Genomic DNA, 57671 nt, shown 5'->3' with positions numbered 1-57671 from the left:
ACTCGTGGAGCTCAGTGAGCGACGCGTCACTGACAAGGTGTGCCCACAGTCGGTCGTGGGCGGGCCAAGTCGGCGAATCGATCAGAATGGTCACCGCACGATAATACGCTCCGACGCGGAAAAACCACCGCCTCCGGACTCCGCGCGCAGCGAACAGCCGAGCACTACCGGGGGAGCGCCGCTTCGATCGCTGCAATCACCGCAGGGTCGGTAGGCTCGACTGCGGAGCGGAAGCGGGAGATCTCGCCGCCGGGGGCCACGAGAAACTTTTCGAAGTTCCAGCGCACGCGCCCGCTCCGGCCGGCGGCGTCGTTGGTCTCGCGCAGGATCCGGTAGAGCGCATGGGAGTGCCGCCCGTTGACCTTTGTCTTCTCGAGCATGGGAAACGTCACTCCGTAGTTCACCGCGCAGAACGTCTGAATGTCCTCCGAACTTCCCGGTTCTTGTCCCATGAACTGATTGCAGGGCACGCCGAGCACTGTGAACCCGCGATCGGCATATCGCTGCTGCAACTCTTCAAGCTGCGCATACTGCGGCGTCATACCGCACTTCGAGGCGACGTTGACGATCAGGATCGCCCGGTCCCCATATTCGGCGAGGGAGGTGCGGGTGCCGTCGATAGTGGTGAGGGGCACTTCAGTGAGACGCATACCCCCAGAGTACGCTGGATCGGAGGTGGCGTCACCGGGGAATGCGCCCGGAAGCCCACACGTTGCAGCTGAGGTGGCCCGAAGCCGCATGAGCCCTCGCCGCCCGCGCGCGGACGGCGCGAACAGAGATGGAGTGCACGAGTGAACGAGACTGACGCGACGGGAACAGCCGTATTCGATGCGGCAGGAACGTCCGGTGCCGACGCGCTCAAAGCGGCGTTCCGGCACCACCCGGCGGGTGTATCGCTGATCACCGCGCAGACGCCTGACGGTCCGGTGGGCCTCACCGCGTCCAGCGTGTCCTCGGTGGGGATCGATCCGCCCGCGCTGTCGTTTTCGGTCACCCGTGCGACCGGAAGCGCGGGCGGCCTGCTGCACGCCGACAGCTATGTGGTTCACCTGCTGGACTCCCGGCACGCGGGCATCGCAGCCACCTTCGCGGTTTCGGGAACCGAGCGATTCATCCCAGAACAGGGGTGGCGCGAACTTACCACGGGCGAACCCTACCTCCCGAACACTCGGGTTGCGCTCCGCTGCCGTACCCTGCACTCCCTCGAGGTTGGATCCTCCGTGATCGTCGTGGCCGAGATTCTCGGTGCCGTGTTCGGTGAGGACGCCGAGCCCATGGTGCACATTGACCGGAAGTTCCGCGGGCTGGGCGACGCGGTCGCGAACTAGCGGGACACGACGGCGAGGCCCGCGGTATCCAGGCTGCGGGCCTTGTCGCGCCGCTCCACCCCGAAGCTGATGAGCGCCAGGACCAGACCGCCCGCGGCGAGACCCGCGCCGACCCACCCCGGGGCCAGATAACCAAGCCCGGCCGCAATGACGAGCCCGCCCAGCCACGCACCGAGGCTATTGCCCACGTTGAACGCGGCGTGATTCAGCGCGGCGCCGAGCAGCGCGGCGTCACCCGAGATCCGAATCAGTCGCGCCTGGATCGAGGGCACCAGGACGGAGGAGGTGATCCCAATTGTGAACGCCAGTGCGATAAGTGCGGCGGGTCCGGTGGCGAAAACAGCGTAGGCGCTCAACGAGATGACAAGCGCCACAAAGCCGCCGATCACGGCCAGGGGCGGATTCCGGTCGCTGGCCCAGCCTCCCAGGAGATTCCCGAGTGTCATCCCGACCCCGAGGCAGGCGAGCACCCACGGAACCGATTCCGCGGGCATTCCTGCAACGCGCGTCGTGACCTCGGCGATGTACGAGTACACCGCAAAGAAACCTCCGAAGCCGATCGCCCCAACGGCAACCATGATCCAGATCCGCGGATTCCGCAACGCCGCGATTTCACGGGACGGATGGCGATCCGGATTGCCGGGTACTCGCGGAAGCACTGCCAGACCGAGCATGAGTGTCGCCGAAAAGATCACGGCGACAAGGATGTACGCCCAACGCCAGCCGGCGAATTGGCCCAGCCAGGTCGCGAGCGGGACCCCAATGACGTTGGCGATCGTCAGACCCGAGAGCGCGAGCGCAATCCCCTGCCCCTGCTTTCCAGGCCCCATGATTCGGGCCGCGAGCAAGGACGCCACGCCAAAGTAGGCACCGTGTGGCAGTGCCGCGATGAAGCGGAACAGCGCGAGTGAGCCAAAGCTCGGCATGCACGCCGACGCTACGGTCCCCACGATGAATAGGCCCAGGAGCCAGAACGTGAGCGTGCTTTGCGATGCGCGTGCCGCGAACACCGCAAAGGTGGGCGCCCCCACCACTACACCCAGGGCATACGCGGTGATCAAGATACCGGCGTGCGCAATTCCCGCTTCGGGTGCGGCGTCGAAGCCGGGGATCAAATCCCGCGCGATGTCGGGAAGCAGTCCCATTGTTGCGAACTCGGTCACGCCGATCCCGAACCCACCGAGGGCCAGGGCGAATAACGCAAGCGTGCGGCGCAGCGGAGAAAGCGGGGGCATGAGCGGCCTTTCGGAGAGGGCGCGCACCCCGCGAGCCGCGGCAGCGAGCGCGGCGATGCAACCCGGCAAGACTACCTGAGTGCTACTGCCCCCGCGCCACCCAGGCGTCCAGAGCCGGCTGCTCGTTCCCCACGGTGGTGCCGGCCCCGTGACCGGGTTGCACGCTCATGTCTGAGGGGAGCGTAAACAGTTCGCGCTGGATGGATGCGATGATTTCAGGGAAGCTCGAATACTCCCAACGCGTCGCCCCCGGACCGCCCTGAAACAGCGTGTCGCCCGAGAACACAGTGCCGAGCGCGGGAGCGACAAAACACACTGAACCGGGCGTGTGCCCCGGCGTATGGCGTGTCACAAGCTCGACGTCGCCAACCTGAAACACGGCTCCGTCGGCGAGCTCGAAATCGGGGAGCGCGTCGCCGTGGGTGTCTGCCCAGATGAACAGATCGGCCGGGTGGAGGTACAGGTGGGTGTCGAGTCGCTGCGCCAGATCCAACGCGGCGTTTACGTGGTCTTCATGACCGTGGGTCAGGAGGATCCCGAGCGTCTCACGATCGCCCACGGCGTCCGCGATGGCTGCGGCGTCATGCGCGGCATCGATGACCAGGACCCGGGCATCATCGCCGACGAGCCACACGTTGTTTTCCAGGAAGACTCCCGCAGCGGGGAGCCCCGGTCGGCCGGCACCGATCGTGCCTGCGGTGAGCACCCGTTCGATGCGAATCTGGGTGTCAGGATGAGGGTTCGTGTCCTGCGACATTGATGCTGCCTTTCGTAAGGGGGCGTTACACGGAATGGGGCGGGGTCCGCCGAAACTCTCGACGAACCCCGCCCCACTCGCGCCGGAGAAGATCGCGCTATGCGCGGGTGACAATCACCGGGCACGGCAACGCCTGGAGCACGCCGTGGCTGACCGAGCCGAGCAGCAGACGGGAGATCCCGCCGCGGCCACGGCTGCCCACAACAAGGAGCTCGGCCCCCTCGGCGGCCTGCACGAGCGCAGCAACCGGGGGCGACTGCACAATCTCACGCTTGACCTCGAGATCCGGGTAGCGGCCTGCGAGACCTGCGACGCCGATCGCAATCGCCTCTTCCGCGGCCGAGCGCTGCGATTCAACAAGCTCCTCGCTCCAGAGGTATTCGAGACCGGGCGTGAGCGGCGGCATCCACGCGTACACCGCGATGAGGGGGACGCCTCGGAACGACGCCTCTTCAGCGGCGTACGCGATGGCCCGCTGTGACGCCTCCGAGCCGTCGATCCCGACAACAACACCCGCGTTGGGGCGCGCGTCGAGATTCGGGATCACGGCGACGGGGCAGTGCGCCGTCGCCGCGACCTTCACGGCCCGGGTGCCGAAGAACGACCCGGCAAACCGCGTTCCGCTGTGCTGACCCAGGATCAGCAGATCGGCGGTCTTCGAGGCCTCCTCGACCTCGGCGATGGGGTGCCCCACAACCGCGGACCCGGAGATCTCGCCCGTGAAACCGAGGGTGCGCGCATACGCCACCTCGGCCTCGAGCATCTGCTCGGATGCCTTCTGCGCCTCCGACAGGAACGCGACGCTCTCCGAGAGGAACGAGTCGTCCGCAACGTGGAGCAGCTGCACGGTGGCACCCCGCTCGGTGGCTCGGGCGAGCCCCCAGGCGAGCGCGACGCGGCTCTGCTCAGATCCGTCAACTCCGATGAGGTATTTCTCCGACATCTTGCGTTCCTTTCTGTCGAGCGGTGGTGCGTTCGGTTCGGTAGTTCGAGACTACGCCGTGAGTGCCGGCAGATGCGCCGGGTGGCTGCCCGCGAGCTGCTCGATCACGCGAACAACCTGGCAGCTGTAGCCGTACTCGTTGTCGTACCAGACGTACACAACGGCCGAGTCTTCGGTCACGATCGTGGCGAGGCCGTCAACGATGCCTGCACGGTTCGATCCGACGAAGTCGCTGGAGACGATCTCTGCGGACTCTACGAAGTCGATCTGCGTGCGCAGCGCCCCGGTCAGCGAGACCTGCTGGAGCAGCGTGTTGATCTCTTCGCTCGTGGTCTCGCGCTCAAGCTGCAGGTTCAGCACAGCCATCGAAACGTTGGGAGTGGGAACGCGGATCGCGTTGCCTGTGAGCTTGCCCTCGAACTCGGGCAGCGCCTTCGCAACTGCCTTTGCTGCGCCGGTCTCGGTCAACACCATGTTGAGTGCCGCCGAACGGCCACGACGGTCGCCCTTGTGGAAGTTATCGATCAGGTTCTGGTCGTTTGTGTAGGAGTGCACAGTTTCGACGTGGCCGCGCTTGACACCGAACTCGTCATTCAGCACCTTGAGCACGGGGGTGATCGCGTTCGTGGTGCAGGACGCGGCGCTGATGATCTGCTGCGCGTCGGTGATCTGATCGTTGTTCACGCCGTACACGACGTTGAGCATGTCGCCCTTGCCCGGTGCAGTCAGTAGAACGCGGGCAATACCCTGGTTCTGCAGGTGCTGGCCGAGGCCCTCGGCGTCGCGCCACTTGCCCGTGTTGTCGACGAGAATGGCGTTCTCGATGCCGTACTGCGTGTAGTCAACGCTCGCCGGATCGTTCGAGTAGATCACCTGAATGCGCACGCCGTTCGCGACGATCGCGTTCTCGTCCTCGAGTACCTTGATGGTGCCGTTGAATGGGCCGTGGACAGAATCGCGGCGTAGCAGGTTGGCGCGCTTGACAAGATCATTTTCCGATCCCTTGCGCACCACGATGGCGCGGAGGTTCAGGCCGTTGCCACTGCCCGAGTGGTCGATGATGATGCGAGCGAGCAGACGTCCGATCCGGCCAAAGCCGTAGAGCACGACGTCGGTGCCGGTGCCGGCTTCGGCGCCGATTGCGGGAGCCAGCACCTCGCGGAGGTACGCCTCCAGGTCGTCACCAGCTGCGGCGCGGAAGCCATTGGCAAGCAGGGCCAGATCGACCGAGGCCGGCCCGGGCTGGATCGTGGCGAGCGCCTCGACGATTGCGGAGGTCTCCTCGAGCGGCAGCTCAACGTCGTCGATCTTCCGCGCAAAGCTGTGCGCGCGGATGATGTCGATGGGGGAGCGTCCGACCAGGCTGCGGCCGTGTACCGACATGACCACATCGTGGTCGCGGTACAGCTGGCCGATGAGCGGGATCATCCGCTCTGCGAGTTCCTGCTTCGCCTTCCAATCGTCAAGGTGAGCATCAGCACGCTGGTTCATATGAACGGAGGGTCCTTCCAAACGGTGGTGAAAGTTGTGTCGGCCTGCCCGCCGGGACGCTGTAGCGTCACACCCCAGTATCCCACGAGGATGACGGAGTATGACACGCGGATTACCGCGTGGCGGGGAACATGCCTGAAGCTAGAGGTGTTCCGCGCAGCGACAGTCGCCGCGCACCAGCAGAATGAATGAGGACCTCATGACGATCCGGAAGCGCGGCATCCTCGCCGCTTCACTGACCGCGCTCGCACTGGCCGCGACCACGGCCCTGGCCGGGTGCGCCAGCCCCGCAGCCGAGGACACGACCGTCAAGATCGGTGTCGTCCCCGGTGGACAGCCGTACTGGGACACCTTCATCGATGCGGCTGCCGACGAAGGCATCACGGTTGAGATCGTTGATTTCGCCGAGTACCCGCAGCCGAACCCGCTGCTGAGCGAGGGCGAACTCGACCTCAACCAGTTCCAGCACATTGCGTTCCTCGCGTCGCACAATGTTGACGCAGATGATGACCTCGTGGCGCTCGGCTCGACGGTGATCTACCCGATGAACGTGTTTTCCTCGAAGCACGCGTCGCTTGAGGACATTCCCGAGGGTGGCACCGTCGCAGTACCGAACGATGAGTCCAACCGTGCCCGTGCCCTGCTCGTGCTCCAGAAGCTCGGCCTCATCGAGCTCAAGGACGGCGGCAACTCCGGCTCCACGCTCGATGACATCCTCGCGGACAAGTCTAAGGTCAAGGTCACCGAGCTCGACGCAGCTGGCATCCCGGGCGCGCTGCCCGACGTCGACGCGGGTGTCGTGAACAACGACTTCGTTGAGCCCTCCGGCCTGAAGTTCTCCGACTCGCTCGGCTCGGACAGTGCAGACGACGTCGCTGCGGCGCCGTACACGAACATCTTCGCCGCACGCGCCGAGGACAAGGACAACGAGACGTACCTCAAGCTCGTTGACATCTACCAGAACAACGCCGACGTCCAGAAGGCCGTGAAGGACTACGTGGGCGACGGTGCAGTGCTGCTGAACACGCCTGCCGAGGATCTCGCGAAGACCCTGAAGCAGGCTGAGGACGACTACCGGGCAACCAAGTAGCTTCGTTCCGGCTGAGCCGGAGCAACTCACGAATCGGGGCGGTGCGCATGTGGCGCGCCGCCCCGATTCGTCTGGTTCCGGCCCAAACCCTGACAATAGACTCACGTCGCGCCCACCCGCGGTGGCGGCTACACCGACCGAAAGGACCCCCAGGGTGACACGCGTGCAACTCAGCGGAGTCGGGAAGCGCTACCCCGGCCGCGGTAAGAAGGATCCGGAGATCGTTGCCGTCGAAGACGTCTCGATCACCGTCGAATCCGGCGAAATTCACGCCATCATCGGGTACTCGGGCGCCGGGAAGAGCACGCTGCTGCGGCTCATCAACGGCCTCGAGCGCGCCACCAGTGGGACGATCCAGATCGGTGACGATGAGCTCAGCCAGATGCCCGAGCGTGAACTCCGTCGGGTGCGCTCGCAGATCGGCATGATTTTCCAGCAGTTCAACCTCTTCCACTCGAAAACAGTCGCGAAGAATGTTGAATACCCGCTTGTCGTTGCGGGGGTCCCCAAGGCGGAACGCCCCGCCCGCGTGGCAGAGCTGCTCGCCTTTGTTGGGCTGCAGGATCGCGCAGGCGCGTATGTCGATCAGCTCTCCGGCGGTCAAAAGCAGCGTGTCGGAATCGCTCGTGCGCTCGCGACGAGCCCGGGAGTGCTGCTCGCGGACGAAGCGACAAGTGCGCTTGATCCTGAGACGTCCCGAGAAGTCCTCGCGCTCCTGAAACGCGTCAACGACGAGCTCGGAATCACGATCGTCCTCATTACCCACGAGATGGAGGTTGTGCGGGAGATCGCTGACCGCGTCACGGTGATGGACGGGGGCCGTGCCGTGGAACAGGGCAGCGTCTTTGACGTGTTCTCTGCCCCACAGAGCGACACTACCCGCAAGTTCGTTGCGACGGCGCTGCCGAGTGAGCCCGCTGCCGCACACCTGGAGCAGCTCCGCGAGCGGCACCGCGGCCGGCTCGTGAGCCTCACCTTCCGCGACGGAGACGTGGACCAGCCTGTCGTGTTCCGGACGCTCGCCGAGCGCGGCGTGGGCGTGAGCATTGTGCACGGTGGGATTACCGACGTGGGGGGCCGCAGCTTCGGCAAGCTGACCCTTGAACTCATCGGGGATGAGCTGCGCGTTGAGCATGCAGTGGCAGCACTCGCGCAGGAGACGGAACTGGAGGTGCTGGCGTAATGGACCGGCTCATTGAACTGCTCGAGAACGGAAAGTTCCTCGAAGCCACCCTCGAAACCCTGATGTATGTCGTTGTCGCGATGGGCGTCGGCGGCATTCTCGGCCTCGCCGTGGGAGTCGCGCTGACCGTGACTCGGCGTGGCGGTCTGCTGCAGAACCGTGCCGTGTTTGTCATCTTGAACTTCTTGGTGAACTTCTTCCGCCCGATCCCGTTTGTCATCCTGATCGCGGCCTTGACACCGCTTACGCGAGTGGTCATGGGGACCGCAATCGGGGACCGCGGCATGATGTTCGTGCTCGTATTCGCCGCGACCTTCGGCATCGCCCGTCTTGTCGAGCAGAACCTCCTGACCGTGTCGCCCGGTGTCATTGAAGCGTCCCGCGCGATGGGGGCGGGGCCGCTCCGCACGATCTTCGCGGTGTTGATTCCCGAGGGGCTCGGACCGCTGGTGCTCGGCTACACCTTCGCCTTTATCGCTGTCGTCGACATGACCGCGATGGCCGGTGTGGTGGGTGGCGGCGGGCTCGGCAACCTCGCCCTGCAGTACGGCTACCGCCAGTTCAACCCGTGGGTCACCTGGTCCGCGGTGATCATCATCATCCTGATCGTGCAGCTCGTCCAGCTGCTCGGCAACGTTATTTCGCGCAAGCTGCTCCGGAGGTAAACCGTGTCAGAACGCTCGCTCATCGACTTCACCAACCTTGCGGAGACGCTCTGGCCCACGGCCACAGCCGAAAGCTGGGATCAGGTCGGCCTCGTTTCTGGACATGTTCAGGCACCGCTCACGAAGGTGTTGCTCGCGGTTGATGCGGTGGCCGCGACCGTCGAAGAGGCGAGCGAATGGGGTGCGGATCTGCTTTTCACGCACCACCCGCTGCTGTTGCGCGGGATCCACACCCTCGACGAGGAGACGTCGAAAGGCGCACTACTCGCTCAGCTGATCCGCAACCGATGCGCGCTCTACGCCGCGCACACCAACGCGGACGCGCCCGAGGGCGGGGTGTCGGACGTCTTGGCGCAGCGGCTTGGGCTCGCTCATGCGGTGCCCATTGTTCCGGGCGCGGACCCTGCCGCTGGCATCGGTCGTCGCGGGTTCTTGCCGGAGCCGATGCCGCTCCGCGCGTTCGCCGAGCTTGTCTCACGCGTGCTTCCCCCGACAGTCACAGGCGTGCGTGTTGCGGGGGACCCGGAACGGATGATTGGCGCGGTTGCCGTGCTCGGCGGCGCGGGAGACAGCCTGCTTGATCACCCATTGGTGCGTGATGCTGACGTGTACGTCACCTCAGACCTGCGGCACCACCCGGCACAGGAATCACTCGAGCAGTCCGCCGCTTCGCACGGACCGGCACTCATCGATGTGGCGCACTGGGCGAGTGAGTCGCTGTGGCTCGAGGGTGCCGCCGAGCGGATGCGGGCCGCGCTCCCGGAGGTTGAGTTTCGAGTGAGTACCCTACGGACAGATCCGTGGGATTTCGCCGTGGGAGCGTAGCGCGACGCCACAGTGAGCTGCTCTGCGACGGTAGAGTGGAAGCATGAAGGCCAGCCCCCGCCAGCAGCGACTCCTGCTTGACCTGCAAGACCTCGACACCACGATCGCGCGCGTGCGCCGCAAGCACGCCACGCTTCCCGAACGCGCAGAGCTCGACGGGCTCAGCGGCGAGATCACCAGTGCCCGCGAGGCGTACATGGCTGCTCAGCGGGAACTCGACACGTACACCGCCGAGATCGACCGGATCGAGGCCGACGTCAAGATGGTGCGCGATCGTCGGGCACGCGACGAGGAACTGATCGCGCAGAGCACCGCCGCGAAAGAGGCGCAGGCCTTGCAGGCTGAGCTAGATACGCTCGCGCGGCGGATGAGCGAGCTCGAGGACCGCGAACTCGCCGTGATGGAGCAGCAGGAGCAGGCTCAGGCAGCGTTCACTGAGGCCGAGCGGGTGCTCGGCGGAGTTGACGGACGCCGCGCCGAGATTCAGTCCGCGATCGACGCAGCCGAAGCACAGTTGAAGCGCGAGTTCGACTCGCACAGCGAAGAGCGCGCAGGCGTCGCAGCCGAGGTGCAGCGCGACGTCCTCGAAGAGTACGAGGCGCTGCGCGCCCGGATTGGCATCGGTGCCGCTCGCCTCCGGGGCAATGTCTCGGAGGCCAGCAACATCGCGCTCGCGCCGGCCGAACTGACCGCGATCCGTGCTGCGGCTCCTGACGAGCTCGTCTACTGCCCGGGCACCGGCGCGATCCTGGTCCGGGTCGAGGACGAGGCGTAGTTCGCATTTCCGGGGTCTCCTCGCGGTGTACGATAGACGTTGGAATGGGCCGGTGAGGCGGTCGCGTCGCGGCACGCAAGTGCACGCGCCGAGGAACGTCCGGGCTCCGCAGGGGAGAACGGTGGGTAACGCCCACCCGGGGTAACCCGCGAGAAAGTGCAACAGAGAGTAGACCGCCAGGGGTGGCTTGCCGCCTCCGGTAAGGCTGAAAGGGTGGTGTAAGAGACCACCGGCGTTCGTGGTAACACGGGCGGCCAGGTAAACCTCGTTCGGAGCAAGGCCAGACAGAGGATGATGACGCGCCCCGCCGAGTCCTCGGGTAGGCCGCTAGAGGGTACTGGCAACAGTGCCCCGAGAGAGATGACCGTCAGAGTCGGCTTTGGCCGTCGAGACAGAACCCGGCGTATGATCCGGCCCATTCCACCCTCGCCATTTCCGGTGCATGATCAGGTTTTGTTTGCGCTACGTCGACCGTTGACGGATTGCCCTGAGAGGCCTCCGGGCGCGCTCAGGATGCAGTTCGAAGCAATCCAAAGCTCCGGGAAGCATCTTCTTCGGCGTCGGAGTTTCGACCTGGGTCACGTGGCTCGCGGCCGGCGCCATTGTCGACGCGGTCGCCGGTCGGAGCTAGCCCGCCGAACACGTCCTCCTGTCGGCGACACCCACTGATGATGGTGCCGGGGCAGGTCACGACCCCGGGCCGGCCTGGGGCCGGGCTCGCCCGGCGCGCTACTCCGAGACTGTGAGGAGTTCGAAGCCGTCCTCGCGCACCACAATCGTGTGCTCGAACTGCGCCGTAATGCTCTTGTCGCGGGTGGTGACAGTCCACCCGTCGCTCCACTGATCCCATTCGTGGGTACCGAGGGTGAGCATCGGCTCGACCGTGAACACCATGCCCGGCACGATCAGGTCACCATAGCTGGGGGCCGAGTCGTAGTGGGGGATGATGAGGCCCGTATGGAACGAGGATCCCACTCCGTGCCCGGTGAAGTCTCGCACCACACCGTAGCCGAAGCGCTTCGCGTAGGTCTCGATGACGCGACCAATCACGTTCACGGCGCGACCAGGTTTCGCCGCCTTGATCCCACGCATCATCGCCTCGTGGGTGCGTTCGATAAGCAGATCGACTTCTTCGCTCACCTGACCCACCCGGAACGTGCGGTTCGTGTCGCCGTGGAAACCGTCGAGGTAGGCAGTGACGTCGACGTTGACGATGTCGCCCTCGCGGAGCACGGTGTCGTCGGGGATGCCGTGGCAGATGACCTCGTTCACCGAGGTGCAGGACGAGGCGGGGTAGCCGCGGTAGCCCAGCGTCGACGGGTAGGCCCCGGCGGCAACGACAACATCGTGAGCTACCCGGTCGAGCTCGGCGGTCGTGACGCCGGGCGCTACTGCGGCACCGACGGCGTCGAGCGCCTGCGAGGCGATACGCCCGGCGGTGCGGATCAACTCGATCTCCGCCTCGGTGTAGGTGTTGTTTCCTGTGTACGCTGGCGGAGCCTGGAGCCCGACGTAAGGCGGTCGTGCAATCTGGGCGGGGACCGTCAGCGGGGCCGGGCGCGTTCCGGGGATCAAATTTCCGTGTGCATCGAAGGGCATGGCTCTAGTCTATGAAGTAAGCCCGGCGATTTCCGGGCACAGGCCGACGCGGAGGGAAACGGCTCATGAGCAAGCGGGACTGGGGGATCGACGATCCCGAAGAGACGTACTGGTTCAATCAGCGCACTGGTGAGGTTGAGGAGGGGCCGCAGTCGCTCTCGATCGACCGCGTGGGGCCGTTCCGGACCCGTGAAGAGGCAGCGCACGCCACGCAGATCCTCGCCGAGCGGGCCCGACTTCTGCGGGAGGAAGACGAGGAAGAAGACTACTAGTCTGCGCCCACCCGAGACGCCGTAACACGAACGTCACGAGCGGGCGATAGTCTGAAGCGGTCAGCGGCACCGCGGGACCCCGTGGTGGCGACCCCGAACGAAACGGAGCGGGTGTGAGCAAGCAGCGTGATTTCGTCCTGCGCACGATCGAGGAACGTAGTGTCCGGTTCGTGCGACTCTGGTTTAGTGACGTTTCGGGGACGTTGAAATCTGTGGCCCTGGCCCCGGCCGAGGTCGAGGGCGCGTTTAGCGAGGGCATTGGATTCGACGGGTCGGCGATTGAGGGACTGACTCGCGCCTACGAATCGGATCTGCTCGCAGTGCCGGATCCGAGCACCTTCCAGCTACTGCCGTGGCGCAGCAAAGAGGCCCCGACGGCCCGGATGTTTTGCGACATTCGGACACCCAACGGGGAACCCGCGGTTGCGGACCCGCGGAACGTACTCAAGCGCACGCTCGCGAACGCGGCGGAGCAAGGCTTCACGTTCTACACGCACCCGGAGATCGAGTTTTACCTCCTGAAGTCGAAGGTCTTTGGTCGTAAGGGGCCGGTGCCTGTGGACCGGGCAGGCTACTTCGACAATGTCCCCGGCGGTACCGCACACGACTTCCGGCGCGAGAGCGTAGCGATGCTCGAGGAGCTCGGTATTTCGGTCGAGTTCAGCCATCACGAGGCAGGCCCTGGCCAGAACGAGATCGACCTGCGCTATGCGGACGCCCTCACGACCGCGGACAACCTGATGACGTTCCGCACCGTGGTCAAAGAAGTTGCGATCGCGCAGGGCGTGCACGCCACGTTTATGCCGAAGCCGCTTGCAGGGCACCCCGGTTCAGGTATGCACACGCATCTCTCGCTGTTCGAAGGTGACACGAACGCGTTCTACGATCCGGGCGCGAAGTACCAGCTGTCGCAGACAGGTCGGCGCTTCGTCGCGGGTCTCCTGCGGCACGCACCCGAGATCACGGCGGTCACCAATCAGTACATCAATTCCTATAAGCGCCTCTGGGGCGGCGATGAGGCCCCCTCGTTCGTGAGCTGGGGACACAACAACCGCTCGGCGCTCGTGCGGGTGCCCATGTACAAGCCCGGAAAGGGCGGGGCCGCCCGCGTGGAATACCGCGCTCTGGACAGCGCCGTAAACCCGTACCTCGGCTTCTCCGTGCTGCTCGCGGCCGGTCTCAAGGGAATCCAGGAGGAGTACGAGCTCCCGCCCGAGGCCGAGAACAACGTCTGGGCGCTGAGCGATGGGGAACGCCGCGCCATGGGCTTTGACCCGCTGCCGACGAGCCTGGACCATGCTCTTGCGGTGATGGAACGCTCCGAACTGGTGGCGGAAACGCTGGGCGAGCAGGTGTTTGCCTACTTCCTGCGCGACAAGCGCCGCGAGGTGGCCGAGTATCGTAGCCAGGTGACGCCGTACGAGCTCACCTCGATGCTTGACACGGTGTGAGCTCCCGCGACCTGATGAGTCCGAACCCGCGCCCATTCTCGCTCGCTGACGCGGCGCGGGTCGGATTCCAGGAGCTCACCGCGTCTCGGGACGCGCTCGCAGAGCTGCTCCCGGATCTCTCCGTGGGGGCCGGCGAGTTATTGCAGGCCTTTACCCTGGCAGCGGATCCGGATGCCGCCCTTGCGCGTATTCGTGAGCTCTGCGAGCGCTACCCTGCGCTCCTGGAGGGTCTCGATGCGGCCAGCTTGGGGCGCCTGTGCCTGCTGGTGGGTGCCTCACCGGCGCTGGGAGATTTCTTTACCCGGCATCCGGAGGGGCTTGTAGACCTGCTCTCCGGTGGCGGAGCGCTGGTACCCGCCGCGCAAGCGCGCGAGGCGCTGCAGACCGCGGTGCACCACCCGGAAACGGGTGAGACGCTCGCGGGCGACGCGGGTTGGACTGCGCTTCGAGTGGCCTACCGGCAGCTCCTCGCCAGCGTGGCGCTCTTCGACATGGAGCGCACTACCGAAGGCCTCGCAGAAGAGGCGTTTGAACACGTCGCGGGATCGCTCTCCGTGCTCGCGGCTGCCGCGGTCGAAGCCTCGTTGACGGTTGCGCGCGCGACCCTCGCCGCCGGGCTCAGCGGTCCTGCCGTCAGACAGGGGCGCTTGGACGCGGTACGGCTCGCCATCGTCGCGATGGGCAAGTGCGGTGCGGAGGAACTGAACGTGGTCTCGGACGTGGACGTCGTGTTCATTGCTGAGAGCGCGGATGACGATGCCCTCGACACGGACGCACTGATCCGGATCGCCACCCGGCTCGCCTCCGAGACAATGCGCGGGATCCACGACCCAGGGATTGAGCCTCCGCTGTGGCAGCTTGACGCGAATCTCCGGCCGGAGGGACGCCACGGTGCCCTTGTCCGGACCCTCGGCTCGATGCTCGCCTACTACGACAGGTGGGCGAAGGGCTGGGAGTTTCAGGCACTCCTGAAGGCGCGTCCGCTGGCGGGAGATCTGGAACTTGGTGCCGCGTTTGTCGACGGCACTCGGGAACTTGTCTGGGCATCCTCCTCGCGTGAGGACTTTGTCGGCTCCGTGCAGCGGATGCGCGAGCGTGTCACCGAGCACATCGACGATGACGACCTCGACGTCCAGCTCAAGCTTGGCCCCGGGGGGCTCCGAGATATCGAGTTCAGTGCGCAGCTGTTGCAGCTGGTGCACGGACAATACGATGACCGCCTCCATGTCGCCGGAACGATTCCCGCGCTGCGCGCACTGGTGAGTGGCGGATATGTGGCTCGGAGCGATGGCGACCGACTCATTGCCGACTACCAGTTTCTCCGGGTGCTGGAGCATCGACTGCAGCTCGAGGGCCTGCGGCGTACCGCGATCATGCCGCTCGATCCCGAGGGGCTGCGAGTGCTGGCGCGCGCGAGCGGACTCGCACCGACAGGTCCGGAGCTGCTCGAAGCCTGGCGACGCACCCAGCGGGAGGTGCGGGAGCTGCACCTCAAGATTTTCTACGCGCCACTTCTGAGCGCTGTGGCTGCCCTTCCCGACGAGGAGTTGGTGCTGGGAAGTGATGAGGCGAGGGCCCGGCTCGCCAGTATCGGCTTCCGTGACCCCGACGGTGCCATGCGGCACCTCTCGGCCCTCATGCGCGGCACCTCTCGGCGGGCACGGATCCATCGTAATCTCCTGCCCGTGCTGCTGCAGTGGCTCGCTGATGGGACTGACCCAGACTATGGTCTCCTCGCCTTCCGTCGGGTGAGCGAGGCGAACACCGACGCGCCGTGGTACCTGCGGCTGCTGCGCGACGGGACCGAGGCGGCGGAGCGGCTGACCCGCGTCCTGTCGTCCTCCCGGTTCGCCGCGGAGCTCCTTGAGACTATTCCCGATGCGGTCGCTTGGCTGGAGCGTGACGAGTTGCTGCGTCCGCTCGGCCTCACGACGCTGCTCGAAGAGATGCGGGCACTCGCGTCCCGGCGCGCCACGATTGACGAGGCAGCCGCGGCACTCCGCACGGTGCACCGGCGGGAAGTGCTGCGCCTTGCCCTGGGGCGACTCACGGGGGTGATCACGGATGGCGATGTAGCGCGGGGGCTCGACTCGGCGCACACCGCCCTACTTGACGGACTCTTGCTTGCGCTCGGGCGCGAGGAAGCGGCAGCCGGGCGTTCGCCTGTCATTGCGTTCTCGCTGATTGGGATGGGTCGCTACGGCGGGGGAGAGATGGGCTTCGCGTCTGACCTCGACGTGATCGCCGTGTATCGTCCCCTCGGCGAGGTGCGCGCCGAAGATGCGAGCCGCGAGGCACTCCGTCGCGTCACCGAGTTGCGCCGACTGGTGTCTGATCCTCGGTTCCCGGTGGACCTCGATTTTGATTTGCGCCCGGAGGGGAAAAATGGGCCCCTCGCACGGAGCCTCGATTCTTCTCGCGCGTACTACGAACGGTGGTCGGTGACCTGGGAGGCACAAGCTTTGCTGCGCGCGCGTCCGGTGGCGGGGGACCCCGAGTTGGGTGCGGACTTCGTGGCGCTTGCGGATGAGATCCGATACCCGGCCGAGTTCCGGGAGGAGCAGGTGCGCGAGATCCGGCGCATGAAGGCCCGTGTCGAAGCGGAACGGCTGCCCCGTGGCGGTGACCGCACTCGCCACCTGAAGCTCGGCCCGGGCGGGGTGAGCGATGTCGAGTGGCTCGTGCAGTTGCTGCAACTGCGGCACGGTGCCGCACACCCCGAACTGCGCACTGTCGCCACCCTTGCTGCGCTCCACGCCGCCGCTCAGTTGGGCTTCATTGAGGCGGAGGACGCCGGGCACCTTGAAGAGTCCTGGCGCTACGCGAGTCGGGTGCGCTCCGCGTTGAAACTCTGGAATGGTCGTTCCTCGGACGCACTCCCGACTGACTGGAGCGAGCTTGAGGGCATCGCAAATGTGCTGGGGTTGCCGCGGGGGAAGACTTCGGAACTCGAGGAGCGCTGGTTTGCGGTATCGCGGCGAGCTCGGGCCGTGGTGGAGCGCGACTTTTTCGGGTACTCCGACGAACCTGAGTACCGAGACGTGCCCTAGTCTCCATTCCTGGTGGCCATTGCCTGTTTTCCCGTCGTTCATTCACGAGGGGTAGCGCAATACGTTATCGAAGCGTAATCTGATCGTTATGCAGTACTTACAAACACTCTTGGAGGCCCTGCTCGCAGAAGACGGGGCTGAGTTCGAGGATGAACTCGAATCCTAGCGCCACCCAGCGCCGCAACAGCGACGTTGCCACCGGGCGGGTCACCGCCCCAGCTGTCTGAATCACCCGAGCGGCCCGGCACCACCCCCGAGAGGGAGAGGTGCCGGGCCGCTCGGCCAGTTACCGGGCAGAAGCTGGCGTCGCCACGCGGGCGATCCTGATGGACTGAGGGGTGTCTGCAACACCAGTGAGTTGGATCCGTGTCTCACTCCCGGAGCTTGGGATCGGGTAGCTCAGCAGTGCCATGTCGGCCGTGCACAGGCCACCCGCGCTGGGGACTACGCGAACTTCGACAGTGATCGATGCTCCCGGACCGGCACTGATGCTGGCTGGGTGCGCTGGGCACGTCGAACTGCTGGGAAGTGTGAGATAGAGCTGCGTATCCCGAACAAACGCCCAGGGGCCGGCCTCAGAACCGGGATTGCTGAGCCCCTGCTCTTTTGCGCTCGGAGAAACCGCGACTGGTTGTGGGGGATCGGCGGGTCCAGCAGGAACGCAGCCCGTGAGCCAGGCCGCTACGCAGAGGATTCCGTGGACCGGGAACCAGCGTCGGAGCAACGGAGTCACAATTTCTGGCATAGCGTACCTCCCGAGTACGTGGTTGTGTGCCCACCCTGCCGGGAGTCTAGGAGCACCACCTCAACACGTTGTCAGGCCGCCAGGAAGACGAAAAAACGACCCGGCTCCTGCAGAATTTGCAGGAGCCGGGTCGTTCTGTGGCGCAATAGGCACCGTGTCCTTAGCGGAGATCCCGCTCAGGGCAAGGGATTAAACGCCGTAGTACAGCTGGAACTCGAACGGGTGCGGGCGCAGCGCCATCGGAGCGATCTCGGTCTCGTTCTTGAGGTCGATCCAGGTCTGGATCAGCTCCTCGGTGAAGACGCCGCCCTCGAGCAGGAAGTCGTGATCCGCCTCGAGTGCCTCGAGTGCTGCTTCGAGCGAGCTCGGCACCTGGGGGATGTTCTTCGCTTCCTCGGGGGGCAGCTCGTAGAGGTCCTTGTCGATGGGCTCCATCGGCTCGATCCGGTTCCGGATCCCGTCGAGGCCAGCCATCAGCTGCGCGGCGAACGCGAGGTACGGGTTCCCGGACGCGTCGGGAGCGCGGAACTCGATGCGCTTTGCCTTCGGGTTCGAGCCCGTCAGCGGGATACGGATCGCGGCCGAACGGTTTCCCGCCGAGTAGGCGAGGTTCACGGGAGCCTCGTAGCCCTTGACGAGACGACGGTAACTGTTGATCGTCGGGTTCGTGAACGCGAGCAGCGCGGGTGCATGGTGCAGGATGCCGCCGATGTACCAGCGCGCGAGGTCAGAGAGCCCGGCGTACCCGTTCTCGTCGTAGAAGAGCGGCTCGCCACCGGCCCACAGTGACATGTGCGTGTGCATGCCCGAGCCGTTGTCACCCAGAACGGGCTTCGGCATGAACGTGGCAGTCTTGCCCCACATCTCAGCGGTGTTCTTCACGATGTACTTGAACTTCAGGACGTCATCGGCCGCGTTCACCATCGTGTCGAAACGGTAGTTGATTTCGGCCTGACCGGGGGCACCCACCTCGTGGTGCGAACGCTCGAGGTGCAGACCCGCTTCGATGAGACGGAGCGAGATATCATCACGCAGATCGGCCTGCTTGTCGACGGGGGAAACCGGGAAGTAGCCGCCCTTTTCCGACGTGGTGTTGCCCAGGTTGCCGCCCTCGTCGGCGCGGCCCGAGTTCCAGTGCGCCTCTTCGGAGTCGATCTCGTAGAAGGTGTGCTGCGGGCTGTTTTCGTAGCGAACCGAATCCAGAATGTAGAACTCGGCCTCGGGGGCGAAGAACGCGGTATCGGCGATTCCGGTCGAGGCGAGGTACTGCTCGGCCTTCTTCGCAACCTGACGCGGGTCCTTCGAGAAGATTTCGCCGGTGCGCGGATTGAAGATATCGCAGATCACGATCAGAGTGCGTTCCATACGGAACTGATCGATGTATGCGGTGGTGACGTCGGGGATGAGCTGCAGATCGGACTCAGCGATGCCCACGAAGCCGCGGATCGAGGAACCGTCGAACATCTGCCCGACCTCGAAGAAATCATCGTCCACGGTGGCCGCAGGGATGTTGAAGTGCTGCTGCACCCCGGGCAGGTCGGTGAACCGGATGTCGACGAACTTGACGTCCGTCTCCTTGATGAAATCGATGACTTCCTGCGGGGTGGTGAACATGCTGCTCCTCATTGCTGGTGTGCCGATCCGGCACCGTTCGCTTGCGTCAAGACTATGCGTGCTGAGTTTCAAAAACGTGATTCGCGTGTTTCACGAGTGTTACAGGATGAATTACCCCCGCACCAGGACAGTTCCGGCGATCTTGTCGTGGAAGCCGCGCTGATCGGAGTCCCAGACGAGCAGCGGGATAACGAGGCACAGCAGTCCCGTGCGGACAATGGGCCGCCAAAAACCGACCCAGCCGCCCGCGATCGGAACGACACGCAGCCCCAGGAGCCGGTGGCCGATCGAGCCGCCGATCGTGGGGATGAAGATGATCTGGATCAGCGCGAAGAACACGAGATTCCACACGCTCGCGTTCGGGCCGCCAATGAGCATAAAGGCGGGCAGTGCCGCCAGGCCCCAGTCCACAAACAGGGCGAGGAAGCGACGGCCAATCCGCCCAACCGAGCGCGGCCCGGACTCTGGGAGTCCGAGCCGTTCGCCAGGCCAGGCGCTGGGTTCGAGATCGCCGAACCGCTGCGGCTTGGAAGTTGCCATCGCCTAGCGGGGGCGCTGCGGGCGGACGCGGTTCGGATCCATGCCCTTCGGGATCCCCACCGGGGTGGCCTGCAGCGAGGAGAGACGGTTGTAGACCGCCGCGACCTCGTTGCGGTTGAGCTTCGGCTTGAGCTTGACAAGTGTTTTGGAAAGCTGGGGGAGCGGGACGCCATCGCCGTCCGGCCCGACGTACAGGTGCACAACCTCGACGTTGCGCAGCGCACGCTTCAGCTTGCGCTCTTCTTCAGCGGCCATGCGCTGTGTGCGGCTGCGCGAGCCCTCGGAGATCAGGACGACGCCGCCGCGGCCCACAACGCGGTACACCGCGTCCTGGTTCTTGTTGATCGCGATCGGCACCTCGGAGCCGCGCCACGAGCGACGCAGTGCACCCTGCACCACGGCACCGACGGCCCCGGGTCGACCCTCAATCTGCTGGTACGCCATCTTCTCCGCGCGGCGACCGAGCACGATCATTGCGAGGAGCAGACCGACAAGCAGGCCCGTCAAGGGCCAGAGGACCCAGCCGAACCAGCTTCCCGGGATCAGCCACGCGAGCAACACCGAGACCACGACGGGTGCGATGAACACGAGCAGCAGCACCCAGGGGAGATTCCGGTCATGGACCTTCGTGGTCCGATAGACCTCAATCATCTGCTTGATGCGGCCGTTCCGCTTCACCTTCTCTGCCATGTCACCTAGAGTATCGCGTCTGCCGGGTGTCCTGGGACGCCCGGTGCACATGGGCCCGCCGCTGTTCGCTCACAGCGGGGTGATTCGCGCGGAATCGATGGAACTCTGTGGATAGATCGAGGTGTTCGGGAGACCTTTGCACGCCGGTGCAAGGCTGCTTTGCAGAGAGAGGCGGTGCTGCATGCACGCACGAACGAACGAGCCCAGGCGATGGGCCCGATCACGATTTCCATCCCGTTCCACAGTGGTGTTCCCTGGCGCCGCGGCGCAGCTCGCCCGGGAACTTGAAGAGCTCGGCGAACATGGGATCGCGGCCCGAAGCGCCGGGGCGTGTCTGGAAATAGTGAGCGGGCATACGGGGCACCGGCACGACGCGGGATGTGCGGCGCTGGGCGTCTCCCTGTCACGAATCTCGCGTCAGCTTCGCGCTTCCCGGCATTCGGGTGCGGCGAGCCTGTTGCAGGACGCCGTTGACGAAGCGATGGGGGAGCTCGGTGATGGGGTGTTCGACTGGTTCCCCGACGGTGCGCGAGATGCCTGGCGGGCGGCAATTCGGAGCCGGATCAGGCCGGGGGACGGGCGAAGCCGGTGACGGGCGCTGTGCCTGCCAGAATCGACGGAGGCCGTGGCTGCTCGAGTGAGCAGCCACGGCCTCCGGTCAATGGGAGTTCGGGTTAGTACCCGAGGTTCCCTGCGAAGTCGCCGCCTTCGAGGCGCGTGCGCACCTGGGTGAGGAAGCGCGCCGCGTCAGCGCCGTCGACGATTCGGTGATCGTAGGAGAGCGCCAGGTACACGGTGGAGCGGACGGCGATCGCGTCGCCTTCCGGGCCGGAAACGATCACGGGCTTCTTCACGACCGCGCCGGTGCCGAGGATGGCAACCTGCGGGAGGAACACGAGCGGCGTGTCGAACAGCGCGCCGCGCGATCCGGTGTTCGTGAGGGTGAAGGTGCCCCCGCTGAGCTCGTCCGGCGTGAGCTTGTTGTCACGCGTGCGCTGCGCCAGATCCGCGATCTCGTTCGAGATCTGCGCGAGGTTCTTCTCACCTGCGGTGCGCAGCACCGGGGTCAGGAGTCCACGCTCAGTGTCGACCGCAATGCTGATGTTCTCGGTGTCGGGGTAGACGATCTGGTCGCCCTCTACCGTCGCATTGATGATCGGGTACGTGCGAAGCGCCTCGGCGGCGGCCAGTGCGAAGAACGGCAGGAAGGAAAGCTTCGAGCCGGTCTTGGCGAGGAACTCGTCCTTCTTTGCCTGACGGAACTGCGCCACCTTCGTGACGTCAACCTCGACGACGGTGGTCAGCTGCGCCGTGCCCTGCAGTGATGCGACAGCGCGCTCCGCGATGACCTTGCGAAGGCGACTCATCTTCTGCGTCGTCCCGCGCAGCGGTGAGACCTCGGCGACGGGTGCCGCTGCGGCCGGGGTCGATGCCGAAGTGGCTGCGGTGGCGGGAGCCGCGGCAAGCACGTCTTCCTTGCGGATACGCCCGCCCACACCGGTTCCGGTGATGCCTGCGAGGTCGACACCACGCTCGTGAGCAAGTTTGCGCACGATCGGGGTGACGTAGCCGGGGACCGAAGCTGCTGCAGGAGCAGGAGCAGGAGCAGGAGCAGGTGCAGGTGCAGGTGCAGGTGCAGCAGCAGCCGGTGCGGGGGCGGCTGCGGGAGCCGGTGCGGCTTCGGGAGCCGGTGCAGCGGGAGCCGGTGCAGCGACGGGCGCGGCTGCTGGAGCCGGTGCGGCGGCTGCGGGAGCCGGCGCCGCAGCGGGCGCTGCCGGAGCGGAACCCGAGCCGATGCGTGCCAGCGCTGCGCCGACCTCGACCGTTTCGTCTTCCTGCACCAGGATCTCCTGGAGCACACCAGCAATAGGCGACGGCACCTCGGTGTCGACCTTGTCCGTCGATACCTCGAGCAGCGGCTCGTCGACCTCAACGGTGTCGCCGATGTTCTTGAGCCAGCGCGTCACAGTGCCTTCGGTGATGCTCTCGCCGAGCGACGGGAGAACCACATCCTCGCCACCGCCAGCCGGTGCCGCAGCGGGCGCTTCGGCGGCGGGTACAGCAGCCGGGGCGGCGGCGGGTGCCGGAGCAGCAGCCGGGGCGGCGGGGGCTTCGGCCTGCGCGGGCGCAGCGGGCGCCGCGGCAGCGGGCGCAGTTGCGCCGTCACCAACAATCGCCAGAACCGCGCCGACCTCGGCGGTCTCGTCCTCAGGGACGAGGATTTCCTGAATTACGCCAGCAACGGGGGAGGGGATCTCCGTGTCGACCTTGTCGGTCGAGACTTCGAGCAGCGGCTCGTCGACCTCAACGGTGTCGCCCACGTTCTTGAGCCAACGAGTCACCGTCCCCTCGGTTACACTCTCGCCCAGTGCGGGGAGGACCACCGATTCACTCATCGTGCATTTCTCCGTTTCGTTACGTGTCTGTGTGTGCCGCTGCGACTAGATCGCGTGGAGCGGCTTGCCGGCGAGCTTCAGCATGGTCTCGCCGATGGTCTCGTTCTGCGTCGGGTGTGCGTGGATGAAGGGTGCCACGTCCTCCGGGTAGGCTTCCCAATTCACGATCAGCTGCGCCTCGCCGACGAGCTCGCCGACTCGTGCGCCAATCATGTGCACTCCCACGACGGGACCGTCGACGACCCGAACAGCCTTCACGGTGCCCGCGGTGCCGAGGATTGAGCTCTTCGCGTTGCCTGCGAGGTTGTACTCGTAGCTCGTCACGTTCGCGTCGCCGTACTTTTCCTTGGCCTTCGCCTCGGTGAGGCCGACGGATGCGATCTCGGGGTCGCAGTAGGTGACCTTCGGAATGTTGACGTCCTCAACGATCACGGGTGCGAGACCCGCAATCTCTTCGGCCACGAAGACACCCTGCTGGTAGCCGCGGTGCGCAAGCTGCAGGCCGGGGACGATGTCTCCCACGGCGTACACGCCGGGAACGTTTGTCGCGAGCCGCTCGTTCGTGAGCACAAAGCCGCGATCCATTTCGATTCCGACCTCCTCGTAGCCGAGGCCCTGCGTCGACGGGCCGCGGCCCACAGCGACGAGCAGGTAGTCCGCGGTCACGACGGTGCCGTCTTCGAGGTTCACGGTGACGCTGTTCGCGTCCTGCGTGACCGACTGGAAACGAACGCCAAGCTTGTAGTCGATCCCGCGCTTGCGGAATGCGCGCTCGAGCTGCTTCGAGATTGATTCTTCTTCGTTCGGGACGAGGTGGGGCAGGCCCTCAATAATCGTGACCTCGGAACCGAACGAGCGCCAGACGCTTGCAAACTCGACGCCGATCACGCCGCCACCCAGGACCGCAACGCGCCCCGGGACTTCCTGGAGCTCAAGTGCATGCTCGCTCGTGATGACGCGGCCGCCGATCTCGAGGCCCGGAAGTGAGCGGGAATATGAGCCCGACGCAAGCACGACGTGCTGACCAACGATCCGGTCTTCGCCGACCTGGACCGTGTTCGCCGCAACCAGGCGGCCTTCGCCCTCGATTACGGTGATCTTGTTCGCCTTCAGTAGGCCCTGCAGGCCCTTATGCTTGCCTGCGACAAGGTTCTCCCGGTAACTATTTACCTTGGCGATGTCAACGCCGGCAACGGAAGACAGGATGCCGTACGACTCGCCACTGCGTGCAACATCTGCGATCTCGGCAGCGTGCAGAAGCGCCTTCGTTGGGACGCAACCGCGGTGCAAGCAGGTGCCGCCGAGTTTGTCCTTTTCGATCACTGCGGCGCTGAGCCCAAGCTGCGTAGCGCGGATCGCGGTGGCGTATCCGGCGCTGCCGCCGCCCAGGACGACGATGTCAAACTGCTGTTCGGCCAAGTGGGGTCTCCCTCGGTGTGTGCGCAATGGTGATGGCCGTCCGCGCATGAGCGGGCGTACCCTTCCCAACCCTACACCCGCGATGTCGGAAAGTGAGGGGGCCAGCGACGGGGCGTCGCGCCCGGTGATCCGGCACTCCCGGGGCTCAGGGTGTGGAATAGGGGGTTCGCTGCGGGCGTGACCCGATCCCCCTATTCTTGCGCCCGGTTTCGTAGAATAGGGAGCGTGACTGAATCGATTTTTTCCGCCGAATACGCCGAGCGTCGTGCGACCGTGCCGCGGGGCCTCCCGCTGATCGTCGCGATGCAGGGGTTGACCGATGCCGGAAACGCGATTTCGCAGTTGGAGGAGTATCTGTGGCGGCGGTACTCGCCGGAGGAGATCCTCCGCTTCAACGCGGATATGCTCCTGGACTACCGTGCTCGCCGCCCGATCATCACGTTCCAAGAGGATCACTTCACGGACTACTCGCCGGAGGAGCTCAGTTTGAGCCTCGGCCGCGATGAGTTCGGCTCGCCGTTCCTGTTGCTCAGCGGCTACGAGCCCGACTTCCGCTGGGAGCACTTCATCGACACAGTGCTGCTCTTGGTGCATGAGTTCGAGGTGTCAATCACTGTGTGGTCGCACGCCATCCCGATGCCCGTGCCACACACGCGGCCGCTGTCTGTGACGGTGAGCGGATCTCGTGATGATCTGATCGAGGCGAAGTCGGTGTGGCGCCCGACCACAAAGCTCTCTGCCTCTGCCGCACATGTCTTGGAGTACCGACTCCACAGTCTGGGCGAGGAAGTGGCCGGCTTTGCGCTCCTCATCCCGCATTACCTTGCGAACACCGAGTACCCCGAGGCGCTACGGGTGGCGCTCGACGGCATTATGTCGGCGACGGGACTGATCCTTGCGACGGACGAGGTGCGCGACGCGGCTCGCCGATTTGATGCGCAGCTCGACTCCCAGCTCGCGGAAAACACTGAGTCGCTCGAGATGGTGCGCACGCTTGAGCACCGGTACGACGCCTATATGGAGGATAAGACCACGCGGTCGCCGCTCATGAGTGAGGACGGCTCTATCCCAACGGCAGATCAGATCGCGAGCGAGCTGGAGCGCTTCCTCGCAGAGCAGCAGTCTGACGGAGAACCGGAATCGGGCGAGTTCCCCGGCGCATAGATCAGGCACTCGCGGCGCGCGGATGCCGGTGATGGTCAGGTTCCCCCGCCCGATCATGCAATAATAGAAGGGACCAACCCATTCAATTCGAGTTGATTTCCCCGTGTGGGAAATCGTTCGGGCTTGACATGGGTTTTCATGCTGTGAGCACTCGGCGGCGTTTCGTCGGCGACACAGCGCGACATTTCGAAAGAGAGAGGCGGCTGCGTGGCAACTGCATCCACCCCCAAGGCTCGTGCAAGCTCCACCGGTGCGAAGGCGGCTGACGATGCCGCTGTCGCAACGGCAGAGGCTGCCGAGGTAACAACGGACACTCCCGCGAAGGCAACGAAGCCAGCCGCGAAGAAGGCTCCGGCCAAGAAGGCTGCCCCGAAGAAGGCCGCCGACGAACCAGCGAAGGCTCCTGCGGCGAAGAAAGCTGCCGCGAAGAAGCCCATAACGAAGCGCGCTGCCGCGAAGAAGGCAGCGGATGCGGAGTACGAGGACGACGAGCCTGAGGTCGAGGAGGTGCCTGAGGACGAGAAGCCGGCACCGACGATCACGGAGCCGCTGCCTACCGGTGCCATCGTGCTGAAGGCGAGCGAGGAAGAAGACGTCCCGACCGTCACAACGCTGATCCCTGGCGCGACCGCGGATCCGGTGAAGGACTACCTGAAGCAGATCGGTAAGGTCGCCCTGCTGAACGCGGCCGAAGAGGTCGAGCTTGCCATGCGGATCGAGGCGGGCTTGTTCGCCGAGGAGAAGCTGGGCACTGAGAAGGGCCTGCCCAAGAAGCTTGAGCGTGAGCTCAAGTGGGTTGCCCGCGACGGTCAGCGCGCCAAGAGTCACCTGCTGGGTGCCAACTTGCGCCTTGTCGTGTCGCTCGCGAAGCGCTACACCGGACGTGGCATGCAGTTCCTGGATTTGATCCAGGAGGGCAACCTTGGCCTCATCCGCGCGGTTGAGAAGTTCGACTACACCAAGGGCTTCAAGTTCTCGACCTACGCCACCTGGTGGATCCGCCAGGCGATCACGCGTGCCATGGCCGATCAGGCGCGTACGATCCGTATCCCCGTTCACATGGTTGAGGTCATTAATAAGCTGGCCCGTGTGCAGCGGCAGATGCTCCAGGATCTGGGCCGCGAGCCCACCCCCGAGGAGTTGAGCCGCGAGCTCGACATGACCCCTGAGAAGGTCATTGAGGTCCAGAAGTACGGCCGCGAACCGATCTCACTGCACACGCCCCTGGGCGAGGACGGCGACAGCGAGTTCGGCGACCTGATCGAGGACACCGAAGCTGTGGTACCCGCGGACGCCGTGGGCTTCACGATGCTGCAGCAGCAGCTCGAGCAGCTCCTCGACTCCTTGTCCGAGCGTGAGGCCGGCGTGATCCGGATGCGCTTTGGTTTGGGCGATGGCATGCCGAAGACGCTGGATCAGATCGGCGACACCTTCGGGGTGACCCGTGAGCGGATCCGTCAGATCGAGTCGAAGACGATGGCGAAGCTTCGCCACCCGTCTCGCAGCCAGCAGCTGCGTGACTACCTCGAGTAGGCCGTCGCGCACGCTCTTGAGTCGCGCTTAAACAGTAGGGCCTCCGGACAGTGTTGCTGTCCGGGGGCCCTACTGTTTAAGTTAGAAACTCTAGCCGTCACGCCCGGTCACGGTGATATCGGCGCCTGCAACTGAAATCAAGGGAAGCGAGATCGACTGTTTGAAGATCGACTCGTAGCTCTGAACGCCGAGCGAAGACCCAACAAAGGTGATGATGTCATCTTCGAGGAGACGCTGGTTCGGCTCGCCGGTGACACTGACAAGAATCGGATCCTTCCAGAAGACCCGTGAATAGCCAGGGTCCTTGGTCATAGAAACTCGGTACGTGCCAGATCCTGCGTCTTGGATAATCTTCCCTTCAAACTGAAAGTACGATCCCATCACGCTGTCGCCGGCCCGAAAGAGGTCCTCGAACGTCGTGGGAATGGCTGCCGCCTTCTTAGCGGCGAGCGCAGCGAGCCGTTCGGCCTCGGCCACAGCGCGTGCTTGTTCCTCGCGTGCTGACTCGATCGTGTCGATTGCGGTCTGAAGGTCCGCGGCACCCATGTCGAGGCTCTCCGCTGCTGACGTGAGGGCGCTAGTGTTTCGTTGGAGCTCGGCGCTTGAGGAACCTTCAACTTCCAGAAGCTCGGTTTTCAAAAGCCGCTCCCGCTCGGACGCAAGAATGAACGCACCTTGGAGTGAATCGATGACGCGCTCTCCGTCGGCTTCGCTTGCACCAAGGTCTTTAGGGGATGTTTCCTCTACGAGTTGCTCTACATGAAGTTTCGTAGTGCTGAACTCTTCGGAAGCGTTCGAGAATCTGGAACTCGCTTCAGCGTGATGCGCTTCGATCTCAGCGCGTTCCTCTTGCACGCGTTGAATTGTCGTCGAGGTGACGATGGCTCCTGCGGCGAGTAGCACTGCGCCAAGTCCTGCTATCACAGCAATTCCTATGCGACGTGGCATGCCCCAGAGCTTCTGTCGAGCCGGAGTGTTCTTCTGGCTCTTGGCAGGAGTGGTGGTTTCTCCCGCTAGCGGCAGCTTGTCCTCGGGAGCATCTCCGCTCACGAGCGTGCTTGGATGTCCCGGTTCGGATTCGATCCGCGGGGGCTCGGTGCCCGTCGAGTTTGACTCTGGATCCGGAGGGTTTGTTTCCTTGGTGGTAGTCACGCAAATCCTTTTACTTAACCTATGCAAACCTCTCAATTCTATCTGCATTCATGCCAGCGCCTCCTGCGGTCCCCGAAGTGCTTCTTGGGCCACAACGAAGAGAGTCCCTCTACCGCATCGCGGCAGAGGGACTCTCTTGGAAATAGGCTGTGCGCGTAGGCTACGCGTTCAGTCGGTGGCTCTCGTCGTGCCAGGACTCCGCCATGGGGCGAAGCTTGGCCTCGTGCTTGTTTGCGTGGTGTGCGCAGAATAGCAATTCGCTTCCGCTCAGCGTCGCGCGCACATACGCCTGTGCGCCGCAGCTATCACAGCGGTCAAGTGCGCTGAGCGGACGTTCCGCGGTAGCGACCGTGGTGGTCTGATCCTGCTCGATAGTTGTCATGGCGACCTCCCGTCCATCTTTCGTTCAGTTGCCTCTATCCAAACACGTTCTCCTCTGGAATGCCCCATTGTGGGGTGCCGGGTTCGCTCACCGCGTACCGATTTCGCATACTCCCGCCACGCTTTGCGCCTGCACGGTGCGGGACGCGGGCAATGTCGGTGGCCTGGAATAGGGTAGGGGGGTCAGTAAACAGAGGGGACCCCAGCACGTGGCGACGCAGAAATCAACCGGGAAGCCCGCGGAGTCGAGCTATTCCGCGCGTCATCTCACCGTTCTCGAGGGGCTCGAGGCGGTGCGGAAGCGTCCCGGTATGTACATTGGCACGACCGACTCGCGTGGCCTGATGCACTGTCTGTGGGAGATCATCGACAACTCGGTCGATGAGGCCCTCGCGGGGCACGGGACCGACATCGGCATTACCCTGCACGCCGATGGGAGCGTGACGGTTGCCGACAACGGGCGTGGTGTCCCTGTCGATATTGAGCCGAAGAGCGGTCTGTCCGGCGTGGAGCTTGTATTCACCAAGCTGCACGCCGGCGGCAAGTTTGGTGGTGGGGGATATGCGTCCTCTGGCGGCCTGCACGGCGTGGGCGCCTCGGTCGTGAACGCGCTCTCCTCCCGGCTTGATGTCGAGGTGGACCGCGATGGCAAGACCTGGGCGATGTCGTTCCGTCACGGTGAACCCGGCCTCTTCGCGGGGGAAGGCCCAGATAGCCCGTTCACACCGTTTGAGGACTCGTCCGAGCTGCGGGTCGTCGGTAAGGTCAAAAAAGGCGTCACCGGCACTCGAGTGCGCTACTGGGCGGATCCCCAGATCTTCCTCGCAACCGCGCGCTTCGAGCCGGAGTCATTGACCGCCCGCGCGCGCCAGACCGCGTTCCTCGTTCCGGGGCTCGCCATTGAGATCACGGATGCGCGGGCGGACTCGCTCGACGATACCGGCGCACCGCAGATCCACCGCTTCGAGTACGAGGGTGGCCTCACGGAGTTTGTTGAGTTCCTCGCGGTCGACGCCCCGCTCACCGAGACCTGGCGCGTGACCGACTCGGGAACCTTCACGGAGACGGTGCCCGTCATGGACGAGGAGACCGGCCATCTGGTGTCCCGTGAAGTGCAACGCGAGTGCGAAGTCGACATTGCCCTTCGGTGGGGGACCGGCTACGACACCGCCGTCCAGAGCTTCGTCAACATCATCGCGACGCCGAAGGGCGGCACCCACCTCACCGGTTTCGAACAGGGCCTCACGAAATTCTTCCGGAAGCAGATTGAGACAAACGCCCGCAAGTTGAAGGCAGGCAGCGACAAGCCAGAAAAGGACGACATCCTGACGGGCCTCACCGCCGTGGTTACGGTGCGCGTGCCTGAGCCGCAGTTTGAGGGCCAGACCAAGGAAGTGCTCGGCACCGCGGCCGTGCGTCAGATTGTTTCCAAGGCGTTGACCACAGGCCTCACTGAACGCTTCGAATCCACCAAGAAGCAGGACAAAGCCGAGACCGGTGCCCTGCTCGAAAAGATGGTGTCGGAGATGAAGGCCCGGATCGCTCTGCGGGCTCAGCGAGACACCGCACGGCGCAAGAGCTCCCTCGAGAGCTCCTCGCTACCCGCGAAACTGATCGACTGCCGATCAAAGAACGTGGCGGAGACCGAAATCTTCATCGTCGAGGGTGACAGCGCGCTCGGGACGGCGAGACCAGCCCGGGACAGCGAGTTCCAAGCGCTGCTCCCGATCCGAGGAAAAATCCTGAACGTGCAGAAGGCCTCCGTCGCCGAAATGCTGAGCAACGTCGAGTGCGGGGCGATCATTAAGGTGATCGGTGCGGGATCAGGCCGCGATTTCGACCTGGACTCCGCCCGCTACGGCAAAGTGATTCTGATGAGCGACGCCGACGTCGATGGCGCGCACATCCGCACCCTCCTCCTCACCCTGTTCTTCCGGTACATGCGTCCCATGCTTGAGGCGGGACGCGTCTACGCTGCGGTGCCGCCGCTGCATCGCGTGATCGTGCAAAACTCGGGGCGTAAGCCGAATGACGTCATCTACACCTACAGTGAGCGCGAGCTGAACACACTGCTTGCTGATCTGCGCAAGCGCGGCAAGAAGTATCAGGAACCGATCCAGCGCTACAAAGGTCTCGGTGAGATGGACGCGGATCAGCTGGCGGAGACGACGATGGATCGCGAGCATCGGACCCTGCGGCGCGTGCGCGTTGAGGACGCTCACGCCGCCTCCCAGGTATTCGAGTTGCTCATGGGCAACGAAGTTGCGCCACGCAAGGAATTCATCATCGAGAACGCGGACGATCTAGATCGCGAGCGCATCGACGCTTAGCTTGGCCGTGTGCTGTTAGGCTCGTCCTGACAGTGTCTAGGGTTCCGGGGCTTTGTGCCTGACTGGTCCGAGCGACACCACGCCGCATTTCCTGATGTGGCGTCATCTGAACGGACAAAAGCCTGGAGGAACCCGTTCGTCGTGCCTGCGGCGAGCAGAAGGTTCCCCGCATGTCGCTCACCGCGCTCCTCCTCGTCCTGACCGCCGCCGTCGCTCACGCGGCCTGGAATATCATCGCTCACGGCGCAAGCCGATCTGGCGTCCCGTTCCTGTGGTGGGCTTCGCTCGGCTCTGCGGCGCTCTGGGCCGGGCTGATCCCGTTCACTGGTGGGCTCGGGGACGCGAGCCCCGGGGCAATGCTGCTGGGCATCGCGGTGTCGAGTGTGCTGCACGTCGGCTACATGCTCGTGCTCCAGCGCGGGTACCTGCGTGGTGAGCTCTCGACGGTCTACGCGACCGCGCGCGGTTCTGGCCCCCTCCTGGCCGTGCTTGTGGCGGTGCTTGTGCTCGGGGAGCGGCCCGGTACCGTTGCGCTTGTCGGGATTGGTGTGCTGCTTGCGGGCGTGGTGGGGTTCGGGCTCATCGGGCGGAGTACGCCGCGGCGGGAGAGTGCCGGGCGCGGAACCCCGGATCGCCGTGGGCGGTGGCGCCGGATCGACCCCTCAATCGGGTACGGCCTGCTCACGGGTACCGCGATCGCGGCCTATACGTTGTGGGACACCTTTGTCGTGACTGAGTTCGGTGTGAGCCCCGTAGCGTTCATGGTGGGATGTGCGCTGGGCGAGATTCCCTTCTTGACCCTGGCATTGTTCCGGCGCGGAGACAACGGTCGAGCGGACCGTGGACTGAGCAGGCTGCTTCCGGAACTCCGTGGGAACTGGCGCGCGCTGTTGGCGTTTGGCGTGTTGTCGCCGCTGTCCTACATCCTGGTGTTGACCGCCGTGACGATCGCCCCCGTGTCTCTCGTTGCCCCCGTCCGTGAAGTCAGCGTGATCCTTGTGGGGCTCTACGGGGTGTGGCGATTCCGTGATTCCCGGCCGGTACTGCGTATTCTCGCCGCGGTTGTGGTCGTGGCTGGCGTGCTACTGATCGGCTTGTAGCGCTGGGGCGACGCTGTGTTTTGACTGGGGTGCGTGCCTCGCACGCACCCCAGCCCGATGATCGACTACGGTGCCTCACCGATGTACGCGGCCGCGCCGTCGATGGGCTGCCCGGAGCCGTCGCGCTTGCCGAGTTCGCTCGGAAGCTTGCGCGCGGTCCCGTCTGCCGCCAGCGCGCGTGGTTCGCCGGTGCCCACCCAGGCACAAGCGATCTGGTCTTCCCATTTGAGGAAGCGCTGGATCCTGACGCCACCGGTTGCGCGACCCTTCGGTGGGATCTCTGCCCAGTCGGTGATTTTGGCCGTTGCCACGTCGGTGCCGGGGAGCGTGATCGAGCTGTCGGCGATTGTCACGACCCGCGCCTCAGCCTCTGCCGGAACTGCCCCCGCGAACACAACACGCGCGTCCGCGCCCAGCCGAATCCCGGTCATGCCGGCGGCGGGGCGGCCCTGCGGCCGCACCGATCCAGCGTCGAAACGCAGCAGTTGCGCATCGCTCGTCACGATCGCGAACTCGGTGTCGTCCGGCGCGGGGAACGCGGCAAGCAGTGTGTCGCCCGCCTTCAGCCCAATCACCTCGAACGAGGGCTTCGCGGGAAGCTCGGTCAGCACGACGCGCTTCACGGTTCCCTGCACCGTCGCGAGCCCAATGGGCAGCTCCTTGTTGAGGGGCACGATGCCGACAACGCGGAGCTTCTTATCTGTGATCCCGAGGTACTCGAGCAGCTTCATGCCCGCCGAGAACGCGATGCTGGCGGCCGGCACGATCGGGAGGTCGACGGGGGTGAACCGGTGGAGCGTGCCGTCGGAGAGCACCGCGCCGAATTCTCCGCGCACCGTTCCCTCCGCACTCGACATGACCGCGCCATGCTTGGTCGCCCGAGAGACTCCACGCGGGGACTCCGGCGCTTCGGGGTCGCGGTCCACGCGGAGCGCGCGGCCGGTCGCCGAGAGTAGCACCGTGCACGGCGAATCTGCGACCTGGAGCGACGCTGACGCAGCCGCGGCTCGGGTGGGCCGGATCACGGCACCGGTGAGCAGTGTGCGTCGGGGCGTGCCCCAAGCCACAGCGGCCTGATCCAGCTCGTCAGAGACTACCTTCCGGAGCCGTGCATCGCTCCCCAGAATCTCGAGCAGTTGTGCAATCTCCGCGTTGAGCTCGTCTCGTTCTGATTCGAGCTCGACCCGCGAGAACTTCGTGAGCCGCCGTAGGCGGAGCTCAAGAATGTATTCGGCTTGCGCTTCCGACAGATCGAACACCTGCATGAGGCGAGTGCGAGCGGTCTCAGAGTCGTCGCTCGTGCGGATCAGCTGGATGACCTCATCGATGTCGAGGATCGCGATCAGTAGACCCTCGACGAGGTGGAGGCGATCCCGGCGCTTCGCGAGTCGATGCTGCGAACGGCGCGTGATCACGGAAATCCGGTGATCGAGGAACACGCGCAGCATCTCCCGCAGCCCGAGGGTCTGCGGTTGGCCCTGCACCAGTGCCACGGAGTTGATGCTGAACGAGTCTTCGAGCGGCGTGTACCGGTACAGCTGTTCGAGCACCGCCTCGGGGGCGAAGCCAGTCTTGAGCGTGATGACCAGGCGCAGGCCATTCTTGCGGTCCGTGAGGTCCGCAACGTCGGAGATCCCCGAGAGCTTCTTCGCCTCGACACCCTGCTTGATCTTTTCGATCACACGCTCGGGGCCCACGAGGTAGGGGAGCTCCGTGACAATGAGCCCCGTGCGGCGGGGCCCCAACTGTTCAACGGCAACCTTGGCGCGGGTGCGGAATGCGCCGCGCCCTGTCCGGTACGCGTCCTTCACTCCGTCAAGCCCCACGATTGTTCCGCCGCCGGGCAGATCCGGGCCCGGGATGAACTCCATGAGCTCCTCGACAGTGGCCTTCGGGTTGTGCAGCAGATGTTTCGCACCGTCGACAACCTCAATGAGGTTGTGCGGGGCGAGGTTTGTTGCCATCCCCACCGCGATTCCACTCGCGCCGTTGACCAGCAGGTTCGGTATTGCCGAAGGGAGGACTTCGGGCTGCATCAGCTGGTTGTCGTAGTTCGGCACGAAGTCGACGACGTCCTCGTGCAGCGAATCGGTCATCGCGAGGGCTGACCCCGCGAGCCGGGCCTCCGTGTACCGGGAGGCGGCGGGGCCGTCGTCCAGCGAACCAAAGTTGCCGTGGCCGTCGACGAGTGGCAGGCGCATGTTGAAGCTCTGCGCCATGCGCACCAGAGCATCGTAGATTGACGAGTCGCCGTGCGGGTGTAGCTTTCCCATCACTTCGCCGACGACACGCGCCGACTTCACGTGGCCCTTATCGGGTCGCAGACCCATGTCGTCCATCATGTAGAGGATGCGGCGCTGCACCGGCTTCAGCCCGTCACGGGCATCGGGCAGGGCGCGCGAGTAGATCACGGAGTAGGCGTACTCGAGGAACGAACCCTCCATCTCTTGGGAGATGTCGATGTCCTCGATGCGTTCACCGGCGATCTCGTGGGGTGCACGGGGCGATTCGGTCATAATGGAGATCATGCTACCGACAGCTGCCGACAACGGCGCGAGGCTTGCCGCGATTCTGCCAAGCGGCATCGCCGCCGTCGCCCAAGGGCTCGGCCACGACCCCTCAGAAACTCTCGCCGCCGCGTTCGCGGGTGGCCCTCACGCGCACACCGCGGATCCGGCGCGCTTTGCGACGTTCCCAAACGATGCACTCCCGGCGCTGCAGTCATTCGTGTTGATTGTCGTTGACGGGCTGGGGCACGCGAACCTCCGCGCACGCAAGGGGCACGCCCCCACCCTCTCGTCTCTCCCGCAGCGCCGGATCGAGACCGTGGCACCGTCCACAACCGGGGCCGCGCTCACCACGATCACCACGGGCCGGCTTCCTGGCGAACACGGGCTCGTCGGGTATCGCATTCGTCACCCGCGACTCGGTCTCGTGACGACGCTGAGCGAGTGGGATCACATCCCGGATCGTCGATCCTGGCAGCTCGCGGAGCCGTTGTTCCCGCTCGCCCGGAAACTGGGCGCACGCACGATCACGATTGGTCGGCCTGCGCACGCTCACGGAGGCCTGACGGAGGCGATTCTGAGCGGTGCTGAGTATCTGGCCGGGCAGCGGATCGACGACCGCTTCGCGCTCGCCTCGCAGGCACTCCGCACCGGCGACCCCACGGTGATGTATCTCTACGTCGACGAACTCGACCGTGCAGCCCACGAGTACGGCTGGGAAAGCCAAGAATGGGTGCGGCGGCTCGAACAGTTTGACTCCGCGCTCGATGGATTCCTGCGGACCTTGCCAGGGAACGTGGGTGTCGCGATTACCGCGGATCACGGCATCGTGGACGTTGCTCCCACTCAGCACGTGCTGCTCGACTCCGCGCCTGAGCTACTCGAAGGCGTGGCGCTTGTGGGTGGGGAACCGCGATTTCGCTCACTCTACCTCGACCCGGCGATCGACCCTGCAACGGTTCGGGACCGCTGGGCCGCAGCGGAACAGGAGCGCGCCTGGGTCTTTACGCGGGACGACGCGATCGCGGCTGGACTGTTCGGGCCGATGTCCGAAGGCGTAGCCGAGCGTCTCGGCGATGTGATGATCGCCGCACGGAAACGTGTGGCCTACACGCTGAGCACAGACGATGCGGGCGCGCACGTAATGATCGGCCAGCACGGTTCGTTCAGCGACGAGGAACGCGGAGTGCCGCTGGCACTCGGCGGCACACTCGCGGGGAGCGGTTTCGCCTCCGTGGTCGCCGCGGTCGCGGCGGCCTCCTAACTCGGGTCGTCGTCGCTGCGGGTGCCGAAGAGGATGTCGTCCCAGCTGGGGATCGACGCACGGCCCTTCTTTGTGGGCTTCCCCGCGGGCTCTTCGGTGTTCGCCGGTGTCGCCGGGGTTGCTGGTGATGGCTCATCCGCCGGAGGAACCGCCCGAAACTTTGGAGCCGCAGGGGCGCCGGGGCCTGGTACGGGCTTGGTGTCGCTCGATCCGAGCTGTTCCGAAGGGGCTTGGGGGACACGGGTCACCGGAGCCGTGTCTCGCCCCCGCGATCCGAGGGGCGGGGCGGAACCGCTCACCCCGCTCGCACCCCAAATGCTGCGAGCGCGCGCGCCCGGCGTCGGCTCGGCGGGAGAATCGCTCGGAGCCTCGCTCGGGGCAGTCGCTGCCGTGGAAGCATTGTCGCTCATGGGTGAGGCTGCGGACTGCTCGTCCGAGGGCGTCAGGTCAGCGAGTGCGGCGGCACGGTGTTCCTGATCGCGTTCGCCACGGCGCCGGCGGAGTGCGTCGAGCAGGTCTGCGGTTTGACTCAGATCAACAGGCTGCGTCTCGTTGGTCTTGATCGCACGCTGATCGATCTCGCGGCGGCGCTCATAGACCGCATCCGCGCTCTCGGGGGTCGGCTCTGCGGTGGCCTGAGAAGTGGGTTCTTCGGCGGTATCTGCCTGCTGCTCGGGTGAACCGGACGCGGCGGCGGCCGTACTCGCCGCTTCCTCCGTTTCGAACGCGCCGGAGTCGAAGCGGGTCGACCCATCGCCGGTGTCGACGGCGCGAAGCTTGGGGATCAAACGGTCTCCCACGTCGCCCTGCTTCGACAGCGTGACCGCGTCGGAGGTGATCGGGGAGAGCGTGCCCTTGCGATGCTCGAAGGACCAGACGGCCCTGTGGGCAACGTCCCGGGAGATGAATTCCAAGCTGACCATCCAGCCGGCCTCTTCGTCGCGCCAGGAGGCCCACTCGCTCGCGTCCGCCCCCAGGGTGATGAGGCGTTCCTGGATGACCGCGCCGAAGCGTTCCTCGGTGTCGGTGTGCGCTTCGGTGCGCACGGGGACAGCCTGCGCGCGCTCGAGGATGTATCGCCGCTCAGCCAGAACGGGCTCCTCGTAGCGCTCAACGTCGACCTCTTCGAGTCCGGTCTCCGCCATCACCTGCGCTCTGGTCTTCCCTGCGCGGATCAGCGCCTGAATCTCGCGGGGCCGCACCTTCCCGGCGGGCCGCTCGCGGCGACTGAGCGAGCGGAGTTCGCTGAGCACCGCATCGTCGACGACGAGTCGGAACTCCTGGTCGGCATCGTTTGCGACGATGAGGGTCTGATCCTCGCGTCGCACAAAGCGCAATTCATCCATGGGCGCATCCCTTCCTCGCTCGCGAACTAGGGTGGCACATCTCTCCCATGCGGCGTTGGATTGACGCGGCGCGGGAGAAACTTCGCGTGCTGACAGTTCGCGTACAGAGAACTCCCCGGTCTAGAGTTTGCGCGAACGGGCACTCTTGCGGCAGACTGTGGCCGCTCGATGGTTGAGGTGCCGACACACGGCACGAGATTGCAGGAGAGAATGGCCACTGATTACGACGCCCCCAGGAAGTCCGAAGAGGAAGCCGACTCCATTGAGGCTCTGAAAGAGCGCGGCCCCGCAAAGGGCGCATCTGGCCTTGATTCAGAGGACGCGGACAACCCCAGTTTCGACCTGGGCGGATCGGACCTGTCCGATGTTGAACTGGACGTTGTTGTCCTCCCGCAGCAGGATGATGAGTTTACGTGTGTGAACTGCTTCTTGGTGCGGCACCGGTCCCAGATGGACCACCAGACGGATCTCGGTCCGATCTGCGCAGAATGCTCCTAGGGAAGACGCGAAGCGTCTGACCGCATTCTGCGGTCGCGCCACCGCGCGAGGAATGCTCCTAGGGAAGACGCGAAGCGTCTGACCGCATTCTGCGGTCGCGCCACCGCGCGAGCAATGCTCCTAGGGAAGACGCGAAGCGTCTGACCGCATTCTGCGGTCGCGCCACCGCGCGAGGAATGCTCCTAGGGAAGACGCGAAGCGTCTGACCGCATTCTGCGGTCGCGCCACCGCGCGAGCAACGCAGGGGAGTCTCGCGTGTGCGACAGCACAGGGCCCGTGTTCGGGAGGTCTGGTTTCCAGCCTCCCGAACACGGGCCCTGTGTGCTCTGCGGTCTTGGGTGATCCGCGGTGCTGTGCCTTCCTCGAGGGGGCGGAGAGTTAGCCCTGTGCGGCGCGGATTACCGTCGCAAGCTTCTGCGGGTGGCGCGTGGTGAGAATCCAATAGGGTGCCGGATCCGCCGGATCGATGTTGGTGATGCGAACACCGCGGTGGATCCAGCCGCGTACGAGCAGGTAGCTGCGGGCGTCGAGGCCTGGACCGATTGCGGCGCGCAGGCCTTCGGCCCCGAGAAGTTCGATGTCGCCGAGCTGTGAGACGGGGATTTCGGCGTGGCCGGCGATGAGGCGGTCGCCCACGACACGGATGGTGGGGGCGAGCAGGAGCAGCGTCACGGCCGCGATGAGGTAGACGATGATTCCCGCGGGGATCGCGATTGAGGCGTTGATCGGAGTGCACACGAGTGCCACCGCGGGGAGAAGGAGCATGAGGGCCAGGAACATGCCCGGTCCTGGAATCAGCCGTTCCCGGTAGCTCTGTTGGGCCTGGGATGCGGGGGCCGCCGGTGAGGCGGGAACGTCGCTCGTCATGTGTCCCATTATCCTCTGTGTCACCCCGAGAAGCCCTGAGTGTCGCCGTGGTGACCGAATCTGCGGGCCCGTGCCTGGGTTGATCCGATAACCTGGCGGAGTGACCGACGTAGTAGAGATCCCGATCCTTGCCGACACCCCGCCGCGCTATGCCCATCCGGGCGACGCTGGCGCCGATTTGATGGCGGCTGAGGCGGCGACGATCGCCCCGGGTGCCCGCGCGCTTATCGGGACCGGCGTGTCTATCGCCCTCCCCGAGGGGTACGCCGCCTTCGTGGTACCGCGGAGCGGTCTCGCCGCGAAACACGGCATCACGGTAGTGAACTCCCCGGGAACTGTTGACGCAGGTTACCGCGGTGAGATCAAGGTGACGCTGCTCAACACAGATCAGCACTCGACCTTCGAGGTTGAGCCGGGCGATCGCATCGCCCAGGTCATCATCATGCCGGTTTCGCGCGCCGTGTTCACACAGGTCGATGAGCTTCCTGACAGTGCGCGGGGGACCGGCGGCTTCGGTTCGACCGGGGTGCGGGGCTAGGTTTCGGCACGCTGCCATGTGGCGGCGCGCTCGGTGAGATGGAGCCCCACGGGGCGCAAACAAGGAGTGAAAAAGAGCATGAGCGACGACAAGAACGAACAGGACGCACCCGAACAGGAGGCGCCCGCGACAGGAGCCGCTGACGCGGTCGAGCTGCACGATGGTGGGCCCGATGAGGTCGACGACGCAAAGTCAGCTCCCGCCGACCGGGACGAGCGTGGCCCGTTCGATGTCTCCGAGGTCCCGGCGATGCGGCCATACGTCGACCTGGGCGGCATCAAGGTCGCTCCGCGTGAGGGATTGCAGCTTCGCCTCGAGGTCGATGAGCGCGCGAATCGCGTGGTCGCAGTTTCCCTTGAATATCAGGAGTCGTTGCTGCAGGTGCAGGCTTTCGCGGCACCGAAGACAACGGGGCTGTGGCACGGTGTCCGTGCCGATCTTGCGCAGCAGATGACGTCGCAGGGCGGCACAGTTGTTGAAGAAGAGGGCCCGCTCGGGGTTGAACTGTTCGTTGAGACGCCCGCGGGGGCGGAGCAGGGCGGCACGCGCCAGGTGCGTTTCATCGCTGTCGACGGCCCGCGGTGGATGCTGCGCGGCGTGATCATGGGCAAAGCGGCGACGGACTCCGCGGTGCGTGAGCGTGTGCTGGATCTGTTCCGTGAACTCGTGGTCGTGCGCGGCGATCAGCCGATGCCCCCGAGTGAGCTTCTGCCGCTGCGGGTGCCGGAGGGCGTCCAGGCCCAGCGTCAGCCGGGCCAGGCGTCAGCCGCGGCTCAGGACGGGGCGCAGCCCGCGTGAGTGCCGCTGCCCCGCAGGAGTCGGCGCCGGAACAGGGGAGTGGCGGTTCGAACGCTGACCCCAGCTCGCACGGACCGGCCGAATCGACCGGTGCCGAGGCGCTGGGACGCCTGGGGGGCATGGCGCGCGCCGTACAGGCGGGTGTCTCGGGTGAGGAGCTGAACGCGCAGAGCGTACTCGCAGCGATTGGTGGCTGGCGCGGCGTTGCCGAGACGCTCCTCCCGAGCCTGATCTTCTTGGGAATATTTGTCCCGACTCAGGATGCACGGCTCGCCGCAATCATCCCGGGGGTGCTCGCGGTGATCCTGTTCGTGATCCGACTGGTACGCCGGGAAACGCCAGTGTCAGCGCTCTCGGGCATGCTCGGGGTGGGAATCGCGGTCCTGATTACCCTCGTGACCGGCCGCGGCGTGGACTACTTCCTCTGGGGATTCGTAGTGAATGCAGCCTGGTCGCTCGGCTTGCTTGTCTCCCTCCTCATTGGCTGGCCAGCAATCGGACTTGTCATCGGGTTCCTCCGGGGAGACATGAAGGGGTGGCGACGGGATCTGCGACTGAAGCGCACAGGGACACTGCTCACGCTGCTCTGGCTTGCCATGTTCGTCGCGCGACTCGCCGTGCAGTTGCCGATGTATCTCTCGGAGCAGGTCGCGGCGCTTGGCACAGCCCGGATCGTGATGGGAACGCCGCTCTTTGTTGCAGTCATTGTGGTGACCTGGTTCGGGGTACGCCGGGTGACGAAATCATCTGATGATTCTCGGCCCGATAGTGTGGGGAGCATTGGGCAGACAGCCCCTCCGGAGTGACGGCAGTGTCCAGAATTTCGGTGTAGAGTTATCTTGACATCGAGATAAATTGGAGGAGCCTCATGGGAGCCGTCAACAGCTTCGACGCGAAGAGCACCCTCGCCGTCGGCGAGCAGGACTACGAGATCTACCGGATCGACCGAGTTCCAGGTCATGAGCGTCTGCCTTACAGCCTCAAGGTGCTGCTGGAGAACCTGCTGCGCACCGAAGACGGTGCCAACGTCACGAAGGCGCACATCGAAGCGCTGGGTGGCTGGGACTCCTCCGCAGAGCCGGACACCGAGATTCAGTTCACCCCCGCACGAGTGATCATGCAGGACTTCACCGGCGTGCCGTGTGTGGTCGACCTGGCAACCATGCGCGAGGCAGTCGTGGATCTGGGTGGTTCGCCGGATCAGATCAACCCGCTGGCACCCGCGGAGATGGTGATCGACCACTCGGTGATCTCTGACGTGTATGGCTCTTCTGACGCCGCTGCACGCAACGTGGAGATTGAGTACCAGCGCAACGGTGAGCGGTACCAGTTCCTTCGTTGGGGCCAGGGTGCCTTCGACGAGTTCAAGGTGGTCCCCCCGGGGACCGGCATCGTGCACCAGGTCAACATCGAGTACCTCGCGCGCATTACTTTCACCCGCACCGTCGAGGGACAGCTCCAGGCGTACCCCGACACCTGCGTCGGCACCGACTCGCACACCACGATGGAAAACGGCCTCGGCGTCCTCGGCTGGGGCGTCGGCGGCATCGAGGCTGAGGCAGCAATGCTCGGCCAGCCGATCTCCATGCTGATCCCGCGCGTCGTGGGCTTCAAGCTCTCGGGCAAGATCCCCGCGGGTGTCACCGCAACCGACGTGGTGCTCACCATCACGCAGATGCTGCGTCAGCACGGTGTGGTCGGCAAGTTTGTCGAGTTCTACGGCGAGGGCGTCGGCTCCGTGCCGCTCGCGAACCGCGCCACCATCGGCAACATGAGCCCCGAGTTTGGTTCGACCGCGGCAATGTTCCCGGTTGACGACGTGACGCTTGACTACCTGCGTCTCACGGGCCGCAGCGAAGAGCAGATCGCACTGATCAAGGCCTACACGCAGGCACAGGGCATGTGGCATAACCCGGCAGTCGAGCCCGAGTTCAGCGAGTACCTTGAGCTTGATCTCGGGACCGTGGTCTCCTCGATCGCTGGCCCGAAGCGCCCGCAGGATCGTATCGAGCTGACGTCCGCGAAGACGCAGTTCGAGACTGACCTGAAGAACTACGCCGCAGCGGCCAACCCCGCCAAGGTGAAGGATCAGGCTGGCAACGAGTTTGAGCTGGATCACGGCGCGGTCACTCTCGCCTCGATCACCTCCTGCACGAACACCTCGAACCCCTCGGTGATGCTTGCGGCTGGCGTGCTCGCACGCAACGCCGTCGCCAAGGGACTGAAGGCTCAGCCTTGGGTGAAGACGACGCTGGCTCCCGGCTCCAAGGTTGTCACCGACTACTACGAGAAGTCCGGTCTGAACCAGGACCTCGAGGCCCTTGGGTTCTACACGGTCGGCTATGGCTGCGTCACCTGCATCGGTAACTCGGGCCCGCTGAACGAGGAGATCTCGCACGCGGTCAACGAGAACGATCTCGCCGTCACGGCGGTCCTCTCGGGCAACCGTAACTTCGAGGGTCGCATCAACCCGGACATCAAGATGAACTACCTCGCGAGCCCCCCGCTCGTGATCGCGTACTCGCTTGCCGGCACGATGGACTTCGATTTCGATACGCAGGCACTCGGCCAGGATCAGGACGGAAACGACGTCTTCCTGCGCGACATCTGGCCGGACCCGACCGAGGTGCAGCAGATCGCTGACGCATCGATCGATTCCGACATGTTCACCTCGAAGTACGCCACGGTGTTCGACGGCGATGAGCACTGGACCTCGCTGCCCACTCCGGATGGCAACACCTTTGCGTGGGACGAGAAGTCGACGTACGTCCGCAAGGCACCCTACTTCGACGGCATGACCCTCGAGACCGTGCCGGTGACTGACATTTCGGGTGCCCGCGTGCTCGCAAAGCTTGGCGATTCGGTCACCACTGACCACATCAGCCCTGCAGGTAGCTTCCGGGCAGAGACCCCGGCCGGTCAGTACCTGATCGAGAACGGTATCGCGGTTCGCGACTTCAACACCTACGGCTCGCGTCGTGGCAACCACGAGGTCATGATTCGCGGCACCTTTGCGAACATCCGTCTGCGCAATCAGCTCCTGGCAAGCGAGAACGACGGCGCCGGCGTCGAGGGTGGCTTCACCCGCGACTTCACCCTCGAGGGCGGCCCCAAGTCGTACATTTACGATGCCTCGCAGAACTACCAGGCGGCAGAAATCCCGCTGGTTGTGCTCGGCGGTAAAGAGTACGGCTCCGGCTCGTCGCGCGACTGGGCTGCCAAGGGCACGCGCCTGCTGGGCGTCAAGGCCGTCATCACGGAGAGCTTCGAGCGCATTCACCGCTCGAACCTGATCGGTATGGGTGTCCTGCCGCTGCAGTTCCCCGTGGGCGAGAGCGCCGACTCGCTCGGTCTCGACGGCACTGAGACTTTCGAGATCTCGGGTGTCACGAAGCTCAACGAGGGCGTCACCCCCAAGACTGTCGCCGTGACCGCAACCAAGGCCGACGGCTCCACCGTCGCCTTTGACGCGATTGTGCGCATCGACACCCCGGGCGAGGCCGACTACTACCGCAACGGTGGCATCCTGCAGTACGTGCTCCGTTCGCTTGTGTAAGTCACACGCGTGATCGGCTGAGGCCCGGGTGCAGACGCACCCGGGCCTCAGCTGTTTCTCCAGACAGCTCTTCAGCCCTGCGGAAGCTCCGCACGGCGTCCGGCTGTCCGCGATGGGCGATCAGGGGATGCCCCTGCGGGTAGACTGTGGGGATGCCCCGGCGCTGACCGTGCGGGGCCGAAGGGGAGGTGTTCGGGTGGCGATCCTGGACGGAATCGACGGGCCGCGAGATCTCGACGACCTCACACCCGAGCAGTGCCGGTCGCTGGCCGCGGAGATCCGCGAGTTCCTGATCGCTGAGGTCGCGAAGACTGGCGGGCATCTCGGGCCGAACCTGGGTGTCGTAGAACTCACGATCGCGATGCATCGCGTCTTTGAGTCGCCGCGTGATCCTATTGTCTTCGACACCGGGCATCAGAGCTACGTGCACAAGATTTTGACCGGACGGCGCGATTTCGAGATGCTGCGCCGCCGCGGAGGTTTGGCGGGCTACCCGCAGCGCAGCGAGTCGGAGCATGACATCGTCGAAAGTTCGCACGCCTCGAGCTCGCTCAGTTGGGCCGACGGGATCTCCCGTGCATTCAATCGCACGGGACAGGCCGATCGGCACGTTGTCGCGCTTGTCGGAGATGGCGCCCTCACAGGTGGGATGACCTGGGAAGCACTGAACAACATCACGGACGACAACGACCGCAACCTCGTGATCATCGTGAACGATAACGGCCGCTCCTATGCGCCGACTATCGGAGGCATGGCACGGTTCCTGAACTCGGTGCGTTCCCGCGATTCCTATCGTGACCTGCAAGAGGGGAGCGAGAAGCTGTTCTCGCGATTCGGGCGCCCTGGGCAGACGTTGTACCGTGGTGCGCGCGGCGCACTGCACGGCTTCCTGAGCCGTGCGAGCAACAACGAACACCTCTACTCGAACCTCGACATTAAGTACCTGGGCCCGGTCGATGGACACGACCTTGCCGCCGTCGAAGAGGTGTTGCGACAGGCCAAAGGCTACGGTCGGCCGACCCTTGTCCACGTCATCACCGAGAAGGGGCGTGGGTACGCGCCGGCAGAAAACGATGAGGCGGATCAGTTCCACTCGGTCGGCCAGATCAACCCGGGCAACGGTGAACCCGTCGCGGTCTCACGTGGCCGGAGCTGGACCGGCGTGTTCCGTGAGCGCATGGTCGAGCTTGCCGATGAAAACGAGCGCATTGTGGCGCTCACCGCGGCAATGCTGGCACCCACGGGCCTTGACGCGATGGCAGAGAAGCATCCGAAGCGGGTGTATGACGTGGGGATCGCGGAACAGCACGCGGTGACGAGTGCGGCAGGCCTCGCCTACGGTGGACTGCACCCCGTCGTCGCGGTCTACGCCACGTTCATGAACCGCGCCTTCGACCAACTGCTCATGGATGTCGCGCTGCACCGCGCCGGTGTGACGTTCGCGCTGGATCGGGCGGGCCTCACCGGCCCTGACGGTGCAAGTCACAACGGCGTGTGGGATCTCGCGACTCTGCAGGTGGTTCCCGGGATCCGGATCGCCGCCCCGCGCGACGAAGCAACGCTGCGCGAGCTGCTCGGTGAGGCGACCGAAATTGACGATGGCCCGACCGTGGTGCGCTACCCGAAGGGGTCCGTGGGAGAGCCCATGCCCGCGATCCGACGCACCCCAGACGGCGTCGATGTGCTGCGTGAGGTGCCGCCGGAGGTCGAGGAGCGCGACGTGCTGTTCGTGACCGTCGGGCCCATGGCCGCCATCGCGCTGGAAGCGTCCGCGCTGCTCGAAGCCCAGGGGATCTCCTCAAGTGTGATCGACCCGCGCTGGGTCGTCCCGGTCGCAGACTCTGTCGTCGAGCTTGCACGCTCCCACCGCTTGGTCATCAGCATTGAGGATGGGATCCGCGTCGGCGGAGTCGGCACCAGGATCCGCCAGGCACTTCGCGACGCGGCAGTGGATACCGCGGTCAGTGAACTTGGGACCCCGGATGAGTTCCCCGAACACGCGAGCCGCGAAGAGCTCCTCGCTGACGCGGGATTGACCGCATCCCAGATCGCCGCGGATGCTTCCGCGCAGGTCCGCGGTGTAAAGATCCCGATCGCGCGGCCCGAACCGCGCCCGCTGGCGAGCGAGTAGCGTTATGGTCGCGCGGCGCACACCCCGTTTTCCGGTACTTGAACCACTCACGCTGCCACATCTTGAGCCGGCTGGTGAGCTGGTCCCCGGGGCCCGCGAGGACCACGACGGTATCGCGTTCTCTGAGCTCGACCTGGGTGAGGGCAACCTTGACGGAGCGAACTTCACCGAGTGCTCATTTCGGGGACTCACCGGGGACGCGCTCTCGCTCCGCGGCTCTCGCTTCACGGAGACCCAGTTCCAGGGGCTCAATATCCCGACGATCCGGGGTGCGCGCGTGCTGCTCCGAGACGTAGAGCTGATCGGATCTCGGGTGGGCGCACTCGACCTGCACGATGGCGAGGTCCGCTCGACGCTCTTCGCGGAGAGCAAGTTTGGCTGGGCCGGTTTTCGAGCCGCACGCCTCACCCGCGTAATCTTCCGTGGCTGCGTGTTCACAGAGCTCGATCTCACCGGGGCGACACTCGAGGGCGTCTCCTTCGAGGATTGCCGCACCGAGACCCTACAGGTCAACGCAGCCTCTCTCAGTAGCGTTGACCTTCGTGGACTCACGATTCTCGGTACCATTAGCGACGCGAAGGCGCTGCGCGGGGCGACGATCAGTTCGACACAGGCGGCGTCACTGACCCGTGTGTTCGCGCAGCATCTCGGCATCGCCGTCGACGACTGAGGGGCGGCCAGCGCGATGCGCTGACCACCCCTCACTCCGATGCCGTTGAGCGTTTAGCCCGCAGCTGCGATCCTGGGATCGTGGAAGGTCGCGCCGAACACGCGCTCACTCGCCCCAACCCTGTCGAGATACGGGGTCGCCCCGCCGGCCTGGAACGGCCAACCGGCCCCCAGGATCAGGCAGAGGTCAATGTCCTCTGCCGCCGCGACGACGCCCTCGTCGAGCATGATCTTGATCTCGCCCGCCAGCTCGTCTTCGACGCGGCGCAGGATCTCCGCCTCCGTGACGGCAGTGGAGCCGAGCTTCAGCGCCTTTTTCCCGGCCTTGGAGAGATCTTCGACCTTGCCCTGCTTCGACTTCACGAGGGGCGCCTCGACGTCGGCAAGTGCGTGCAGATTGGGAGAGGCGTAGAAGCGATCCGGGAACGCGCCAACCATCGTGTCCTGCACGTGGGCCGCGACCTTCCAACCCACCAGATCAATGAGCTCGAACGGCCCCATCGGGAGCCCAATCGGCGCAAGCGAACGCTCAACAACAGGAAGCGGGGTTCCCTCGTCGAGCGCGCGTGCGGCCTCACCCATCACCTTGGCAAGGAGACGGTTCACCACGAAGCCCGGGCGATCTGCCGTGATCACGGCGCTCTTACCCAGCTTGCGCGCAACCCCCATAGCCGTTGCGAGAGTGGCCTCGTCCGTCGCGGGCGTCTTCACGACCTCGATGAGCGGCATGACGGCGACCGGGTTGAAGAAGTGGAAGCCGACCAAGCGTTCCGGGTGTGCGAGGTTCGCGCCGATCTCCTCAACTGAGAGCGAGGAGGTGTTTGTTGCGATGACCGCGGTCTCCGAGATGATGGGCTCGATCTCGGCGAACACCTGCTGCTTGACGCCGAGTTCCTCGAACACCGCCTCGATGACCCAGTCGCAGTCTGCGAACAGGGTCTTGTCGGTGGTGCCGCTAACGAGAGCCTTCACCTGGTTTGCATCGTCGGAGCTGAGTCGGCCCTTCTCTGCCATCTTGTCGATCTCGCCTCGGATGTATTCGAGGCCCTTGTCGACGCGTGACTGGTCGAGGTCGGTGATGACCACGGGAACGCGCAGCTTCCGTGCGAAGAGCAGGGCGAATTGGCTTGCCATGAGCCCGGCACCGATCACGCCGACCTTCTGCACAGGCTTCGCGTGTGACTTGTCCGGGGCACCAGCGGGGCGCTTTGCGCGCTTTTGCACAAGGTCGAAGGCGTAGATCGATGCCACGAACTGGTCGCCGGCGATGAGCTCGGTGAGCGCATCATCCTCGCGCTCAAAACCGCGCTCAAGGTCATTGTCCTTCGCGGCGCTCAGCAGATCCAGCGCCAGGTAGGGGGCCTTCGCCGCGGTGCCGATACGCGCTTTCAGCGTGTCGCGGGCAATCTTGATTGCTGCCGGCCATTTGGTGAGGCGCTCGAGTTTGCCGGGGACGTGCGGGCGGGCGACCTTGGTCTTGCCGGTGAGCACGCCGTCCGCCCACACAAGCGACTCCTCGAGGAAGCTCGCTGCGCCAAACATTGCATCGAAGAGCCCCATCTCGGTGGCCTGCTTGGGCTTCAGCGTGCGGTTGTTCTTCAGCGGATTGGAGACAATGACCTCGAGAGCCTGTTCGATCCCAATCAGGTTGGGGACGATTGTTGCACCGCCCCAACCCGGGATGATGCCGAGGAAGACCTCGGGGAACGCGATGGCAGCGGCCGAGGCATCGACGGTGCGGTAGTTGCAGTGCAGCGCGATCTCCACCGCTCCGCCAAGCGCGAGTCCGTTGACGAATGCAAAGGAGGGGACCCCGAGGGTGCTGAGTTTGCCCAAGATATGGTGGCCGTACTGTGCCATGAGCCGGGCGTTCTCCGCGGTCGCGAGCGTCGAGACCTTGGAGAGATCCGCGCCCGCGGCGAAGATAAACTGCTTGCCGGTGATTGCAACGGCGGTGATCTCGCCAGCAGACGCGCGGTTCGCGAGTTCGTCGAGCACGCGTCCGAGCGCTTCGAGCGTGCGCGGACCCAGCGTATTGGGCCGTGTGTGATCGCGGCCGTTGTCGAGCGTGATGAGCGCGAGGGTGCCGCCGGAGGGCAGCGCCACGTCTCGCACGAAGGACTCGGTGATGACCTCGTCGGCCGACGCCGCGAGGAGGGGAGCGAAGTCGATGCTGCGGTAGTCAGTCATGTTGTGTTACTTGCCCTTCTTGCCGTCGAAGTGGGGGTTCTCCCAGATAGCCGTGCCGCCCTGGCCGAGGCCGACGCACATCGCGGTGACGCCGTAGCGGACGTCGGGGCGCTGTGCGAACTGACGGGCAAGCTGGATCATCAGCCGGACGCCGGATGCCGCGAGTGGGTGCCCGATCGCGATCGCGCCGCCCCACGGGTTGATGCGGGGATCCTCGTCAGCGATGCCGAAGTGATCGGTGAAGGAGAGTACCTGCACGGCGAAGGCCTCGTTCAGTTCGAAGAGCCCGATGTCGGAGATCGTCAGTCCCGCCCGCTTGAGCGCCTTTTCTGTGGACGGGACCGGGCCGAGGCCCATAACCTCGGGCTCGACGCCTGCAAAGGCGAATCCAACGAGGCGCATCTTGGCATTGAGTCCCAGTTCCCGCGCGGTGTCAGCGCCGGCCATGAGCGACATCGTGGCACCGTCGGTCAGCGGCGAGGAGGTACCCGCCGTGACGCGGCCGTGCGGCCGGAACGGCGTCTTGAGGCCCGCGAGTACCTCCATCGTGGTCTGCGGACGGCGGCCTTCATCTTCGGTAGCGAGGCCCCAGCCTGCGGCTGAGCGGGTGGCAACCGGCACGAGGTCTGCCTGAATGTCGCCACGATCATAGGCAGCCTGCACCTTATGCTGGCTCAGCATGCCGAAGCGATCGGCGCGCTCTTTGGTGAGTGCGGGGAAGCGGTCGTGGAGACGCTCAGCCGTCAGTCCCATGTTGAGTGCATCCGGGCTCACGAGCTTTTCCGCCACAAAGCGGGGGTTCGGATCCGCGTCAAGGCCGAGCGGGTGGCGACCCATGTGCTCGACACCGCCGGCAACAGCAATGTCATATTGGCCGGATCCAATTGCGGCACCCATAAATGAGGCCACAGTCAGTGCGCCGGCGCACATGCGGTCCAGGGCGAAACCCGGTACCGTCAGCGGCACGCCCGCGAGCATGGAAACGGTGCGACCGAGTGTCAATCCCTGGTCGCCCTGCTGGGTTGTCGCCGCAATCCCGACATCGTCGATGCGATCGAGGGGGAGCGACTCATTCCGAGCCAACAGCCCCTGAAGCGCCTTGACCGCGAGGTCGTCGGCGCGCGTTCCCGCGTACATGCCTTTGTCACCCGCGCGTCCGAAGGGGGTGCGCACCCCGTCCACGAACACGACATCTCTCATTGCGGCCACTTCGCCTCCATCAGGTATGTGAATCTGCCTGTCTCCATATTAGGGACGGAGTCTCATTCTTGGGGCATGCCGTGAGGGATCGGCGGAACTTCGCGGAAAACCGGGGCGTTGCTTATCGCATGTCTACAAAAGCGCCGGCAATAATTGGTGCAACAATTCCAACTTGCCACTCCCGTGCTCCGAGCTCCCTGAGACGGAGTGCGATATTTTCAGCGCTCGGATCTGCGGGCGGCCGCCACACCAGCCGGCGCAGATGATCCGGGGTGAGGAGGTTCTCAATCGGGATACCCTGGTGCTCGGCCTCGGCCTCAACCGCGGCCCGTGCGGCCGCGAGACGCTCCGCGGCTTCCGGGTGGCGCTGCGCCCAGCCTCGGTGATGCGGGATCGCGTCCGGGTCACGGGGCTTCGTGCCCGGGAGATCCTCCGTTGTCTTCCCAGCGAGCACGGCCCGCCACCAGCGATCCAGCTCGGTGCGGCTCGCGCGGCCCTTAAACGTCGCGAGCCGAGATAGATCGTTCTTAGAACGCGGATTCGCGACGGCCGCGGAGACCACGGACGAGTCAGGGATGAGCCGGCCTGGGGCGACATCGCGCTCGCGGGCAAGCTCGTCGCGGGCCACCCACAGCTCGCGTGCGAGCGCGAGGCTCCGGGGCGATTTCAGTGCGTGGCTACCGGAGAGCTTGCGCCAGGGTTCCGCGGCTTTCGGCTTCGCAGGCTTGGTACGTACGGCCTCGAACTCCTGCCGGGCAAACTCGGTTTTCCCCTGAGCCTCGAGGTCCGCGGCGACCGCGTCGCGAAGATCCGGCAGGAGGGCCACGTCGAGCGCCGCATATTCCAGCCAGGATTCGGGCAGCGGACGCTGGGACCAATCGGCTGCGGAGTGCGCTTTTTCGAGGTGGATGCCGAGGAGCTGTTCCACAATGGCTCCGAGTCCGACCCGGTCGTAGCCGAGGAGGCGCGCAGCGAGTTCGGTGTCGAAGAGTCGATCGGGGTGGAGGCCGAGCTCGTCGAGACAGGGAATGTCCTGGCTTGCGGCATGGAGGATCCATTCCTCCTCGCTGAGTACTTCGGCAAGCGGGGCGAAAGACGAAATCCCGACGGGATCGAAGAGGAAGGGCGTGGTGCCGCGGCGATACACCTGCACGAGGTACGCTTCAGCGCCGTATGTGAAGCCCGAAGCTCGTTCGGCGTCCACACCGACGGGGCCAGTTCCCGCGGCAATGAGTGCTGCAGCGGCTTGCAACCCCTCGTCGTCGGTGATCAGCGACCAGTTGGTCTCGAGTTCCGACTGTTCAACCACGGGTATTGCGCTCCTCAGGTGACCGGCGCGTCCGTCGCGCCGAGATCGATTCGACTCCCTCCGCGTGTGGGAGTCCGGCGAGCAAGCAAATGAGCTCAGACCAGGCTTCCGCGTGTGCGGTGAAATCTGTGCCGAGCGGCGACCAGGAGGCGCGCAGCTCGATTTGAGCGGCATCGCCCCTCGACTCAAGCGTACCGAATCCGCTTGAAATCGTCTTTGTCGCGGTGCCAGAGAGGGCCGTGTGCCGCGCTTCGCGCGTGTCCAGCGCGTCAACGAGCCAGGACCACGCAACATCCGAGATGAAGGGATCCACACCGATCTCAAGCTCGAGCGGTGCGTGCGCGAAACACACAATGCGGAACGGACCACCCCACTCCTCAACCGATCCGGGGTCATGCATGAGGATCAACCGGCCCGCGCCATAGGGGGAGTCCAACGCAATGTCCGCGGCGTGACCGCGACGGGGACCACGCGCCACTCCAGCAGCGAGGGCCATGGAGTCTGGTGCCACCCGCTCGGGGGGCGCGATCTCCTGGCACACGAGCTCGCTACGCAGCCGCGCAGTCCTCAGCTGTTCGGCGGCGACGCTGAATTCGAGCGTGGGTCCGCCGATCATTGCCATCACACTCGTGAGACTAGAGTTCTCTGTGAATCATCGGGCGAAGCCACGCCGCGGAGCGTCGGATCACCGCGGCGGCGGTGTGTCGGGGTGCGCCACTCGGGCAGGGTCGGGGAAGGTTGACGGTATGCGGAACTGGGAACGGGCGGTGGGTCGCGCGATCGGAATCGGTGTCGGCGCGGTGGCGGTGGGTGCCGCGGGACTGCTCGCGGGCGGAACGGCGCTGGCGCGCCGAGTGGTCACGCCTGAACTCACGGCAGCCGAGCCCGTCACCGTGACACGGATTTCCCGGGACGGTGAACGAGTGCTTGTGTGGCTGACCGGGCACCACGCGGAACTCCCCGGGCAGTACTCCTTGCTTTTTGACAGGGGTCACGGGCACGCGCGCCTAGGTCCGGTCGCGCAGCAGGGTGTCGATGGCACGGCGCGAGAAGTACTTCAGGTGGATCGGGGGAGCCTCACACCGGGACTGCGCGGCCGACTGACAGGGTGGTGGTACTCGGATCCCGAAGCATTGGGACTCAGTTGCGAGCGGATCACCTACCCCACCGAGCTGGGCGATGCCGAGGCCTGGGTGCTGCGACCGCGCCGCGCCAAGCGAGGACGCTGGGCAGTGCACGTACACGGACGTGGGGCACTTCCCGAAGAGACGCTTCGCGGCGTGCCGCCGTTGGCCCGAGCGGGCGTCTCGAGTCTTGTCATTTCCTACCGCAACGACCCAGGAGCCCCAGGGGGCGAGTTTGGGCGCTACGGTGTCGGGGTTGCCGAAAGTCGGGACGTCGATGCTGCGCTCGCAGAAGTGCGGCGTCGCGGGGCCGAACGTGTGACGCTGTTCGGGTGGTCGATGGGCGGAACCGCGGTGCTGCGATCCGCCACGACGGGTCCGTATGCGGCGCTCATTGACGGACTCATCTTGGACTCGCCCGCGGTCGATTGGCCTGCGTTGCTGCGGCATCAGGCCGCGGGGGTGCCGGTTCCGCGCCCGTTTGCGGAGGTTGGGATCGAGCTCCTGCAGCGGGGTCTCGTGAAGGCCGGGGAGCCCGGTGGCATCGACTTTCCCAGTCTGAGCCCCGAGCGTGTGGCCGAGGCGTTGCAGGTCCCGACGCTGATTCACGCAAGCCGCGGGGACACGTTTGTCCCGAGTGCCGGAGCCGAGGAGTTGGCTGCGGCCCGGCCAGAACTTGTTCAGCTGCGGCTGCAGCGCGAGGGGGAGCACGTGCGGCTCTGGAATACGGATCCGGAGTCGTGGGAGCGGGCCACCGAACAGTTTGTACGTGCCCTGCCGCGTCCAGCCTGGCGCGGGGAACTCCCCACACCGCCCGTGCGGCTAGACTAATTCGCGATGTCCACTGAACAGCAGCACAGCGCCGCGCGCCTCGTCGATCGACGGCCCACAATCTCGGGAACAGAAATCGTGGCGACACTGGTGCCGCCACGACAGTTCGATCACGCCTCCTTCGAGTCGTACCGACCGGATCCCGATCACCCGTCTCAAGCGGAAGCGCGGGACCTCCTGCAGGCGTTTGCCGGATCCGGTGCTCCCGCGGCGCGCAGCGGTGGTCTTTTCGGGTTCGGGCGCAAGAAGCAGGCGGCCCCAGTGGAGGCACCCAAGCCTGGCGTCTACCTTGACGGTGGCTTTGGCGTGGGCAAGACCCACCTCCTCGCGGCGACCTGGCATGCCACGGCCGGTCGCAAATACTTCGGAACGTTCATCGAGTACACGGCACTCGTGGGCGCGCTCGGTTACGCGGGTGCCGTCGGCGTCTTGCAGGGTGCCCGCCTCATCTGCATCGATGAATTCGAGCTCGACGACCCGGGCGACACGATGCTCATGACGCGTCTGATCGGGGATCTCACGTCCACGGGATCGCGGATCGTCGCGACCTCGAACACGCCGCCCAACGCCCTCGGAGAGGGCCGCTTCGCCGCCTCAGATTTCATGCGCGAGATCCAGGCGATGTCGGATCGATTCCGCACGATCCGGATCGACGGTGTGGACTATCGCCAGCGCGACATTCAAGGTGATGCCCGGGTGCTCGAGCCTGACGCCTACCGTTTCGCGCTCGCGGACGTTGCCGCATCGGGCGAGCGCATGACCGACGATGACTTCTCGGAGCTCACCGCACACCTCGCGACGGTGCACCCGTCCGCGTACTCGGGGTTGCTCACCGGAGTCGACTGCATCGGGCTCCGCGACGTACACGAGCTCACTGATCAGTCGGCCGCGCTTCGCTTCGTCGCGTTCATCGACCGTGTCTACGATGCGCAGATTCCGATCCGTGCCACGGGAGTCTCACTGACCTCCATCTTTGGCGGGGGCATGATCGACGGTGGGTACCGCAAGAAGTACCTGCGCTGCATCTCCCGCTTGAATGCACTGACCGCGAGCGAGACCGCGGCATGAGCGGCTCTTCCGGGCGGTGGGCTGACTTCTTGAGGTCATTCCTCGACGCGTTTCTTCGCGCCGCCCGGAAGGGGACTGAGCAGCCTGGGAACGCGCAGCCTGGGAAAACGAAATCCGGGAAAACGCCGTCCGGTCGGCGGACCGGAGGGGCACCGAAGCCCTCGGATACCGCCGAGCGTTCGGGGGTTCGATCCGGCGCCACGGAACGCGACTATGACTACTCCGAAAGCCCCGGCCAATATGGCGACGGGGCGACCCGCGACCTCACCGCGGCCGAGACTCGCGGGCTGCGCGTGAGCTATGCGCCGCAGGTTGACGGGGACCCTGATCCCGGCGAAATCGTCTGGACCTGGGTGCCCTACGTCGAAAATGACGGCCGCGGCAAGGACCGGCCGGTGCTCATCATTGCCCGGCTCGACGTCGATACCACGGCGGGGTGCTACCTGAGCACCAAACAGCATCGTGACTTCGTGTCGATCGGATCCGGCCCGTGGGATAGCCAGGGTCGGGAGAGCTTCCTCTCCCCGGAGCGTCTGCTTCGCGTGACACACGACGGCATGCGGCGTGAAGGCACCGTGCTGCCTCGCGAACGGTTTGAGCCCGCAGTGGCCGCACTGCTGCGCGCTCGCGGACTGTCAGGCTAGTCGCCCACTACCCCGGTTGCGTGGGGGACCCGGCTAGTGGATCGTGCAGAACGGATGTCCGACCGGATCGAGATAGACCCGGAATCCATCCTGGGAATCAACGAGCCGCGCCCCCAAATCGAGAAGCGGGTCCTCCGCCGAGGCCAGATCCGGCACCGCAATGTCGAGATGCAGCTGCTGTGCACCCGTTTCGCCAGGCCACACGGGTGGCTCATAGCCCGGCACCAATTGGAACCCGATCCGGAGTCCACCGCCGGGAAGGATGAGGTCGACCCAGTCGTCACCGTCCGGTTCGATCACCCCGCCGAGTACGCCACGATAGAACTCCGCGAGGGAGACGGGGTCAGGGCAATCGAAGATCACTCCTGTGAGGGAACCGATCGGTCGTGCGTCGCTCATCTGCGATCCTCTCGTGCGCGTTGTGCCTCTAGTGTGGCGGGAAAACCCACGCTCGTCACCCCTCAATTGCCTACGGCCCGCAGTCACAGTTCGACTTCCCTGTACAAAACCTTTTCAGACACTACGGAACGCGCCATAATAGCCTCAAGCGGTCGAATCGTTCGGCGGCGCGTCACATGCGAAGGATGGGCAGATGAGCATCGAAGATCTCAGCAAAAAGGCCGGCGAAGTTGCTGGCAAGGTGGGCGAGTTTGCGAAGGAGAACGCTGACAAGGTCAGTGAGGCACTCAAGAGCGACCAGGCCGAGTCGATCAGCGACAAGATCCTCGACGGTGCCGCTGACCTCGCCAACAAGGTGACCGGCGGCAGCCACGCCGACAAGATCGCCGAGGTTCGCGACAACCTCGACGGCAAGATCGGGAATCAGTAACTCAACAACCGAGCGGGCCGGGTCACCTTTTCGGGGGCCTGGCCCGCTCGTCTGTTCCCGGAGGCGGTGCCGTCGTGAAGGGCGAGACAGGTGACCGCGAAATCCGGAGCAAGATTGCCGCCGGAATGTTCTTCAGGGGAGTCCTGCTGGGGTGCGCTGTGACCTATTTCTCGGCGTCTTGGAACGGGGCTTCGGTCCTCTGGGGCCGTGCGCTGACCTTGATCCTCGCAGCGGCCACCGTGACAGGAAACATCAATGCGGTCGTCGATGCCGGTCAGGGGCAGCTTGGGATTGGCGGTCCCGCGGTCGACTGAGTGGGCATGAGAGCCGATGGGGGACAGCTGCCCTAAATCTGTGTGTGCCCTGGTTGCGTGAGATCCGCTTGGAGTGCGGCGTAGACAAGTGTGTCCGTCCACTCTCCTTTGCTCCACCAGTTCTGCAAGAAGTGGGCCTCCCTACGTAGCCCGACGCGTTGAGCGAGGCGCGCGGAGGCCGTATTGCGGGCATCGAGTTGTGCAACAATTCGGTGGAGCTTGTGCGTTTCGAACGCCCACGTGAGCACCGCCGAAACCGCTTCAGTTGCGAGCCCCGAACCGCCGGCGGCCGGATCCAGCACCCAGCCGATCTCAGCTTGGCCGCGCTCTGGTTCTGTGAGCCACAATTGCACGTCGCCGACGACGCGGCCATCATGCTCGATCACTAGGGAAACCGCGTGATCGCCGCTTGTCAAGGACACCTGCGGGAGGCGCTTGGCGACCTGGCGGTCGGCGTCCGTGGGGCTCCAAGGCTCTTCTAGGAGGTAGCGTGCGACGCCAGGTTGACGGTACACGTTGTAGAGGGCTTCGGTGTCAGCGAGCTTGTGCGGGCGCAGGATCAGTCGATCCGTCGAGATTCGGAGCTCCGCCTCAGGGGTGAGGTCCCGCGAGTAGTGGCGTGTGCGTGCGGTCGCACCGGCGGGCGTCGTGCTGTTGCCTTCGCCCGTCGAACGGAATCCCGCGCCTTCCAAGCTCCGCGCGGACGCCGTGTTTTCCGGGATTGTGCGCGCGGTGAGGATCTCAATGCCGCTGCGCCGGGCCAGCTCCGCGGCAAGAAAGAGCGCGGCGCGTGCGCGGCCCTTTCCCCGGTGCGCCGGATGCACCCAGAAGCCGACTTCGGCGGTGCGGCCAAGCTCAGTATCAGCGACATTGAACAGGACCAGGCTTCCCGCGAACTCGTCCGTGTCGGGATCCGCGATTGTGAGTACGAAGAGGGTGCCATTGGCGAGGCCCTCGGCAATTGGTCCGGCGATGAGCGCAGTCACCGACTCGGGGGTATACCGCGGTTCGGGGAGCTGGGCCCAGGCCCGCGTGACCGGATCTTCAGCACCTTGGGCGTAGGCCGTTGCGTCCCCGTGGTGCATGAGGCGGAGGCTGGCGTGGACTGCTGTGAAGGGCAAGAGTGTTGCGTCGAGCATTTTCTAAAGTTAACATAGTTCGGTTATGGTGAAGCCGTGAGTTACTGGGAACACATGAAACCGATTCAGCGCCGCAGGGCGGTGGATCTGGTCGCGCTCTCGGAAGCCGCGGCCGCGCTACTCGATGCGGGCGGACTCCGAGCACTCACCGTCCGCGCGGTCGCGGCACGGCTCGAGGTCACCCCTGCGAGCCTCTACTCGCGTGTACGCGGCGTCGACGATCTGTTCGATCTCGCGCTCGACGCCACCCTTGGCGCGGACGTGGAATGTGCGGCCGCGATCGCGGGGACCAACTTCGCGGAGCTGATGGGCGCGTACTACCGGCATCTCGTACGGCATCCCTGGGCTTGCCAGGTGATTGCGGCTCGCGCCCCGCGAGGTCCGCACTATCTCGCCCTCTCCGAACGTATGGTGGTGCTGCTCGAAGCACGAGGTGCGACCGACCCACTCGCGACGGCGTATACGGTTTCAAACTTTGTCATCGGCAGCGCCACCACCACACCGATGGCGGCGTCCGAACTCGCGGCTCCGATCCCGGGGGACCGCGCGCCGCGCTACGCGGAGCTGCACGCCGCACAGGGGCTCGACCCAGAGCGGCTTCTGCACTCAGGTATCCAAGCGTTGCTCGCGGCGGTCGAGGATCCGACTGTCTGATCCTGCCGCTTGCGCGCATGGAAATGACTTTCCCGAGCGTCGTGCCGCAGAGCTATGCTGACGAGCATGATTGGCGGGGACGGCGACGAATCACAATCAGCGTTGCACCGGACTCCCAGGGCATCTCAACTTCTCAACGTAGAGGCGAGGATTCCTGTGCCGGCGGATCGTGTGCTCGTCTGTGGGGTGAGTGGGTCGGGGAAGACAACCTTGGCCCGCGCGCTAGGGGATCGGTGGGCGCTGCGGCATACGGAGATTGATGCGCTCTACCACGGGCCGAACTGGGTACCCCGACCCGAGTTTCTCGCGGATGTGGAGCGGTTTGCGGGGGAGGAGCGCTGGGTCACGGAGTGGCAATACATAAGCAAGGGAGCCGGGGAGATCCTGGAGCCGCGTGCGCAACTTGCCGTGTGGCTCGACTATTCGCGCTCCGTGGTGCGCTGGCGTCTCTTCCGACGTACCTTCGC

52 protein-coding genes and 1 other RNA gene (2 of these 53 only partly in view) are annotated in these 57671 nt (G+C 65.1%); 30 read left to right on the top strand and 23 right to left on the bottom strand.

The annotated features are described in order from the left end of the window. Positions 1–94, bottom strand: the beginning of a protein-coding gene (locus tag FM113_RS01420) for a DUF4031 domain-containing protein (RefSeq protein ID WP_087010718.1). It extends 185 nt beyond the left edge of the window; 94 of the gene's 279 nt are visible here — the first part of the coding sequence; its start codon is at positions 92–94; its stop codon lies beyond the left edge, outside the window. A gap of 70 nt (positions 95–164) precedes the next feature. Continuing rightward, complete coding sequence (locus FM113_RS01415) at positions 165–650, bottom strand: glutathione peroxidase (protein WP_087010716.1); 486 nt, start codon at positions 648–650, stop codon at positions 165–167. 141 nt (positions 651–791) lie between these two features. Here FM113_RS01415 and FM113_RS01410 point away from each other — a divergent pair, with 141 nt between their 5' ends. Next, entirely contained in the window at positions 792–1328 is a 537-nt protein-coding gene (locus FM113_RS01410) for a flavin reductase family protein (RefSeq protein WP_087010714.1), read from the top strand. Here FM113_RS01410 and FM113_RS01405 read toward each other — a convergent pair. From FM113_RS01405 to FM113_RS01390, 4 genes are all read right to left on the bottom strand, one after another. Continuing rightward, the gene (locus FM113_RS01405; RefSeq protein ID WP_087010786.1) at positions 1325–2563 is read right to left on the bottom strand and encodes an MFS transporter; all 1239 of its coding nucleotides are present in this window, start codon (positions 2561–2563) and stop codon (positions 1325–1327) included. The genes FM113_RS01410 and FM113_RS01405 overlap by 4 nt on opposite strands. Positions 2564–2645: 82 nt before the next feature. Next, positions 2646–3320: an MBL fold metallo-hydrolase gene (locus tag FM113_RS01400; RefSeq protein WP_087010712.1), complete on the bottom strand. Its 675-nt coding sequence runs from the start codon at positions 3318–3320 to the stop codon at positions 2646–2648. Positions 3321–3417: 97 nt separating this feature from the next. Further along, entirely contained in the window at positions 3418–4263 is an 846-nt protein-coding gene (locus FM113_RS01395; RefSeq protein ID WP_087010710.1) for a universal stress protein, read from the bottom strand. A 51-nt stretch (positions 4264–4314) separates the two neighbouring features. Next, positions 4315–5754 carry a glyceraldehyde-3-phosphate dehydrogenase gene (locus FM113_RS01390; RefSeq protein ID WP_087010708.1) on the bottom strand — a complete coding sequence of 480 codons (1440 nt, stop codon included), beginning with the start codon at positions 5752–5754 and terminating at the stop codon, positions 4315–4317. Positions 5755–5953: 199 nt separating this feature from the next. On the opposite strand from FM113_RS01390, the gene FM113_RS01385 reads away from it, so the two are divergent. The 6 genes from FM113_RS01385 (at position 5954) to rnpB (ending at position 10714) form a co-directional block, all read left to right on the top strand. Next, complete coding sequence (locus tag FM113_RS01385; RefSeq protein ID WP_087010706.1) at positions 5954–6844, top strand: MetQ/NlpA family ABC transporter substrate-binding protein; 891 nt, start codon at positions 5954–5956, stop codon at positions 6842–6844. Positions 6845–6998: 154 nt separating this feature from the next. After that, a complete protein-coding gene (locus tag FM113_RS01380; protein ID WP_087010704.1) occupies positions 6999–8027 on the top strand; it encodes a methionine ABC transporter ATP-binding protein in 1029 nt (342 codons plus the stop codon). Beyond that, the gene (locus FM113_RS01375) at positions 8027–8692 is read left to right on the top strand and encodes a methionine ABC transporter permease (RefSeq protein WP_087010702.1); all 666 of its coding nucleotides are present in this window, start codon (positions 8027–8029) and stop codon (positions 8690–8692) included. The genes FM113_RS01380 and FM113_RS01375 overlap by 1 nt, the downstream gene beginning before the upstream one ends. A 3-nt stretch (positions 8693–8695) precedes the next feature. Further along, entirely contained in the window at positions 8696–9517 is an 822-nt protein-coding gene (locus FM113_RS01370; RefSeq protein ID WP_176387032.1) for a Nif3-like dinuclear metal center hexameric protein, read from the top strand. A gap of 43 nt (positions 9518–9560) precedes the next feature. Then, a complete protein-coding gene (locus tag FM113_RS01365; RefSeq protein ID WP_087010700.1) occupies positions 9561–10292 on the top strand; it encodes a zinc ribbon domain-containing protein in 732 nt (243 codons plus the stop codon). A 45-nt stretch (positions 10293–10337) separates the two neighbouring features. Continuing rightward, an RNA gene (gene rnpB / locus FM113_RS01360) (RNase P RNA component class A) lies at positions 10338–10714 on the top strand. 307 nt (positions 10715–11021) lie between these two features. On the opposite strand, the gene map is transcribed toward rnpB, so the two are convergent. Continuing rightward, positions 11022–11891 (bottom strand): type I methionyl aminopeptidase, encoded by an 870-nt coding sequence (gene map / locus FM113_RS01355; protein WP_087010698.1) that lies wholly within the window; start codon positions 11889–11891, stop codon positions 11022–11024. Between the two features lie 65 nt (positions 11892–11956). Here map and FM113_RS01350 point away from each other — a divergent pair, with 65 nt between their 5' ends. The 3 genes from FM113_RS01350 (at position 11957) to FM113_RS01340 (ending at position 16664) form a co-directional block, all read left to right on the top strand. Further along, entirely contained in the window at positions 11957–12163 is a 207-nt protein-coding gene (locus FM113_RS01350) for a methionine aminopeptidase (protein ID WP_176387031.1), read from the top strand. Positions 12164–12276: 113 nt separating this feature from the next. Continuing rightward, on the top strand, positions 12277–13614 hold the full coding sequence (glnA, locus tag FM113_RS01345; protein ID WP_087010696.1) for a type I glutamate--ammonia ligase: 1338 nt from the start codon (positions 12277–12279) through the stop codon (positions 13612–13614). Positions 13615–13628: 14 nt separating this feature from the next. Beyond that, a complete protein-coding gene (locus FM113_RS01340; RefSeq protein ID WP_087010779.1) occupies positions 13629–16664 on the top strand; it encodes a bifunctional [glutamine synthetase] adenylyltransferase/[glutamine synthetase]-adenylyl-L-tyrosine phosphorylase in 3036 nt (1011 codons plus the stop codon). A 934-nt stretch (positions 16665–17598) separates the two neighbouring features. Here FM113_RS01340 and glnA (FM113_RS01335) read toward each other — a convergent pair. The 3 genes from glnA (FM113_RS01335) to FM113_RS01325 all read right to left on the bottom strand — a co-directional run bounded on the left by glnA (FM113_RS01335) (position 17599) and on the right by FM113_RS01325 (position 20253). Then, positions 17599–19023 carry a type I glutamate--ammonia ligase gene (gene glnA, locus FM113_RS01335; protein WP_087010694.1) on the bottom strand — a complete coding sequence of 475 codons (1425 nt, stop codon included), beginning with the start codon at positions 19021–19023 and terminating at the stop codon, positions 17599–17601. 111 nt (positions 19024–19134) lie between these two features. Further along, entirely contained in the window at positions 19135–19563 is a 429-nt protein-coding gene (locus FM113_RS01330; RefSeq protein WP_087010692.1) for an RDD family protein, read from the bottom strand. 3 nt (positions 19564–19566) lie between these two features. After that, positions 19567–20253 carry a DUF4191 domain-containing protein gene (locus FM113_RS01325; protein ID WP_087010690.1) on the bottom strand — a complete coding sequence of 229 codons (687 nt, stop codon included), beginning with the start codon at positions 20251–20253 and terminating at the stop codon, positions 19567–19569. Positions 20254–20497: 244 nt separating this feature from the next. Here FM113_RS01325 and FM113_RS01320 point away from each other — a divergent pair, with 244 nt between their 5' ends. Next, entirely contained in the window at positions 20498–20845 is a 348-nt protein-coding gene (locus FM113_RS01320) for a hypothetical protein (protein ID WP_087010688.1), read from the top strand. Positions 20846–20927: 82 nt separating this feature from the next. Here the strand turns inward: FM113_RS01320 and sucB are convergent, their stop codons facing one another. Both sucB and lpdA read right to left on the bottom strand, forming a co-directional pair. Continuing rightward, positions 20928–22649, bottom strand: a complete 1722-nt coding sequence (gene sucB, locus FM113_RS01315; RefSeq protein WP_087010686.1) for a 2-oxoglutarate dehydrogenase, E2 component, dihydrolipoamide succinyltransferase — start codon at positions 22647–22649, stop codon at positions 20928–20930. A 45-nt stretch (positions 22650–22694) separates the two neighbouring features. Next, a complete protein-coding gene (gene lpdA, locus FM113_RS01310; protein WP_087010684.1) occupies positions 22695–24068 on the bottom strand; it encodes a dihydrolipoyl dehydrogenase in 1374 nt (457 codons plus the stop codon). A 225-nt stretch (positions 24069–24293) separates the two neighbouring features. Between lpdA and FM113_RS01305 the strand changes: the two genes are divergently transcribed. Next, positions 24294–25232: a proteasome assembly chaperone family protein gene (locus FM113_RS01305; RefSeq protein WP_176387030.1), complete on the top strand. Its 939-nt coding sequence runs from the start codon at positions 24294–24296 to the stop codon at positions 25230–25232. Positions 25233–25439: 207 nt separating this feature from the next. Beyond that, positions 25440–26765 (top strand): RNA polymerase sigma factor, encoded by a 1326-nt coding sequence (locus tag FM113_RS01300; protein WP_087010682.1) that lies wholly within the window; start codon positions 25440–25442, stop codon positions 26763–26765. Positions 26766–26855: 90 nt separating this feature from the next. Here FM113_RS01300 and FM113_RS01295 read toward each other — a convergent pair whose 3' ends face one another. Together FM113_RS01295 and FM113_RS01290 are read right to left on the bottom strand one after the other, a co-directional pair. Then, entirely contained in the window at positions 26856–27965 is a 1110-nt protein-coding gene (locus FM113_RS01295; RefSeq protein WP_140393259.1) for a hypothetical protein, read from the bottom strand. A gap of 112 nt (positions 27966–28077) precedes the next feature. Next, on the bottom strand, positions 28078–28299 hold the full coding sequence (locus FM113_RS01290) for a hypothetical protein (protein WP_087010679.1): 222 nt from the start codon (positions 28297–28299) through the stop codon (positions 28078–28080). 208 nt (positions 28300–28507) lie between these two features. On the opposite strand from FM113_RS01290, the gene FM113_RS01285 reads away from it, so the two are divergent. Further along, positions 28508–30628 (top strand): type IIA DNA topoisomerase subunit B, encoded by a 2121-nt coding sequence (locus FM113_RS01285; protein WP_087010678.1) that lies wholly within the window; start codon positions 28508–28510, stop codon positions 30626–30628. A 170-nt stretch (positions 30629–30798) separates the two neighbouring features. After that, positions 30799–31728: an EamA family transporter gene (locus FM113_RS01280; protein WP_087010676.1), complete on the top strand. Its 930-nt coding sequence runs from the start codon at positions 30799–30801 to the stop codon at positions 31726–31728. A 65-nt stretch (positions 31729–31793) separates the two neighbouring features. On the opposite strand, the gene FM113_RS01275 is transcribed toward FM113_RS01280, so the two are convergent. Next, a complete protein-coding gene (locus tag FM113_RS01275; RefSeq protein ID WP_087010674.1) occupies positions 31794–34244 on the bottom strand; it encodes a DNA topoisomerase (ATP-hydrolyzing) subunit A in 2451 nt (816 codons plus the stop codon). A 10-nt stretch (positions 34245–34254) separates the two neighbouring features. On the opposite strand from FM113_RS01275, the gene FM113_RS01270 reads away from it, so the two are divergent. After that, positions 34255–35499, top strand: a complete 1245-nt coding sequence (locus FM113_RS01270) for an alkaline phosphatase family protein (protein WP_087010775.1) — start codon at positions 34255–34257, stop codon at positions 35497–35499. Here the strand turns inward: FM113_RS01270 and sepH are convergent. Next, a complete protein-coding gene (sepH, locus tag FM113_RS01265; RefSeq protein WP_087010672.1) occupies positions 35496–36845 on the bottom strand; it encodes a septation protein SepH in 1350 nt (449 codons plus the stop codon). The two genes, FM113_RS01270 and sepH, sit on opposite strands and share 4 nt — an antisense overlap. Positions 36846–37055: 210 nt before the next feature. Between sepH and FM113_RS01260 the strand changes: the two genes are divergently transcribed. Then, positions 37056–37343, top strand: a complete 288-nt coding sequence (locus FM113_RS01260; RefSeq protein WP_087010670.1) for a DUF4193 domain-containing protein — start codon at positions 37056–37058, stop codon at positions 37341–37343. 378 nt (positions 37344–37721) lie between these two features. On the opposite strand, the gene FM113_RS01255 is transcribed toward FM113_RS01260, so the two are convergent. After that, positions 37722–38210, bottom strand: a complete 489-nt coding sequence (locus FM113_RS01255; RefSeq protein ID WP_087010668.1) for a DUF3093 domain-containing protein — start codon at positions 38208–38210, stop codon at positions 37722–37724. 100 nt (positions 38211–38310) lie between these two features. On the opposite strand from FM113_RS01255, the gene dut reads away from it, so the two are divergent. From dut to FM113_RS01225, 6 genes are all read left to right on the top strand, one after another. Then, on the top strand, positions 38311–38748 hold the full coding sequence (dut, locus tag FM113_RS01250) for a dUTP diphosphatase (RefSeq protein WP_087010666.1): 438 nt from the start codon (positions 38311–38313) through the stop codon (positions 38746–38748). 78 nt (positions 38749–38826) lie between these two features. After that, positions 38827–39546 carry a DUF3710 domain-containing protein gene (locus FM113_RS01245; protein WP_087010664.1) on the top strand — a complete coding sequence of 240 codons (720 nt, stop codon included), beginning with the start codon at positions 38827–38829 and terminating at the stop codon, positions 39544–39546. Further along, entirely contained in the window at positions 39543–40352 is an 810-nt protein-coding gene (locus FM113_RS01240) for a DUF3159 domain-containing protein (RefSeq protein WP_087010662.1), read from the top strand. The genes FM113_RS01245 and FM113_RS01240 overlap by 4 nt, the downstream gene beginning before the upstream one ends. Before the next feature lie 62 nt (positions 40353–40414). After that, positions 40415–43102: an aconitate hydratase AcnA gene (gene acnA, locus FM113_RS01235; RefSeq protein ID WP_087010660.1), complete on the top strand. Its 2688-nt coding sequence runs from the start codon at positions 40415–40417 to the stop codon at positions 43100–43102. Between the two features lie 196 nt (positions 43103–43298). Next, positions 43299–45233: a 1-deoxy-D-xylulose-5-phosphate synthase gene (gene dxs / locus FM113_RS01230; RefSeq protein ID WP_087010658.1), complete on the top strand. Its 1935-nt coding sequence runs from the start codon at positions 43299–43301 to the stop codon at positions 45231–45233. A gap of 4 nt (positions 45234–45237) precedes the next feature. Next, positions 45238–45903, top strand: a complete 666-nt coding sequence (locus FM113_RS01225) for a pentapeptide repeat-containing protein (protein ID WP_087010656.1) — start codon at positions 45238–45240, stop codon at positions 45901–45903. 53 nt (positions 45904–45956) lie between these two features. Here FM113_RS01225 and FM113_RS01220 read toward each other — a convergent pair whose 3' ends face one another. The 4 genes from FM113_RS01220 to FM113_RS01205 form a co-directional block, all read right to left on the bottom strand. Continuing rightward, positions 45957–48092, bottom strand: a complete 2136-nt coding sequence (locus FM113_RS01220) for a 3-hydroxyacyl-CoA dehydrogenase NAD-binding domain-containing protein (protein WP_087010653.1) — start codon at positions 48090–48092, stop codon at positions 45957–45959. Between the two features lie 6 nt (positions 48093–48098). Further along, positions 48099–49301, bottom strand: coding sequence for a thiolase family protein (locus tag FM113_RS01215; protein ID WP_087010651.1), 1203 nt, complete (start codon positions 49299–49301; stop codon positions 48099–48101). A 112-nt stretch (positions 49302–49413) separates the two neighbouring features. Next, positions 49414–50607 carry an HRDC domain-containing protein gene (locus tag FM113_RS01210; protein ID WP_087010773.1) on the bottom strand — a complete coding sequence of 398 codons (1194 nt, stop codon included), beginning with the start codon at positions 50605–50607 and terminating at the stop codon, positions 49414–49416. Next, a complete protein-coding gene (locus tag FM113_RS01205; RefSeq protein WP_087010649.1) occupies positions 50594–51223 on the bottom strand; it encodes a DUF3000 domain-containing protein in 630 nt (209 codons plus the stop codon). The genes FM113_RS01210 and FM113_RS01205 overlap by 14 nt, the downstream gene beginning before the upstream one ends. A gap of 124 nt (positions 51224–51347) precedes the next feature. Between FM113_RS01205 and FM113_RS01200 the strand changes: the two genes are divergently transcribed. From FM113_RS01200 to FM113_RS18360, 3 genes are read left to right on the top strand one after another with little or no spacing between them, the layout of a single operon-like run. Then, positions 51348–52556, top strand: a complete 1209-nt coding sequence (locus tag FM113_RS01200; protein WP_087010647.1) for a S9 family peptidase — start codon at positions 51348–51350, stop codon at positions 52554–52556. 6 nt (positions 52557–52562) lie between these two features. Next, positions 52563–53624: a cell division protein ZapE gene (gene zapE / locus FM113_RS01195; RefSeq protein WP_087010645.1), complete on the top strand. Its 1062-nt coding sequence runs from the start codon at positions 52563–52565 to the stop codon at positions 53622–53624. Beyond that, positions 53621–54268, top strand: a complete 648-nt coding sequence (locus tag FM113_RS18360; protein WP_254908810.1) for a type II toxin-antitoxin system PemK/MazF family toxin — start codon at positions 53621–53623, stop codon at positions 54266–54268. Before zapE ends, FM113_RS18360 begins: the two co-directional genes overlap by 4 nt. 33 nt (positions 54269–54301) lie before the next feature. Here FM113_RS18360 and FM113_RS01185 read toward each other — a convergent pair whose 3' ends face one another. Beyond that, entirely contained in the window at positions 54302–54667 is a 366-nt protein-coding gene (locus FM113_RS01185; RefSeq protein WP_087010643.1) for a VOC family protein, read from the bottom strand. A gap of 193 nt (positions 54668–54860) precedes the next feature. On the opposite strand from FM113_RS01185, the gene FM113_RS01180 reads away from it, so the two are divergent. Together FM113_RS01180 and FM113_RS01175 are read left to right on the top strand one after the other, a co-directional pair. Further along, complete coding sequence (locus FM113_RS01180; RefSeq protein ID WP_087010641.1) at positions 54861–55097, top strand: Rv0909 family putative TA system antitoxin; 237 nt, start codon at positions 54861–54863, stop codon at positions 55095–55097. A 74-nt stretch (positions 55098–55171) separates the two neighbouring features. Then, positions 55172–55411 carry a hypothetical protein gene (locus FM113_RS01175; protein ID WP_087010639.1) on the top strand — a complete coding sequence of 80 codons (240 nt, stop codon included), beginning with the start codon at positions 55172–55174 and terminating at the stop codon, positions 55409–55411. Between the two features lie 32 nt (positions 55412–55443). Here FM113_RS01175 and FM113_RS01170 read toward each other — a convergent pair whose 3' ends face one another. After that, positions 55444–56550: a GNAT family N-acetyltransferase gene (locus FM113_RS01170; protein ID WP_087010637.1), complete on the bottom strand. Its 1107-nt coding sequence runs from the start codon at positions 56548–56550 to the stop codon at positions 55444–55446. 36 nt (positions 56551–56586) lie between these two features. On the opposite strand from FM113_RS01170, the gene FM113_RS01165 reads away from it, so the two are divergent. Continuing rightward, positions 56587–57204, top strand: coding sequence for a TetR/AcrR family transcriptional regulator (locus FM113_RS01165; protein WP_254908809.1), 618 nt, complete (start codon positions 56587–56589; stop codon positions 57202–57204). A gap of 210 nt (positions 57205–57414) precedes the next feature. After that, positions 57415–57671, top strand: the 5' portion of a protein-coding gene (locus tag FM113_RS01160) for an AAA family ATPase (protein ID WP_254908808.1). 238 nt of this gene lie beyond the right edge of the window; 257 of the gene's 495 nt are visible here — the first part of the coding sequence; its start codon is at positions 57415–57417; the stop codon falls past the right edge of the window.

Source organism: Leucobacter sp. 7(1) (genome assembly GCF_900163635.1).
Classification (GTDB): Bacteria; Actinomycetota; Actinomycetes; order Actinomycetales; family Microbacteriaceae; genus Leucobacter.
The sequence above is the reverse complement of the archived record's forward strand: the minus strand, read 5'-3'. Positions and strand labels throughout refer to the sequence as shown.

Coding starts and splice junctions, on each gene's coding strand:
- FM113_RS01280 (WP_087010676.1), top strand. CDS start 30,799: ATGTCGCTCACCGCGCTCCTCCTCGTCCTGACCGCCGCCGTCGCTCAC.
- FM113_RS01185 (WP_087010643.1), bottom strand. CDS start 54,667: ATGAGCGACGCACGACCGATCGGTTCCCTCACAGGAGTGATCTTCGAT.
- FM113_RS01400 (WP_087010712.1), bottom strand. CDS start 3,320: ATGTCGCAGGACACGAACCCTCATCCTGACACCCAGATTCGCATCGAA.
- FM113_RS01405 (WP_087010786.1), bottom strand. CDS start 2,563: ATGCCCCCGCTTTCTCCGCTGCGCCGCACGCTTGCGTTATTCGCCCTG.
- FM113_RS01225 (WP_087010656.1), top strand. CDS start 45,238: ATGGTCGCGCGGCGCACACCCCGTTTTCCGGTACTTGAACCACTCACG.
- FM113_RS01395 (WP_087010710.1), bottom strand. CDS start 4,263: ATGTCGGAGAAATACCTCATCGGAGTTGACGGATCTGAGCAGAGCCGC.
- FM113_RS01290 (WP_087010679.1), bottom strand. CDS start 28,299: ATGACAACTATCGAGCAGGATCAGACCACCACGGTCGCTACCGCGGAA.
- FM113_RS01325 (WP_087010690.1), bottom strand. CDS start 20,253: ATGGCAGAGAAGGTGAAGCGGAACGGCCGCATCAAGCAGATGATTGAG.
- FM113_RS01340 (WP_087010779.1), top strand. CDS start 13,629: ATGAGTCCGAACCCGCGCCCATTCTCGCTCGCTGACGCGGCGCGGGTC.
- FM113_RS01270 (WP_087010775.1), top strand. CDS start 34,255: ATGCTACCGACAGCTGCCGACAACGGCGCGAGGCTTGCCGCGATTCTG.
- zapE (WP_087010645.1), top strand. CDS start 52,563: ATGTCCACTGAACAGCAGCACAGCGCCGCGCGCCTCGTCGATCGACGG.
- FM113_RS01330 (WP_087010692.1), bottom strand. CDS start 19,563: ATGGCAACTTCCAAGCCGCAGCGGTTCGGCGATCTCGAACCCAGCGCC.
- FM113_RS01375 (WP_087010702.1), top strand. CDS start 8,027: ATGGACCGGCTCATTGAACTGCTCGAGAACGGAAAGTTCCTCGAAGCC.
- map (WP_087010698.1), bottom strand. CDS start 11,891: ATGCCCTTCGATGCACACGGAAATTTGATCCCCGGAACGCGCCCGGCC.
- FM113_RS01220 (WP_087010653.1), bottom strand. CDS start 48,092: ATGACTGACTACCGCAGCATCGACTTCGCTCCCCTCCTCGCGGCGTCG.
- FM113_RS01365 (WP_087010700.1), top strand. CDS start 9,561: ATGAAGGCCAGCCCCCGCCAGCAGCGACTCCTGCTTGACCTGCAAGAC.
- FM113_RS01170 (WP_087010637.1), bottom strand. CDS start 56,550: ATGCTCGACGCAACACTCTTGCCCTTCACAGCAGTCCACGCCAGCCTC.
- FM113_RS01385 (WP_087010706.1), top strand. CDS start 5,954: ATGACGATCCGGAAGCGCGGCATCCTCGCCGCTTCACTGACCGCGCTC.
- FM113_RS01350 (WP_176387031.1), top strand. CDS start 11,957: ATGAGCAAGCGGGACTGGGGGATCGACGATCCCGAAGAGACGTACTGG.
- FM113_RS01295 (WP_140393259.1), bottom strand. CDS start 27,965: ATGCAGATAGAATTGAGAGGTTTGCATAGGTTAAGTAAAAGGATTTGC.
- acnA (WP_087010660.1), top strand. CDS start 40,415: ATGGGAGCCGTCAACAGCTTCGACGCGAAGAGCACCCTCGCCGTCGGC.
- FM113_RS01255 (WP_087010668.1), bottom strand. CDS start 38,210: ATGACGAGCGACGTTCCCGCCTCACCGGCGGCCCCCGCATCCCAGGCC.
- FM113_RS01260 (WP_087010670.1), top strand. CDS start 37,056: ATGGCCACTGATTACGACGCCCCCAGGAAGTCCGAAGAGGAAGCCGAC.
- FM113_RS01200 (WP_087010647.1), top strand. CDS start 51,348: ATGCGGAACTGGGAACGGGCGGTGGGTCGCGCGATCGGAATCGGTGTC.
- FM113_RS01180 (WP_087010641.1), top strand. CDS start 54,861: ATGAGCATCGAAGATCTCAGCAAAAAGGCCGGCGAAGTTGCTGGCAAG.
- FM113_RS18360 (WP_254908810.1), top strand. CDS start 53,621: ATGAGCGGCTCTTCCGGGCGGTGGGCTGACTTCTTGAGGTCATTCCTC.
- glnA (WP_087010694.1), bottom strand. CDS start 19,023: ATGTTCACCACCCCGCAGGAAGTCATCGATTTCATCAAGGAGACGGAC.
- FM113_RS01205 (WP_087010649.1), bottom strand. CDS start 51,223: ATGGCAATGATCGGCGGACCCACGCTCGAATTCAGCGTCGCCGCCGAA.
- FM113_RS01245 (WP_087010664.1), top strand. CDS start 38,827: ATGAGCGACGACAAGAACGAACAGGACGCACCCGAACAGGAGGCGCCC.
- FM113_RS01275 (WP_087010674.1), bottom strand. CDS start 34,244: ATGACCGAATCGCCCCGTGCACCCCACGAGATCGCCGGTGAACGCATC.
- FM113_RS01415 (WP_087010716.1), bottom strand. CDS start 650: ATGCGTCTCACTGAAGTGCCCCTCACCACTATCGACGGCACCCGCACC.
- sepH (WP_087010672.1), bottom strand. CDS start 36,845: ATGGATGAATTGCGCTTTGTGCGACGCGAGGATCAGACCCTCATCGTC.
- FM113_RS01390 (WP_087010708.1), bottom strand. CDS start 5,754: ATGAACCAGCGTGCTGATGCTCACCTTGACGATTGGAAGGCGAAGCAG.
- sucB (WP_087010686.1), bottom strand. CDS start 22,649: ATGAGTGAATCGGTGGTCCTCCCCGCACTGGGCGAGAGTGTAACCGAG.